The sequence below is a fragment of the Streptomyces sp. NPDC001858 genome (genome assembly GCF_053594615.1).
Window position 1 is genome coordinate 1 of record NZ_JBSFEV010000036.1, and the last position, 57,671, is coordinate 57,671.

Consider the following 57,671-nt stretch of genomic DNA (forward strand, 5'->3'; position numbering starts at 1 on the left):
CCTGCCCCAGCTTTGTTAAACCCCGGTGCCCCACCCCCACGCCCCCCCCCCGGGGGGGCGCCCCCCCCCCCCCCCCCCCGCCACCGACTCCGTCCACCCGCCGCCGACTCTGCCCGGTCCTGGCGTCCCTGCCCGGCACCGCCTTGCCTGTGCCGGGTGGACGGCGCACGCTGGTCCTATGAGTGCGCGGGACGGCCCCACGCTCATCAGCTCGGTGCAGCGGGCCTTCCGGCTGCTGGAGGCGGTGAGCGCGCACGACAACGGCGCGCCGGCGAAACAGCTGGCACGGGAGACCGGGCTGCCCCTGGCCACCACCTACCACCTGCTGCGGACCCTGGTCCACGACGGCTACCTGCGCAAACTCCAGGACGGCGGGTTCATCCTGGGCGACCGGCTGCAGTCACTGCACACCACGAGCCGCGGACAGTCGCTGCTCAGCCGGGTCCGCCCGACGCTCGCCGCGCTGCGCGACGAGTTCGCGACCGCCGCCTACCTCACCTTCTACGAGGAGGGCGAGATCCGCGTCGCCGAGATCGTCGACGGCCCCCGGGCGCCCCGCGTCGACCTGTGGGTCGGGTTCGAGGACGCCGGGCACGCCACCGCCCTCGGCAAGTGCGTGCTGCGGGAACTGGACGACGAGGCCCGCCAGGACTACCTCTCCCGGCACCGCCTGCCCGACCTCACGCCGAAGACCATCACCAGCGCCCCCGCACTGCTGCGGCAGCTGGACACCTCGCCCGTGGCCCCGGCCGTCACCGACCTGGAGGAGTACGCCCTCGGGACGGTCTGCGTCGCCGTCCCGGTCTACAGCGGTGACACCCTCGGCTCGCTCGGCGTCTCCCTGCCCGCGGACCGGCTGCCCCGGCTGGAGCAGATCCGGGCCCGGCTGATCCCGACCGCGGGCCGCGTGACCAGGGGTCTTTCGCTCACCGGATGATCGTTCACTATCTGAAAATCTGATCCTTGTAAGGGCCCGACGTAATCCGGTCTCCTAGATGAAACGGACATTTCGGATTGCCCCGGCGCACAGATGAGGATTGCGGACGAAGCATGAGTCAGGCCCGGAACCACGACCTGTACCGACACCGAGTGGCAGGCGCCGTCCTGCCGATGCTCCCCGTCCTCCCCGTTCTGATCGTCTTCCTCGTCGTGCTCGTCGACCTCGTCGGCGGAGCGGGCATGATCTGGCTGCCCCTGCTGGCGGCGGGCCCCGCGCTGGCCGCCGCCACCAACGGGCCGCGCGGCGTCCTCTGCGTAGGCCTCCTCGCCGCCGGACTCGGCGTGACCCTCGGCGTCCGGGACGACGCCCCCGGCCCCGAGCTGGCGGCCGTCCTGGCCGCGCAGACGGCCGTCACCGTGGCCGGGGCCCTGGCCGCCGGGCTGCGCTCGCGCCGGGAACGGGTGCTCGCGGCAGTCCGGTCGGTCGCCGAAGCCGCCCAGCACGCGCTGCTCAAGCCCGTCCCCGCGACCGTCGGCCCCTTCGAGGTGGCCGTCCGCTACAGCGCGGCCGCCGCCGAGGCCAGGATCGGCGGGGATCTCTACGCGCTGCTGCCCACCCCCTACGGCGTCCGGCTGATCGTCGGAGATGTGCGCGGCAAGGGGCTGCCCGCCGTGGGGACCGCCGCACTGGTGCTCGGCGTCTTCCGCGAGGCCGCCTACGACGAGCCCGATCTGCTCGCCGTCGTCGACCGCATCGAGCGGAGCCTCGCCCGCAACCTCGGCCCGGACGACTTCGTCACCGCCGTCGTCGCCGGCTACCCGAGGACGGGACACCTGGAAGTGGTGAACTGCGGACACGCGCCCCCGCTGCTCGTCCAGGCCGCGGGCGAGGTCGTGGCCGTGGAGCCCACCCAACCGGCCCCGCCCCTCGGGCTGCGCGCCCTGACCGGGCACACCCCCGACCTGCATGTGCTGCCCTTCGCCGACGGCGACCAGCTCCTGCTGTACACCGACGGGGTCACCGAGGCCCGCGACCAGGGCCGCGCCTTCTACCCGCTCCACGAAGGACTCGCCCGCCACGCCTGCGCCGAGCCCTCCCGCACCCTCGACGCGCTCCACGAGGAACTGCTGGACCACGTGGGCGGCCGGCTCCACGACGACGCGGCACTGCTCCTGATCCGCAAGCCGACGGTCCGGGAAGGGACGGTTCCCGAACCGACGGTCTGCGGAGTCACAGGCGGCGAGCCGACGGTCACTCGCCCGACGGCGCCGTCAGCGTGACGCCCGGAGCCACCGGCGTACCGAAGTTCGGTGTGCCGTCGGCGTTCCAGGTGAACTTCTGCGCCCTGGTGCTGCGGTTCATGTCGCAGCCGCCGGAGGCGGAGTTGTTGGCGTGGTAGACGATCCAGTCCTCGGTCCCGTCGGGCGACTTGAAGAACCCGTTGTGACCGGGGCCGTACACGCCATTGGCGTTGGAGCGCTGAAAGACCGGGTTCGGTGACTTGACCCAGGAGGCGGAGTTGAGCGGGTCGCCGGTCCCGTTGTACGTCAGCATCCCCAACTTGTAGTCGGGCGTGGAGCAGTGGCTCGCCGAGTACACGATGAACGTCTTGCCGCCGCGCTGAAGCACCTCGGCGCCCTCGTTGACCGCGCCGCCGACCGTCTCCCAGCTGTAGGTCGGGGTGGACAGGATCCGGCGGGTGCCGCTCGCGGTCCACGGGTTCGACAGCGGCCGGATGAACATCGGCTGCGAGCCGTTGTAGAACGTGCCGAGCAGATAGAGCTGACCGTTCAACTGCAGGATGCCCGGGTCCAGTTCCCAGGTGTTGTCCTGGGTCGGGTCGAGCAGGTCGGCCTTGAAGGAGTAGGGGCCCATCGGGTCGAGGCCGGCGCTCTCCAGCACATGGATGCGCTGCGTTCCCAGGTTGGACGGCTCCTGCCCGGCCGTGTAGTAGAAGTACCAGCGCTTGCCGTTCGGGCCGTCGAGCAGATGGAACTCCGGCGCCCACATCGTGCCCGCGCCGTTCGGCCGGGTCAGGTTGAAGATCACTTGGTCGGTCGCCGTGGCCAGCCCCGCGAGGGTGCTCGCCTTGCGCATGGTGATCGTCGAGTTCCAGGTCGTCGTCGCGAGGTAGTAGGAGCCGTCGTAGTAGGTGAGCCAGGGGTCCGGGCCGTGCTGGGAGAGCGGGTTGGTGAACGTGTGCGGGCTCGTGCCGCCGCCGCTGAAGGCGGGCAGCCGCCACACCCTGCCGCTTGCCGTGGCGCACGGCAGTTGGACCAGGTTGGCGCCCGACGCCGAGGAACCGCCGCTCGGCGTCACGCACTTGCCCGAGCTCACGGAGACCAGGTTGAAGGTCTTGTCCGTCCCGGAGACCGTCACCGGAACGAGCCGCCACTGCTGGTTCGTGCCGCCGTGGCACGGCCACTGGATGATCGCCGCGTTGTCGGCCGTGGACGCCCCGTAGACGTCCACGCACTGTCCTGACTGCGGGGTGATCGTGTACGTGTCGCTCGTCCCGGCCACCAGGGTGTAGCCGAAGCTCTGGTTCGCGCCCGAGGAGCAGGTGAAGGCGCGCAGCTGAGTCCCGTTGCTCGTCGAACTACCCGGCAGGTCCAGGCAGTTGCCGCCGTTCTGGTTCACGCCCGTCGAGGTGAACGCGACGGCGGCGGAGGCGGGCGGCGCCACGAGGAACGCGACCGCCACGGTGAGCAGGGCGACGAGTGCGGACAGGCATCTGGAACGGGTCACGGTCCGTACACCTTTGCTTCGAGGAGGCCGACGGAGTTGGCGCCGTTGCCGGTGAGCAGCACCCGTAGTCGGGTGGTGCTCGTGGCGGTGAAGCCGACGGTGTTGTACTGGTTCTTCGCCAGCGGGTAGCCGCTCGCGCCGGGCACGTCGACGTAGGCGCTGCCGTTCCAGTACTGGAGCTTCCACGCGGACGGCATGTCGATGCCCTGGTCGTCGTCGAAGAAGTACACCTCGGCCTTGTTCAGGGTCTTCGCGGCCGGCCAGGTCAGCTCGGCCCACTGCTGACCGGTCTCCGGCCAGGTCCCCCAGCGCGGGTTCACCGTGTCGTTGGAGGAGGGCGGGTCGATGCCGTCGTTGATCGCGGCGACGCTCTCCCAGGCGGAGGTGTACGACGCGGACGGTGTGGCGGACGTCGCCTGGTTGGCGGGTGGTTGCGGTGGCTGGACTCCGCCTCGGTTGAACACCTTGACCTCTGTCAGGCCCGCTTTCGCGCCGGAGGCGTTGGTGGCCAGGACCCGGATGCGCTGGGCGGTGATCGCCGGGAACTGCACCAGGTTGTAGTTGGCGCGTGGAGCGGCCGGGGTCTTGGTCTGGCTCGGGGCGTTCACCCACGAACTGCCGTCGTAGTACTGGATGGTGTACGCGGTCGGCGCCCGGTAGGTCGTACTGGCCGGGCGGCTGTCCTTGAAGTACAGCCGCACCTCGTTCAGCGTGCGGGTCGCTCCGAAGTTCAGCTCGTACCAGTCCTGGCTGTTGGCGGAGCCACCGGCGCCCCAGAAGGGCTCGTTGGTCGGATAGCCGTCGGTCGCGCCCGAGACCGAGCTGCCGGAGCCGGTGTAGGAGGCCGAAGTCGTCGCTCCGGAGGCGATGTTGGTCAGGTCGGCCGTGAGGTCGACGCCCGCCTTGGCCAGCATGTCGACCATACGGGGGCTGTTCTGGACGACCTGGTTGGGTGCCTGGAGTCCGGCGACCGCCGTGTTGTAGGTGACCGTGCCGCTCGTGGTGACGGCACCGGTGGCCGGGTCCCAGGTGAAGGGCACCAGTGAGTTGACGGTGGCGGCCCGGTTGCCGTTGACGTAGATCGAGTAGCCCTCCGGGACACCGGGGTAACGGACCACTCCGTCGGCCGGGTCGTCCCAGACGATGCTCAGGTCGGCGTTGCGGTAGCGGAGGTTGTTGACGGTGAAGTGGCTCCAGCCGATGTCGATCGGGGAGACCTCCACCTTGGCGTCACTGCGCGGCCGCAGGCCCGCGACGTCCTCGATCACCGTCCAGTTGCTGCTACCGAGGATGTTGTGGTGGATCCAGGACCGGTAGTTGATGCTGCTGCCGTTCCAGTCGGCCCAGAACTCGTTGGCGTCCGGCCACTGGGTGTTGCCACCGACGTACTGCGCCCAGGTGTTCCAGTACAGAAGCTTCTTGTAGTCCGTCGCGTTCATCCACGAGTTGGGGTAGTTGCGCAACACCGAGGAGTACAGCCGGAATTGGACGGTCGAGTTGATCGTCGAGAAGTTGTTGGAGCCCGGTTCACCGGCGTCGGCCGCCGCCTGCTTGTCGACCTGGTTGGCCGTGTAGAAGGGGAAGACGGGGTACTGGGCCGGGTCGTCGTAGAGCCTCAACGCCTGCTTGTACGCGGTGGTGTTGGGGATCGCGCCGACGGCGAACGGGTAGTAGTTGTTGATCTCCTTCCAGGGCACCCACTCGTTCGTCGACTTCAACCGGTGCTCGAACAGCTGCCGGTTGGGGTTCCACAGCACGTTGACGATGGCGTCCTTGATCTGCGTCGCGAGGGTCCGCATCTCGGTCGCCTTGGCCGTGTTGCCGATCGCGTCGTAGGCCTGCGCGGCGGCCAGCGCGCCGCTGTACTGGTAGGCGGACTCCGCGCGGTCCATGTTGCCGGGCTTCCAGTGGAAGGAGACCGCGTCGGCGTCGTTGCCGGTCAGCGCGCCCCAGTCGTACTCGATGAGCTTGTTGTTGTCGTGGTCGTAGTAGGCGAGCTGGCCCTTGACGTCGCCCTCCGCGTAGCGGGCGAGGTTGCCGGCGATCGCGGGCTGTCCGCCGTGGATCTGATAGCTCTTCCAGGCTGCTTCGGCGATGTACTGGGTGTAGCTGTTGGACCAGTTCTCCGGGTCACCCGGGTTGTCGAGGAAGCGCCCGCCCTTCGACGTCTGACCGGCACTGAGCCAATCCCCGTACGCGTAGGCCGGGTTGCGCAGATACTTCAGGTCGTCGATGTGCATCGGCTGGGTGAGCGCGATCGCGTTGTTGTAGCCGAGGACGCCCTCGGTGGACGTCGGGAACTGGAAGGTCTGCCCGGGGATGTCGGCGTCGAGGTTGTTGAAGCGCATCAGCCACCAGCGGTAGTAGACGTTCTTCTTGATCGCCGGTTCGGGTACGTCGATGTAGGGCACGTTCTGCGCCCACCACAGGTTGTAGGCCCTGACATGCGTCGCGAAGGCGGTCGCGTTCGAGTAGCCGGCGTAGGCGTTGTACTCGGTGAGCGACTCGGGGATCTCGTCCGTGACGAAGCCCATCACCACCTTGGCCGTCACGGTCGCTCCGGCCGCGACCGTCACGGAGCGGTTCAGGCCGCCGGTCGAGACGCTGAAGCCGTCGCCGGTGAGCCTCGGCCGGATGGTGGTCAGGTTGTTGTAGGCGTTCACCTGGCCGGTCAGCTCACTGCCGGTGCCGGAGGTGGCGTACGGCGAGGTCGCCCGCAGTTGCAGCGTGCTGGAGCCGGTGCCGTTGTTCTTGATCGACAGGTTGGTCACGGCCACGTTGTTGTCGGTGATGAACTTGGTCTGGGTGACCGTGATCGAGCCGCTGGTGTGGACGCTCTGCCAGTGACTGGGCACCTGCCGGCGCTGCGCGACCTGTTCGGTGAAAGTGCCCGGGGTGATCCCGACCGTGTAGGCGTTGTTGTTGCTGATGCTCTCCCAGTAGGCGACCTGACCGCCGAAACCGAGCACCGCGGGGTTGTGGGTCTTCATGAAGACGGCGCGCCCCCGGCTCATCAGCCAGGGCCCGGCCGGGTCGTCGCCGGTGCGGGCCAGCAGCCGGTCCATCCAGAAATCGGTTCCCGAACTCTCCGCGTCGTAGATGCTCCGCATCATGTCGCCGGGCGTGTAGGCGACGGGCGGGGACGGGACGGCGGGGCCGGTGAAGGTGGGGAACCCGATGGTCTGCGCGGCATGCGCCGACGGCGCGGCGAGCAGCGAGGTGAGCATCAGCACCAGGGCGACGAACAAGGCGTGCGGTCTTCTCATCGAAGGCTCCCTGAGTGGGGGTGACGAGAGGCACGGAAAGGGCACCTAAAAGGTTTTCGCAACGTAGAAGCGAGCTGATGCAGTGTCAAGAGACCTGTGGGCGACCGGCGTTTGCATCAAGACAGCGTTCGCATCGACACAGGGTTCGCATCAAGACAGCGTTCGCCTCACGACAGGGTTCGCAGCGACACAGCGTTCGCTTCAGGACAGCGGCGCCGTCGAGCCCCTGATGATCACCCGGCAGCGCACCGTCTCGATCCCCGAGCGCCGTGCTCCGCCGATCGCCGTGAACAAGGCGTGCGCGGCCGCGCGCCCGACCTGCTCCAGGTTCATGTCGACGCTCGTCAGCGGCGGGCGCGAGGCGGCGGTCAGGACCTGCCAGTTGTCGAAGCCCATGACCGCCACGTCCTCCGGCACCCGGTGCCCGCGCTCGCGCAGCACGTCCATCACCCCGCGGGCTATCTGGTCGCTGCCGCACAGCACCGCGTCGACGTCCGGGTGCCGGTCGAGCAGCAGCGCGGTGGCCGCCCGGCCCCACCCCTCCGACCAGGCCCCGAACCGCGGTTCGCCGACCAGGGCGAGACCGGCGTCGGCGAGCGCGGCCGCCGCGCCCTCGGCCCGCTCCTGCGCCGCGAGGTACCCGGGGTCGCCGGTGATGTGCGCGATCCGGGTCCGGCCGCAGGCCAGCAGGTGCTCCACGGCGATCCGGCCGGCGTCGACGCTGTCGGGGACGATGGACAGATCCGCCGGATCGTCCGACGGCGCGTAGGCGTAGACGACGGGGACGGGCAGTTCACGGCCCAGGGAGGGACGCGGGTCGGTGCGGCTGCCGACCACGATGAGTCCGTCGACCCGGCGTCCGAGCAGCGCGCGGACATGGTGCTGCTCGCGGATCGCGTCGCCGCGCGCGTCGCACAGGAAGACCGCGACCTCGCCCGCGCCGAAGGCGTCCTCGGCGCCCATGAGGATCGGGATGCTGAACCGGCCCTCCAGGTCGCTGGTGAGCAGACCGACCGTGCCCGACCGCCCGACGAGCAGTCCGCGCGCCAGCTGGTTCGGCCGGAAGGCCAGCCGCTCGGCCGCCTCGATCACCCGCTGGCGGGTCTCGGCGCGCACCTGACTGCGGCCGTTGAGGGCCTTGGAGGCGGTCGCGATGGACACGCCGGCCAGCCGGGCGACGTCGCTGAGGGTGGCGGGATGCGCACGAGAGGGGCCGGCGGCCGGTGTCATGGATGGTCTCCTGTCTCACGTCGCCTGCCTGAACCGTACGCGAAATGTTTCGGCGCCGGTGCGACGCCGTCGCTTTCACAGGTTTCGCCGAAGCCCTGGCGAAGGGAACCCGCAACCCGAACCCGGAACCCGTACACCCGTTCCTTGCAAGGGGATTGACGCCCTGTCAGCCGAGTCCTAGCTTTCAGAAAGCCTTTTCGGTTCCTTTCCGTCGCAGAACCCACGCTAGGGGGATCGTCATGGGGAGCACGACCGGACCACGTAGACCCTTGCGCCGGCTCGCCACCGGCGTCGTCGCGCTCCTCACCGCCGCAAGTCTGATGACGGCCTGCGGGTCGGGGGACGGCGGCTCGGACGGCGGCTCGAAAACCGGGGGAGGCGGGGGAGCGGGCAGCCCGGCGGACGCGACGGGCGTCGACGACGGCGCCACGTTGACGATGTGGACCCGGGCGGCGACCCGGCCGCAGAGCGAGGCTCTGGTCAAGGCCTACAACGCGGGCCACAAGAACAAGATCGAACTGACCGTCATCCCCACCGACGACTACCAGGCCAAGGTCGGCGCGGCCGCCGGCTCCGGCGATCTTCCCGACCTCTTCGCCTCCGACGTGGTGTTCGTGCCGAACTACACCACCAGCGGTCTCTTCGCCGACCTCACCGAGCGCATCGACGCCCTGCCCTTCGCCGACCGACTGGCCCAGTCGCACATCAAGGCCGGCACCCACGAGGGCAAGAAGTACGTCGTCCCGCACACCCTCGACCTGTCCGTCCTCTTCTACAACAAGGACCTCTACCGCAAGGCGAAGCTCGACCCCGAGAAGCCGCCGACCACCCTCGCCGAATGGGACCGACAGGCGCGGGCCGTGGACGCGCTCGGCGGCGGAGTCGACGGCACCTTCTTCGGCGGAAACTGCGGCGGCTGCGGCGTCTTCACCTGGTGGCCGTCCATCTGGGCCGGGGGAGCGGAGGTGCTGAACGAGGAGGGCACCGCGGCCGACCTCGACTCCGCCACCGCGAAGAAGGTCTACGACACCTACCGGGGTTGGGTGAAGGACGACGTCGTGGCCCCCGGCGCCCGCGACGAGACGGGCGCCACCTGGACCGGCGTCTTCCCCAAGGGCAAGGTCGGCATCATGCCCATGCCGTCGACCACCCTGGGCCTGATGCCCGAGAATCTGGACCTCGGCGTCGCGCCCATCCCCGGCCCCGACGGCGGCAGGTCCACCTTCGTGGGCGGCGACGCCATCGGCGTCGCGGCCACCAGCAAGTCGGCCGACCAGGCCTGGAACTTCCTCGCCTGGTCACTGGGCGACGAGGCACAGGTCGACGTGGTCGCCGCGCACAAGGACGTCGTGGCCCGCACCGACCTCGCCGCCAACAAGTACTCGGCCGAGGACCCACGCCTGGTCGCCGTCAACCAGCTCGTGGCGGACGGCCGCACCCCCTACGCCCTCAAATTCGGCCAGACCTTCAACGACCCCAACGGACCCTGGCTGTCCATGATGCGTGACGCCGTCTTCGGCGACGGGACGTCGGTCGAGAAGGACAACAAGGCGGTCACCGCCTCGCTGGCCGACTGAAGTGCGGTCCTCCCGCACGCTCCAGGGCCTCGGCTACGCCGCCCCCACGGCCCTGTTCGTCGCCGTCTTCTTCCTGCTGCCCCTCCTCCTCGTCGGACAGATGTCGCTCAGCGACTGGCCGCTGCTCGCGGGCGACCAGGGCGCCAACGCGCCCGAGAACTACACCGACGTCACCGACAGCACCCTGTTCTGGCCCGCCGTCCGCTTCACGCTCCTCTACACCGCCATCGTCACGGTCGTCCTGCTCGGCCTGGCGCTGCTCCTCGCCCTGCTCGTGCAGGAGTCCCGTCCGGGCGCCGGGTTCTTCCGCACGGTCTACTTCCTGCCCGGCGCCCTCGGCCTCGCCTCCGCCTCCCTGCTCTTCTGGGGCCTGTACAGCCCCACCACCGGGCCGCTCAGCAGCATCCTGGAGAAGCTCGGCCTGGTCGACGACCCGGTGTCCTTCCTCGGCACCCCGACCTCCGCCCTGCTGTCGACGGTGTTCCTCATCGTGTGGAAGTTCGCCGGTTTCTACATGCTGATCCTGCTCGTCGGCCTCCAGCGCATCCCGCACGAGGTGTACGAGGCAGCCCGGATGGACGGCGCGAGCAGAGGCCAGACCTTCCGCTCCATCACCTTGCCGCTGCTGCGTCCCTCGCTCGCGCTGTCCCTGCTGCTCTGCGTCACCGGATCGCTGCTCGCCTTCGACCAGTTCTTCGTCCTCACCAAGGGCGGACCGGACAACAGCACCGTCACCGTCGTGCAGTTGATCTACCGCGAGGCGTTCCAGCGGCTGAACCTCGGCACCGCGGCCGCCCTGTCGATCCTCGTGCTCGCCGCGCTGCTGCTGCTCAACGCCGCGCAGTTCCGCGGCCTGCGCCACGCCGACGAGTCATGACCCGCGCCTCTCGCGGAAAGGAGTCACCGGTGCTCACCCGAGCCCTCGGCCGGACGCCCCACTACGTCGTCGCCGGAGGACTGGCCGTCATCTTCCTGTTTCCCCTGGTCTGGAACGCCTGGGCATCGGTCAGCGCCCAGCCCGGCACCGCGCAGGAAACCGGTTACGGCCTCGGCAACTACCGGACGCTGCTCGACTACGACGCCGGGCTGTGGCGCTACCTCGGCAACAGCACCCTGGTCTCCGCGCTCACCGTGACCCTCACCCTCGGCGTGTCCCTGCTCGGCGGCTACGCCTTCGCCCGCTTCCGCTTCCCGGGCAAGAACCTGCTGTTCCTGCTCACCCTGGCCATCCTCATGGTCCCCTACGCCACCCTGCTCATCCCGCTCTATGTACTGCTCGGCAGACTGCACCTGCAGAACTCGCTGTTCGGGCTGAGCCTGGTGCTGACGATGTTCCAACTCCCGTTCGCCACCTTCATGATGCGGATCTCGTTCGAGGCGGTGCCGCGCGAACTGGAGGAGTCCGCGCTCGTCGACGGCTGCGGCACCGCGGGCGCGCTGCGCAAGGTCCTGCTGCCGGCCGTGCGGCCAGGGCTGATCACAGTGGGGCTGTTCGCGTTCCTCGCGGCCTGGAACGACTTCATCGCGCCTCTGATCCTCATCTCGGACAGCGCGAAGGCGCCCCTGCCGCTGGCCGTCGCGAACCTGCGACAACAGAGCATGGGCGCCGTCGACTACGGCGCCACCGAAGCCGGGGTGGTGGTCCTCGCCGTGCCCTGCCTGCTCCTCTTCCTGCTGCTGCAACGGCACTACGTGCGGGGCTTCATGTCGGGCGCCCTGAAGGGATGAAGCGTGAAGGAGAACACCGTGGGCTCAACCGTCTCACCCACATCACCTATCTCACCCACCTCACCTATCTCACCCACCTCATCCGTGTCCGCTGTCTCATCCGTCGTGCCGGTCGCCCCCGGCCGGGGCCGGCTCCGGCCGCTCGGGCTCGACGAGGTCCGGATCACCGGAGGGTTCTGGGCCCGGCGCCGGCACACCAACGCCACCGCGACCCTCGACCACTGCCGTGACTGGATGGAACGCGTCGGCTGGATCGGCAACTTCCGGGCCGCCGTCGAGGGACGCGTCCCACACGACCGGCGGGGGCGGGAGTTCGCCGACTCGGACGTCTACAAGCTGCTCGAAGCCATGGCCTGGGAGGGCGGACACGGCACCGCGCTCGACGCGATCACGGAGACGATCGCCCCCGCCCAGGAACCCGACGGCTATCTCAACACCGCCTTCGACCGACCGGGCCAGCAGGCCCGCTACCAGGACCTCGAATGGGGTCACGAGCTCTACTGCTACGGCCACTTGATCCAGGCGGGCGTCGCCCAGCTCCGCGCCGAGGGCGCCGGAGAGCTGGCGAAGATCGCCCGGCGGGCCGCCGACCATGTGTGCGCCACGTTCGGCCCGGGCGGCATCGAGCGCGTCTGCGGACACCCGGTGATCGAACCGGCCCTCGTCGAACTGGCCCGGGCGACCGGGGAGCAGCGCTACCTCGACCAGGCGCGGCTCTTCGTCGACCGCCGAGGCCATCGCACCCTCGCCGACGGCGAGTTCGGCCGCGTCTACTACCAGGACGACCTCCCGATCCGGCAGGCCACCGTGTTCCGCGGCCACGCCGTGCGCGCCCTCTACCTCGCGGCCGGCGCCGTCGACGTGGCCGTGGAGACCGGGGACGACGACCTGCTCGCCGCCCTCGAACGACAGTGGGAGGCCACGGTCGCCCGGCGCACCCATCTGACCGGCGGCATGGGCTCGCACCACCGGGACGAGGCCTTCGGCGACGACTTCGTCCTGCCGCCCGACCGCGCCTACTCGGAGACCTGCGCCGCGGTCGCCTCCGTCATGCTGAGCTGGCGGCTGCTGCTCGCCACCGGCGACCCGCGCTACGCCGACCTCGCCGAACGCACCCTGTTCAACGTGGTCGCGACCTCCCCGTCCGAGGACGGCCGGTCCTTCTTCTACGCCAACACCCTGCACCGGCGCCGCCGCGGCGCCGTGCCGCTCGCGGACGCCGAGAGCCCGCGCGCCGAGTCGAGCCTGCGCGCCCCCTGGTTCGCGGTGTCCTGCTGCCCCACCAACGTGGCCCGCACCCTCGCCCTCCTGCCCGCCTATCTGGCGACGGCGGACGACCACGGCGTCCAACTGCACCAGTACGCCGACGCGGAGATCGCCACCGGCGGCCTCGCCTTGAGCGTGCGCACCGACTACCCCTACGGCGGGAGCGTCACCGTACGCGTGGACCGCACCCCGGACCACCCGTGGACCCTGTCCCTGCGCGTCCCCGACTGGACGCGTGGCGGCGCCGCGTGGCTCACCGTCCCCGACGGATCGCGCCGGGCCGCGGCCCCCGGGACGGCCACCGTCACCCAGGTCTTCCGCCCCGGCGACGAGATCCGCCTCGACCTGCCGGTGGGGCCGCGCTGGACCGCGCCCGACCCGCGCATCGACGCCGTACGAGGCACCCTTGCCGTCGAGCGCGGGCCCCTGGTGTACTGCGCCGAGTCCGTGGACCTTCCGGACGGCCACGAGGTCGACGTCGTCCGGGTGGATCCGTCCACCGCACCGCAGGACGGGCCGGGCGGCACCGTCGTGGTCGACGGGGACGTCACCGGTGACGACGCACAGTCCGACGCACCCTGGCCGTACCGCCCGCTCGACGCGCCCGCCGGTCCGTCGGCCGCCGGGCGCGCGGGGATCGTCCTGGTCCCGTACCACTCCTGGGCGAACCGCGGGCCCTCGACGATGAGGGTGTGGCTGCCGACGCACGACGCACGGCCGGGGAACACCGACGACCGATGATCGGAGTCCGAGATATGTCCCAACCCCCCACCCGTCGCAGGGCGTTGAAACTTGCCGCAGGCGGCGCCGCCGCCGTCGGCCCACTCGCCACCGCCCCCGAGGCGCGAGCCGCTACCCCCGAGCAAGCGACCCCCGGGCGACCGGCCTCCGAGCGAGCCGCCTGCGAGCGAGCCGCCTCCGAGTTGGCGGCCCCCGCCCCGGCGGCAGCGGTCCCCCCCAGCTGGGCGGTACAGCCCTTCGCCCTCGACCAAGTCGCCCTCGGCGACGGCGTGTTCCGCCGCAAGCGCGACCTGATGCTCGGCTACGCCCGCGCCTACCCGGCCGACCGCATCCTGGCCGTCTTCCGCACCAACGCGGGGCTCGACACCCGCGGCGCCCGGCCGCCCGGCGGCTGGGAGACCGCCGACGGCAATCTGCGCGGCCACTACGCCGGACACTTCCTGACCCTCGTCGCCCAGGCGTACGCCGACACCCGCGAGGCCGCCCTCAAGACCAAGCTCGACTACCTGGTCGCCGAACTCGCGCTCTGCCAGCAGGCGTTCGCGGACCACGGCACGCCGAAGCCCAGCCACCCCGGCTATCTGGCGGCCTACCCCGAAACCCAGTTCATCCTGCTGGAGAGCTACACGACCTACCCCACCATCTGGGCGCCCTACTACACCTGCCACAAGATCATGCGCGGTCTTCTCGACGCGCACGCCCTGGCCGGGAACGCGCAGGCCCTCGCCATCGCGTCGAAGATGGGCGACTGGGTGCACAGCAGACTCGGCCGGCTGCCCAAGGCGCAGTTGGAACGCATGTGGTCGATCTACATCGCCGGCGAGTACGGCGGGATGAACGAGGTGCTGGCCGACCTGTACGCCCTCACCGGACGGCCGGAGCACCTCGCCGCCGCCCGCTGCTTCGACAACACCGCGCTGCTGGACGCCTGCGCCGACGACCGGGACATCCTGGACGGCCGGCACGCCAACCAGCACATTCCCCAGTTCACGGGCTATCTGCGGTTGTTCGACCACACGGGGGACGAGCGGTACGCGGCGGCGGCCCGCAACTTCTGGGGCATGGTCGCGGGCCCCCGCACCTACAGCCTGGGCGGCACGGGCCAGGGCGAGATGTTCCGCGCCCGCGGCGCCATCGCGGCCACCCTGGGCGACAACAACGCAGAGACGTGCGCCACGTACAACCTGCTCAAACTGAGCCGGCAGCTGTTCTTCCACCAGCCGGACGCCGCCTACCTGGATCACTGCGAACGCGGCCTGACCAACCACATCCTGGCCTCCCGCCGGGACGCGGCCAGCACGACCAGTCCGGAGGTCACCTACTTCGTCGGCATGGGCCCGGGAGTGGTGCGCGGGTACGACAACACCGGCACCTGCTGCGGCGGCACCGGCATGGAGAACCACACCAAGTACCAGGACTCGGTGTACTTCCGCTCCGCCGACGGCGGCGCGCTGTACGTCAACCTCTACCTCGCCTCGACGCTGCGCTGGCCCGAGCGGGGCCTCGTCGTCGAGCAGAGCAGCGCCTACCCGACCGAAGGCGTCCGCACCCTGACGTTCCGTGAGGGCGGCGGCAGCCTGGACCTGAAGCTGCGCGTCCCGTCCTGGGCCACGGCCGGTTTCACTGTCACCGTCAACGGAGTCCGCCAACAGGCGCGGGCGGTGCCCGGCAGCTACCTCACCCTGAGCCGGACCTGGCAGCCCGGCGACCGGGTCACGGTGTCCGCCCCCTACCGCCTGCGCATCGAGAGGGCCCTGGACGATCCGACCGTCCAGTCGCTGTTCCACGGACCGATCCTGCTGGTCGCGCAGAGCCCGGCGACCAGCCTGCGGGCGTTCTCCTTCTACAAGGACTTCACGCTGCGCGGCGACCTGGCCGACCCGATCCGCCCCGAGGGCCGCCCGCACCACTTCACCACCCACGGCCTGACCCTGGCCCCCTTCCACATCGCCGACGACACCCGCTACCACGCCTACTTCAAGCGCACGGAGCCCGTCGTCGTCTTCGGCGCGACCGACTCGGGCGTGCCGAACCGCGCCCGCGGCGACGGCCTCACCTTCCTCGACGTCCTGTGGGCGCAGGCGCCGTTCACGGCCTCCGCCCGCTTCGTCGACGCGGTCCGCGCCCTGGCCGACGCCTGGCTCTCATCGGGCCTGTTCACCTCGACCGAACGCGACCGCGTCGTGACGGCCGCCGCCAACGCGAGCCTGAGAAGCTGGTGACACCTGCCAACACGCAGTGCTTCACGGAACGTCCACAAAGTTCCACGCAAACTTGAGAATTCAAGCGCTACGCTCGTCGCCAGTTCGAGTGGCCGAGGCGCCCCACGCGCCGTGCCGCTCGCCTTCCCCCCATGCACAGGAGACGCGCGTGCGCGACGGCGACGTAGTGGTGATCGGTGGCGGCTACGCGGGCGTCCGGCTGGCGAAACGGCTGGACGCGACCGCACGGGTCACGCTGGTGGACCGCAAAGAGGTCTTCTTCCACCGTATCGCCTCCCTCCGCGCCGGGGTGCGCCCCGAGTGGTCGATGACCCCCTTCATCCCCTACGACCGACTCCTGCACGAGGGACGGATGGTGGTCGGCAAGGTCACCCGTATCGACACCGACGAGCGGCAGGTCGTCCTCGCCACGGGCGAGCGGCTCCCCTACGACGTGGTCGTGATCGCCACCGGTGCCGACTATCCCGAACCGGCCCGGTTCACGGGCACCACCACCGAACAGACGATCAAGTCGTTCGCCGGTCACCAGCGCAAGATCGCCGCCGCCGGCCACATCCTGGTCGTCGGCGGCGGCCCCTCCGGCGTCGAACTCGCCGCGGAGATACGCCTGGCCCGGCCGGACGCCCGGGTCACGCTCGCCCACTCCGGGCCCGCCCTGCTGCACTCCACGGGCAGCGAGCGGGCCGGGCGCAAGGCGCTGGCCTGGCTGGAGTCCCATGACGTGGACGTCCGCCTCGACTCGTTCATGTCCCCCGGCAACGACTTCGGCACCTACCGCGACGCACACGGCGACGTCACCGCCGCCGACGTCTCCTTCTGGGCGACGGGCACCACGCCCAACACGCTCTGGCTGCGCCTGGCCGGACACGGCGACTGGCTGAACGCCGGCGGCCATGTCAAGGTCGACCGCAGACTCAGGGTCGGCGGCCGGCCGGACGTGTTCGCGGTCGGCGACGTCAACGACGCCACCGAGCTCAAGATCACCCCCGCCGCGCTCGCCCAGGCCGACCTCGCCGCCCACAACATCCGCATGCAGCTGCACAGTTCGGGCAGGCACCGCAGGGAGCCCCGCCTCTACCGGCCGATCCAGCGCACCCCGCTGATCGTGCCGTTCGGCCCGGCCGACGGACTGACCCTGCTGCCGGTGCCGGGCGGCGAGAGCGCGGTGCTGGGCGGCCGCACCTCCGTACTGGCCAAGGCGAAGACCCTCATGACCCCGTACATGCGGCGCCAACTCGGCTACACGGCCACCTGACCCGACCGTCGGGACCGCCTCGCCAGGCCCCGCGACTTGGCCGAAACCCCATGTCCTGCGATGGCAAGCGCTCTCAACAGCCCTGCGTCGAAAGAAAGTTCGCCTAGGTTGGAGCTCCTGATCATCAACGTACCTGTGCAGGAGGCTTTGCTGTGTCGGATTCCACCTCCCAGACCGATGCGACTGTGGGAACACCCGGCCGGATCGACACGTCGAAGCCGCACTCGGCCCGGTTCTGGAACTACTTCGTCGGGGGCAAGGACAACTACGAGGTCGACCGGGAGATAGGCGACCACATCAAGGAGATCTTCCCCGGACTCGTCGACGTGGCCGTCACCAGCCGGCACTTCCTGGGCCGCGCGGTCACCTACCTGGCCGGGGAGCAGGGCATCCGCCAGTTCCTGGACGTGGGCACCGGTCTCCCCACCGCCGACAACACCCACCAGGTGGCACAGCGCGTCGCCCCGGACGCCCGCATCGTGTACGTCGACAACGACCCCGTCGTGCTCGCCCACGCCAACGCCCTCCTGACGAGCACGAAGGAAGGCAAGACCGCCTATCTGGACGCGGACCTGTACGACCCGGAAGCCGTGCTGAAAGCCGCCGCGGGCACCCTCGACTTCTCCCGGCCGGTGGCCCTGATGATCCTCAACACGCTGGGCCACGTGGCCGACTACGAGCAGGCGCGCGATCTGGTCCGGCGGCTCATGGCGGGCCTGCCGTCCGGAAGCCACCTGGTCATCAGCGACAGCACGGCCACCAGCGAGGGCATGATCGCCGCGTCGGACGCCTACAACTCCAGCGGCGCCGTGCCCTACTACGTGCGCAGCATCGACGAGATCGGCGGCTTCTTCGAGGGGCTGGAACTGGTGGAACCCGGGATCGTCCAGGTGACGAAGTGGCCCGCCGACCCCGACGATTCAGCCAACTTCGCCCCCGCTGTCGACGCCTATTGCGGCGTGGGCCGCAAGCCGTAACCCTCCCGAACGGCACACGTTTCGCGGGACCGGCTCCCGCTCATCGAGTGGAGATGAGCGGGAGGGCGTCCAGGTACTGGGGCGGGAGGTCGAACGCCTCGGTGAGGGTGGTGAGTCGGGGCTGGAGGCTGTCGGTGAGGGCGTCGACGGTCGCGGGGAGCTGGTGGATGTGGTGGGGGGCGATGTGCCCCTCGGCGAGCAGGATGCCGGTGTGCGGGGTGAGCTGGGCGAGCAGATGAAGGGTGGTCAGCTCGGTGAGGAGCTGACGGGTGGGCCGGTGAGCGGTGTCGGCGAGGGCGGCCAGCAGGGCGTCCGCCGCCAGCAGAGCGGTGTGGGTGTGGGCGCGCTGCAGGGCGGGGGCCGACGCGGTGTTCCAGCGGGCCTGCGGGTCGTGGGCCGGGCCGTTGCGCAGGGCGCTGTGGGCCTGGGCGTGGAAGGAGTGCTCGGTGTGGGCGAGCAGGTTGCGCAGGAAGCGCGGGTTGGTGAGGTGCGGCGGGCCGGGGTCGGGGGCGGGCGGCGTCGGCGGGTGGTGCAGGAGCTCGGCGGCCGCCTTGGTGGTGATGAGGAGGTTGTCGCCCTCGGCGGTGATGGTCCCCTCGATGTACTCGGGGAAGCCGGCGAGATGGTTCGCGGGCAGCAGCCCCTGCGCGCCGCAGCGCTCGCGGGCCTCCAGGGCGATGGTGCGGGCCTGCCAGGTGATCCACGCCTTGGCGAGGGCGATGAGACGTTCGAGGCGGGCGCGGTCGTCGGAGGTGTGCCGCGTCCACTCCGAGGTGAGCGAGCGGTGCAGAAACGTCATGGCATAGGCGCCGGCGACGGCCTGGAGGAGCCGGCTGTGGTGGGTGCGGTGGGTGTTGATGGGGATGCGCTGACCGGGCCGGGTCCCGCTGACCCGACGGTGGTCGCCGTAGCGGACGGCGATGGCGAGTGCGGCACGCGAGGCGCCGACGGCCGCCGCGCTCATGCAGAGCTTCCCGGCGGTGACGCGCGCGATGGAGGTGAGGAAGCGTTTTCGGCGGTTGCCGAGGTTGCTGGTGAGCGAGTCGTCCGGACCGAGGCGGCCGTGCTCGCCCTGGAGCAGGGCCTGGCGGGGCAGCGGCAGCTGGTCGAACGAGGTGAGGCAGTGGTCGACGGGCGCGTTCGGCCGCAGCGGGAGCGGGGTGACGGTGATGTGCGGCAGCGGACCGCTGTGGTCGGTCAGCGGCGTCAGGAAGAGGAAGATGCCGTGGTCACGGCCGTCGATCAGGAGGCGGGCGGCGACCACGGCGGACTTGGGGCCGCCGAGCGTGCTGGTGTTGGGCATGAACTTGGCCGCGCCGGGGTGGGGGGTGTGCAGCACGAAGCCGCCGGTCCCGGGGTCGAGCCGGGCGGTGGTCTCCAGCGCGGGCGCGTCGTTGCCGTGGTCGAGCTCGGTGCACAGGAACGTGCCGATGCGGCGCAGGGCGGTGAACTCGGTCAGGTCCCTCAGGGGATCGTCGTCGTGGTCGAGGAGGCTGCCGAGGAACAGGTTGTAGTGGATGCTGGCGACGGTGGTGAGGCCGCCGCCCCCCTCCACGATGGCCGCCCACTCGTGCAGGGCGGTGAGCAGGGCCACGTCGGTGGCCAGGGACGCGGGGTCGTCGAGGGTGTCGTTGACCAGCCGTAGCCAGGTGTAGGACTGCGCGGCGCGTTGCTCGGGGGTCAGGCCGGGCCGATGGCGGAAGACGTCCTCGGCGATGAGCCGGCGCCAGGGGGCGTGCACCCGCTCCCCCTCGCCGTCCTCGTCGAACAGCAGCCGGGTCAGCTCACGGACGGTCACGGTGGCCTGGTCGACGTCGTCGACCTGGGGTGGCCCGGTGGGGCGCTCTCCGCTGTGGAATGCCAGAAGGGCCATGAACCCTCTCCCCGTTTGTCGCAGATCCGGAAACTGGATGTCTGGATGTGCAGTGAGCCAGAAGATACGGACCTACCGGTTTTGTAATCAAGACAGAAATCGGCAAACCGACAGGGCGTGGATGGCGGGATTTCAGTGCTGCCTGTGTCGGATGAGCCGGTCTGGTACGGCTGTTGCTCCGTGTGACGGCGTCCCGGGGGCCGGGCCGCGAGCCCCACGCGGTGGCAGGAGACTGACCTGTCGGTATATTTTCCGAAGCCGGAAATCGCGGGGGAGCTACCTCGGAGGTGGGTCGTGGCACTGCAGGAACGGGCCGTGCGAACGAGGCGGGCCGTCCTCGTCGCGGCCGCGGCGGTGTTCGCGGAGGTGGGGTACGAGGCGGCGACGATCGCCGGGATCCTCGCCCGAGCCGGGGTGACCAAGGGCGCGCTGTACTTCCACTTCGCCTCCAAGGAGGAACTCGCGCAGGCGGTGCTCGCCTGTCAGCTGGAGGCCGTTCCGTCCGTGCCGACACGGGAGTTGATGCTCCAGCAGGGTCTGGACGAGGCGTTCGTGCTGGCCCATCTGCTGTGGATGGGCGATCCGCTGGTACAGGGCAGCATCCGTCTGACGGTGGATCAGGGAGCCCCGAGCGACGGACTGGACCGGCGGGTGCCGATGAACGGGTGGATCGCTCGCAACGCGGAGGTGCTGGGGCGGGCCAAGGACCAGGGGGAGTTGCTGCCGCACATCGATGTGGCCGCCGCCGCGCGGATGTTCGTGGGCGCGTTCACGGGCGTCCAGGTGCTGTCGAAGGTCATGACGGGGCACGCGGACCTGCCCGAGCGGGTGGCGGACCTCCAGCGGCACCTGATGGCGGGGGTCGCGGTACCGGGGGTGCTGTTGCAGCTGGACACCACGCCGGGCCGCGGTGCGCGGGTCTACGAGGAGGTCATGAGGTCGAGCGGGGAGGCGAGGCAGCCCCAGTCCACCGGCTGACCCGCCGACCGGCTGCCGTGGGGGCGAGGCGGTCGGGCGCAGTGGTCGGGTGTGGCGGTCGGGCGCGGTGGTCGGGTGTCGGGTGTGGTGGTTGGGGGTGGTGAGACGCGGGGAGTGGTGTGGGGTGAACGGTACGCCCGGCATGCGCGACCGCCGAAGCCTGCAAGACGACCCCAGGGAGTACGACGATGGACACGACTGCCTGCCCTTACGCCCTTGATGTGACGGGGCGTGACCTCGCGGGAGAGGCGGCGATGCTGCGGGCCAAGGGGCCTGCGGTACAGGTGGAGTTGCCGGGGGGTGTGGTGGCCTGGGCGGTGCTGCGGCAGCAGCATGTGGAGCGGCTGCTGACCGATTCCCGGGTCTCGAAGGACGCGCGCCTGCATTGGCCCGAGTTCATCGAGGGAAGAATCACCGAGGAGTGGCCGCTGTACCCGTGGGTGGTGAACGAGAACATGCTGTTCGCCTACGGCGCCTCGCACACCCGGCTGCGTCGGCTGGTGGCGGCGGCGTTCACCGCACGGCGCTCGGAGGCGCTGCGGCCGCGCGTCGCGCAGATCGCGGGCGAACTGGTCGACGGGCTCGCCGACGGGCTCGCGGCGGCCCGGCCGGGTGCGCCGGTGGATCTGCGGTCCGCGTTCGCGGAACTGCTGCCGATGCGGGTGATCTGCGAGCTGTTCGGGGTGCCGCAGGGCGAGGCGACCGACGCCCTGTGCGCGGCGCTGCACACCGTGTTCGGCACGACGATCAGCGGGCAGGAGATCGAGGCGGCCCGCCTGGAGGCCTTCGTACGGCTGTCGGAGCTGGTGAAGGCGAAACGGGCCGAACCCGGCGACGATCTGACGTCGTTGCTGATCGAGGCGCGCGACCAGGACGACCGGCTCAGCGAGGAGGAACTGCTGGGCACCCTCTTCCTCATGATCGCCGGAGGGCAGGACACCACCGCCGCCCTGATCACCAACGCGGTGGGGGCGCTGCTGCGGTGGCCCGAGCAGTTGGCGCACGTCCGGGAGGGTCGGGCGACCTGGCAGGACGTGACGACCGAGACCATGCGTGTGCACACGCCCGGCGCGTACTCGCCGATGCGGTTCGCCGTCGAGGACATCGATCTGGACGGCGTGCTCATCCGCAAGGGCGAGGCCATCCTCGTCTCCTTCGCGGCCGGCGGCCGGGACCCCGAGCGCTACGGACCGGACGCCGACCGCTTCGACGTGCTGCGCAGGGACGGCGACGGCCTCGGCTTCGGTCACGGCCCGCACCGCTGCATGGGAGCCCCGCTCGCCGGGGTGGAGGCGGAGAGCGCGTTCGCCGCGCTCTTCGAACGCTTCCCCCGCATGGAACTCGCCTGCCGGCCGGACGAACTCCAGCCGCTGCCCAGCTTCCTGATGAACAGTTACCGCTCGCTGCCGGTACTGCTCGAACCCGCCGCCCACGACTGACCGGGAGGCCGCCTGTCGAGGATGCCGCGGGGCCGAACCGGACTGGCCCGGTCCGGCCCGGCGGCATCGTGCCGGACCGCCGACCGCATGCCGCCGAAACGCCAAATATACCGAACATGCGGTTTACTTCACGCGGGTCCCGATGGGATGCTCTCCACGTTTCGGCGGGCGCAGGGGGCGCGGTCCTCCGTTGCCGGTCTTCCGTTGCCCGTGCGGGCCGAGGGAGGAGAACCTGATGGTCAGGCAGGCGCGGGCGGTGCACACACGTCGGACCCTCGTCCAGGCGGCGGCCGAGGTGTTCGCCGCGGAGGGCTATGTCGGAGCGTCCCTTCCCGTCATCAGCGAGCGGGCCGGAGTGAGCACCGGCGCCCTGCACTTTCACTTCGCCAGCAAGAGCGATCTCGCGGGGGAGGTGGAGCGACTGGCGACGGACTCCGCGGAGAAGCTGGCGGAGCGCTGCCGCAGCGGGGCGGACACACTGCTGCAGTCCCTGCTGCACACCTCGTGCAGTCTGCTCCTGGCCATCGTCGGCGATCCGCTGATCAGGGCGGGCTTCCGGCTGGGCGGCGATCCCTCCCGCAAGAACGGGACGCAGATCCTGCACTGGTGGCGGGTATGGGTGCACGACCTTCTGGTGCAGGCGCAGGATGCGGGGGAGCTCGCGCAGGACGTGTCGGCCGACGCCGCGACGACCGCGATCGTGGCCGCGACGGCGGGGTTCGACGTGTTGGGCGCTGAGGACCGGGAGTGGCTGTCGGTGGAGCGCGTGACGCAGTGGTGGACCTTCGTCCTGCCAAGACTGGCGGCCTCACCGGACCACGCCCCGCCCCTGTCGGGGATCGCCGCGCCTGTGGAGGACCGGGCCGAATAGCCGCGTCGGTGCGGGCCGCCTGGGCGAGGAGGACGGAGCCGGTCGACCGCGATGGTCGACCGGCTCCCTTCGGTGTGGGCCGGGATCAGCCCAGGTGGACGGCAGGCGCGCCCTCGACGTGCTGTTGCTTCTTCGCGTCGACGGCGATCGCGGTGACCGCCAGGGCAGCGATGAACATGACCGCGGTGGCGGCGAACGCCACGGTGTAGCCGTGCGTCAGAGCCTCGCCCGCCTTCCCGATCAGGTCCGGGTCATGGGTGGCCAGGCCCCGGTAGAGAGCCGCGGCGGCCTGGGGGAGCCGGTCGTCGGCGGCGGTGGTGGAGATGGTCGACAGGACGGCGAGGCCGAGCGCGCCGCCGATCTGCTGGGCGGTGTTCAGCAGCGCGGAGGCGACGCCCGTCTCCTGGTGCGCGACGGCGTTCACCGCGCCCAGCGTCATCGGCACGAAGCTCATGCCCAGACCGAGCGCGGTGACGAACATCGCGGGCATGAGGTGGGTCGTGAACGAGGAGTCCGGGGTGAGCGCCGTGAACCAGAACATGCCCGCGGCGGCGACCAGCAGACCCGGCGCGGCCACGATGCGCGGGGCGACATGGGTGACGAGCTTGGAACTGACGCCGGCCGCGATGCCCATGCCGAGACTGAAGGGCAGGTAGGCGAAGCCGGTCTTGACCGCGCTGTAGCCGAGGACGAGCTGCATGTAGAGGGTGAGGAAGTAGAAGAAGGCGATCATGCCGGCGCCGATGAACAGCATCGTGGCGTAACTGCCGGAGCGGGTGCGGTCCTTGAACAGGTTCAGCGGCAATATCGGGTGCTCGACGCGCTGTTGGACGAGGACGAACACGCTCAGCAGCACGGCCGCCAGCGCGAAGGAGGCCAGGGTGAGACCGTTGGTCCAGCCGTGCTCGCCGCCGCGCGTGATGCCGTAGACGAGGGAGAGCAGGCCGCCGGTGCCGGTGACCGCGCCCGGGACGTCCAGCCGTCCGGGGTGGCGCTCGGCCTCGACGAGCAGCCGGGTGCCGGCCAGCACCGCCGCGCCGATGGGGATGTTGACGAAGAACACCCAGCGCCAGTCCAGGGCGTCGGTCAGCACGCCGCCGAGCAGCAGACCGACGGTCGCGCCGATGCCGGCCATGGCCGCGTAGACGCCCATCGCCTTGTTGCGTTCCTTGCCGGCCGGGAACGTGGTGGTGATCAGGGCCAGCGCGCTGGGCGCCGCGAGCGCTGCGCCGACGCCCTGGAGGACTCGGGCGACGATGAGGAGACCTTCGTCGGGAGCGAGGCCGCCGAGCAGGGAGGCCAGGGTGAAGACGGCGATCCCGGTCCGGAAGACCCGTCGTCGGCCGTAGAGATCGCCGGCCCGGCCGCCGAGCAGCAGCAGCCCCCCGAAGGCCAGGGCGTAGGAGTTGACGATCCAGGCGAGGTTCGCGTCGGACACGTCGAACTCGGTCTGGATGGCCGGCAGGGCGATGTTGGTGATGGTGGCGTCGAGGATCAGCATCAGCTGGGCGGCGGCGATCACCAGCAGGGCGAGCCCCAGCCGGCGCGTGCCGGGTGAGCCGGTGCCCGGGGCCGCGTCGGCCGAGGCGGTGACAGTCGCGCTGTCGGAAGGCATGGAAGAGCTCCAGAGAAGGTGGACGACTGCGTTCCCGAGAGCGTCGGACACGGGAATCGGCCCGCTGGTCCGTGGGAATTGGCGAGTCAGACCATAGCATCGATCGCCATTCCGATCTGGCTTCGGAAACGGCCGGAAGATGTGTGATTCAACGCGCTTGATATTCCCGCCGGAAACCGTGCGACAACCCCTCTGACGTGCTCTGCTGTCGATTTGCATTATGCGGCTTCATGTGGGCAGCGGCACCGGATGTTCCAGCGATGAGGATTGCCCACACTTCTTCGCCGTATGCAAATCCGGCTGCACTTCGCATTCTTTTTTGCGGTCATTCCCTGTCGGCCAATCTCTGCGGTCATTCCGCTTGCCGTCAGGCACGCCGCTGAGGGAGTCGTTCCGTGAGGAGCCGGGTGAACTGGGGGGAGGGCTCGACGCTCAGCTCCTGGTGCAGCAGGCGGCAGAACGCCTGATAGTGGCGCAGCGCCTCACTGACATTGCCCTCCGCGAGATGTGCCGACACGACGGCCCGATGGGCGCTCTCCCGGAGGGGCTCCGCGCGCACGCTCGCCCACGCCGCCTCCAGCGCGAGGGCCGGCCGCCCCTGCCGGATCAGCGCCTCGGCCAGCGCGTCGAGCGCGTGCAGCCGCAGTTGGCGCAGGCGCTCCCGTTCCACCAGGACCCAGTCCTCGTCCCAGCCGGGCAGCAGGTCGTCGTCGAGCAGCAGTGTCAGCGGCGCCGGTGTGCGGAGCGCCGGGTCGTGGCCCTGCACCACGCCGAGCGCCGTCCGCGTGAGGGTGTGGACGTCCACGCACAGGGCCGGCGCGACGCGCAGCGAGTCTCCGCAAGCGCCGATCAGCGGCGGCTCCGCGCGCGGCAGCTTCCACAGGGTGGTGCGGAGGCTGCCCCTGGCGTGCTCCTCGGTGACCTCGGGCCACAGGGTGCCGGCCAGGACCGTACGGCACACCCGCTGCCGCAGGCCCATGAACGCGAGAAGCCGTTGGCCGTTGCGGCACAGTTCGACGGTCTCGTCGCCGACTTCCAGCCGGAACTGGCCGAGCAACCGCAACCGTGGGGGAGGAGACACCAACTTGACCGCCTCGCTTGGCCTGGTGCTGCGCCGAGGGCGTGCCACTGGGGGCGTGCCACTTGCGTCGAGGAGGCCTCCGCCTCAAGTTTCGGGCCGTCGGCCACGCTCTGCAACTCCGTCGGGGGGCCCGGCCTGCGCGGTGACGACGGACTGACGCCGTGCTGACGGCGGCTTCGTAGCCTGGGCCACGGCGCAACAGCGTGCTTCCCCACTGTGCGGACGCCCCGCTTGGAGGTCGCGATGTCCTGGAGAGTCGCGAACAGCCCGGAAACCCTCAAGGCGCAGATATGTGTCTCCAACATCTGCGTCGACGACCCGGACGCCTGGCTGCCGGGCGTCGGTGCATGCTGACCCCGGGCGGACGCCATGTCGAACCCCACGAACCCCACGAACGCCACGAACCCCCAGCATCAGGATCTGCCCATCATCTACGTCCGCGGCTTCGCCGGCGGCCAGTCGGGCATCGACGGCGCCGTGACCGACCCGTTCTACGGGTTCAACGCGGGCTCCACGTACATCCGCATCGGCTCGGAGAACAAGCCGGGCTTCTACCAGTTCGAGGGCCCGCTGCTGCGCCTCCACAAGGACCAGGGGTATCAGATCCTGGTCGAGGGCAGCCAGCAGGTCTTCCTGGACACCCAGGCCGCCGTCCCGCCCGACAGTATCTGGATACACCGTTTCTACGACCCTTCGGCGAGCACCTGGGGAGGCAAGCCCGAGGAGTTCCGGATGGAGGACGCCGCCCGGGATCTGCTGAAGCTGATCGACAAGGTCACCGCGAAGTCCGGGGCCCCGAGCGTCCATCTCGTCGCCCACTCCATGGGCGGTCTGATCTGCCGCTGTCTGATCCAGAAGATCCTGCCGGACGCCGGGCGCGAGCCCACCGACTGCGTGGCCGACCTTTTCACCTACGGCACCCCGCACGGCGGCATCACCTTCGACCTCGGGTTCGGCGTGCTGGAACGGCTGCGGGACGCCATCGGCATCAACGGCGCCGAGATCTTCGGCCGTGAGCGGATGTACCAGTACCTGACGCCCGGTGCGGGCGAGGGCGACGAGCCGCCGGACGGCTGGGATCCGCGGGCGATGCCGGCCGGCGACGGGCAGCCGTTCGCCTTTCCGCTCAGCCGGGTCTTCTGCCTGGTCGGCACCAATCCCCAGGACTACGACGTGGCGCACGGTCTGTCGTCCGCCGTGGTCGGAGCCCGCAGCGACGGGCTGGTGCAGATCGACAACGCGTACGTCCCCGGAGCCCAGCGCGCCTATGTGCACCGCAGTCACAGCGGACGCTACGGACTCGTCAACTCCGAGGAGGGCTACCAGAATCTGCGGCGGTTCCTGTTCGGCGACCTGAAGGTGCACGCCGCCCTGGTCGACCACCAGTTGCAGCAGAACGCGGACACCGCCTGGCAGGCGGAGGTCCGGCTGTCGATACGCGGTCTGCAGATCGCGATGCACGAGCGGATGACCGCCCAGTGGTGTCCGATCCAACTGCCGTTCGCCGCACCGGATCCCGGCGGGATCCCGTTGGCGACCACCTTCCTGGCCACGCGACTGATCAGCCCCAACGGCTCCGACGCGATGCGTTACGCGCTGCATCTGCGGATCCTGTCCCTGCGCAAGCACCACGACGGCCTCTTCGACTTCGACGACCACATCGAGCAGACCGCCGACTTCGACGACATCCTCGTCGTCGACGTGGGCGCCGATGCCGGCGGCATGCAGGTCTGGGCCACCTGGAACTCCGACATCGTCGGCCCGATCCGGGACTTCATGCCGACGAACGCGGCCCTCCAGGACCAGGACCCCGCCCTCGGCATGTGGGTCGCCGACGTCAGGCTGCCCGACACGACTGTGGACATCCTCGGCGCCGCCGCGCGCATCCGGCTCACCGTGACCGCCTGGAACACCGTGCAGAAGGCCCCGTAGCGCAACGAGTCAGGAGGCAAGAATGCCCCAGCACAACCCTTACCCGGTTCCGGACGAGCCCGGAGTGCTCGTGCCCGTCGAGGTCAGAGGCTGGCAGGACGGCTATGACGTGGGCATCAGCTCACCGCCGGACGTGCCCGCCATGCCCGAGAGCCGCGACCCTCAGTACGGGCCCAGCTGGGCGCCGGGCGCGCAGGCGGGCAACGCCGACGGACGGGCCGAAGGCTGGCGGTGGGCCTACTTCGACGGCCGCGTCCGGCCCGCGGCCGGCGCCGGCATCGGCTACGGGCCGCAGGCCAGCGGTGAGCCGGAGCCGGGGGACCCCGGCGTCTTCTCCTTCGCGCAGAGCTGGCCCTGCGTGGGCGAGGCCCCGCTGCTGGTCATGCTGGCGGAGTTCGCCCCGGGGGAGCACGGCGGAGAGGGGCTCACCGGCAGGCGGCTCGCGCGGGCCTGCGCGGACAAGGGCGTCGAGCGGCTGTACCTGGCGGTGAACCTCTCCTCCTCCGGCAAACCGGACGAGTGGACGCCAGACGCGCTGAACGGCGCGGGTTACTGGCACGGCACGGTGTGCGAGTCGCTGGACGACGCCGCTCCCGAGGCGATCGCGCAGGTCACCGTCCGCGAACCCCGCTTCGCGGGCCTGGTGCGGTACGCGCCCGCGGGCGAACACGACTTCTTCGACCTCCTTCCGGTGGGCGGGCTGCTGCCACCGGAATTCGCGAGCTGACACGCCGACACGCCGACAGCCGACGGCAGTGCGGGTGAACTCCTGTGGCGAGGTGCGCCGAAAAGGCCGTCTTGCCCGGTGCATGCCAATGGTGCGAGACTCCGAGATCGATGCCTGCCCGCGAGCCGTTCGGCGCACCGGGCACGACCCACGCTCAGCCGGCTGATCTCGACCGCGAGGGAGTGGCGTGTTAGGCGCACTGAGGTTCAGGCACGTGTCCGTGGCCGTGACGGTGGCCGTCCTCGCACTCCTCCTCCCCGCCTGCGGCGGCGACGGCCGACCGGGCGAGGGCGGGCCCGCCGCCTCCGCGTCGCTCGACCCCGACGCGGACCTGGGCAAACAGCGGCTCACCGTGTCGAACTGGGACGGCTATCTGCCCGAGGACCTGCCCGCCCGGTTCGAGTCGGCGGTCGGCCCGCGCGTGACCGTCGCCAAGCACAGCACCAACGAGGAGATCGTCGCCAAACTGACCGCCTCCGCCGACAGCGGCATCGACGTGGCGTTCGTCTCCGGCCAGTACGCGCAGGCGCTCGCGGCGCAGGGGCTCCTCGAACCCGTCCACCACGATCTGGTCCCGCATCTGAAGAACCTGGACCCGCTCGCCGCGCGGCTCGCCCACGACAAGGGCAACGTCTACTCCGTCCCGTACACCTGGGGCACCACCGGGCTCTGCTACCGCAAGGACCTCGTCGGCTACACCCCCGACAGCTGGAACGACCTGCTGAAGCCGCGCCCCGCGGTCCAGGGCAAGGCCACCATGCTCAAGACCGAACGCTGGCTCTTCCTCCCCGCGCAGAAGGCGCTCGGCTACTCGGTGAACACCACCGACGACCAACAGCTCGCCCAGGTCAAGGAGTTGCTGCTCACCGCGAAGGACGGACTCCTCGCCTACGACGACACCACCTTCGGCGACCGGCTCAAGTCCGGGGAGGCCGTGCTCGCGGAGGCCTGGGACGGCTGGTGCCCGACCGACGACCGGCGGATCGGCTTCGTCGTCCCCAAGGAGGGCAGCGACCTGTGGACCGACACGATGGTCGTGCTCAAGTCGTCGAAGAACAAGGAGGCGGCGCACGCCTTCATCGACTACGTCCTCGACGCGAAGGTGCACTCCTGGGTCGCCTCGAACATCTTCTACAAGGTCCCCAACACCGCGGCCATGGCCGAACTCGACCCGGCGCTGCTGAAGAGCTATCCGGCCCTCGCCATGACCCCCGCGCAGTTACTGAAGGGTGAGTCGGTCGTCGACCTCGGGGACGCCGCGACGGCGTACACCCGGATCGTCACGGAAGTCACCGCGGGCTGATGGTCCGCCGGGGGAAGGCGGCCGGGGGACCACGCGTGCGCGCCCGTCTCGTCCTGCTCGGCCCGGGCCTGTCGTACCTGGCCGTCCTGCTCCTGCTGCCGCTGACCCTGCTGATCGGCCACACGCTCTTCCGCCGCGGACGCTTCGGCGGAATCGCCTACGAGGACGGCGTGAGCGGCGAGAACTTCACCCGGCTCGCCGACCCCCTCTACCTCGGCGTCCTCACCGACTCGCTGCGCATCGCCGGCCTCACCACGCTGCTCGCGCTCCTCCTCGGCTACCCGACCGCGTACGCGATCGCCCGGCTGCCCGCCCGATGGCGCACGGTCGCGCTGGTCCTGGTCGTGCTGCCGTTCTGGACCAGCTTCCTGATCCGCGCCTACGCCTGGATCGTGCTGCTGTCCAGCGAAGGCGTGGTCAACTCGGCCCTCACCGGCATCGGGGTGATCGACCGGCCGCTCAAGCTCCTCTACACGGAGCCCGCCGTCGTCCTCGGACTCCTCTACGCCTACCTCCCCCTGATGGTGCTGCCGCTGTACTCGGCGATCGAGCGGGTCGACCCCCGGCTGCTCGAAGCCTCGGCCGACCTGGGCGCGCGCCCGGCCCGCACGTTCTGGAGCGTGACCCTTCCGCACACCCTGCCCGGCGTGCTGACCGGCTGCGTCTTCGTCCTCGTGCCCAGCCTCGGCAACTTCGTCGTCCCCGAACTGCTCGGCGGCGGACACACGGTGATGGTCGGCAACCTCGTCCGGGACCAGTTCCTCACGGCGCGGGACTGGCCGTTCGGCTCGGTGCTGGCCCTCGCCCTCATCGCGTTCCTGGTCCTGCTGCTCATGGCCCAGGCCTGGGCCGGGCGCCGGATGGGCGGCCGCTGATGCGCCGGACGATGCTGCTGCCGCTGTGGGTGACCTACGTGTTCCTCTACACGCCCGTCGTGGTGCTCGTCGTGATGTCCTTCAACCGCTCCGACAGCCCCTACGAGTGGTCCGGGTTCAGCACCGCCTGGTACGGCACGCTGGCCGAGGACGACGAGGTCCTGCGGGGTCTGGCGAACACGCTGATCGTGGCCGCGGGCGCGACCGCCCTGTCCACCGTCCTCGGTACCCTGCTCGCCGTGGGACTCGCCCGGCACGCGAGCCGGTCGCGGCTGCTGCCCGCCCTCGCGGCGCTGCCCGCCGTCCTGCCGGACATCGTGCTCGCGATCGGCCTGCTCGCCCTCTCCTCGCTCGTCTCGGCCACCCTCGGCCTGCACTCGGTGCTGCTCGCCCACACCGTCTTCGGCCTCGCCTTCGTCACGGCCGTCGTCCGCACCCGCATCGCCCACATCGACCCTTCCCTGGAGGAGGCCTCGCGCGACCTCGGCGCGGGCGAGGTCGGCACGTTCCTCCGCATCACCCTGCCGACCCTCGCCCCCGGCATCGTGGCGGGCGCGCTGCTGACGTTCACGCTCTCGCTCGACGAGTTCGTCATCGCCTTCTTCACCGCGGGCCCGCAGGATCCCACCCTGCCGATCGTCGTCTACTCGATGATCAGGTTCGGCGTGACCCCGGAGATCAACGCGCTCGCCACCCTGCTGCTCGCGGTCAGCTTCACCGCGGTGATCGCCGCCCAGCGCATCAGCCGACCGACGGAGGCGCTGTGATCCGGATCCAGGACGTCACCCGGCGGTTCGGCGAGGTCACCGCCCTGGACGGGGTGAGCCTGGACATCGAGGAGGGCGAGTTCTTCGCCCTCCTCGGCCCGAGCGGCTGCGGGAAGACGACCCTGCTGCGCGTCCTCGCCGGCTTCGAGGCCCCGGACAGCGGCACCGTCGCTCTCGACGGCCGAGACCTCCTGGCCGTGCCCGCGCACCGGCGGCCGGTCAACCTCATGTTCCAGTCGTACGCCCTGTTCCCGCACCTGACCGTGGCGAAGAACATCGCCTACGGGCTGGCCCGGGAAGGGCTCGCCCGGGCGGAGATCGGCGAACGGGTCGCCGCCGTGCTCGCCACCGTCGGACTGACCGCACAGGCCAGCAGACGGCCGCACCAGCTGTCCGGCGGGCAGCGCCAGCGGGTCGCCCTCGCCCGCGCCATCGTCAAACGCCCCCGGGTGCTGCTGCTCGACGAGCCGCTGTCGGCGCTCGACAAACAGGTCCGGGCCGAGATGCAGCTGGAGCTCAAGCGCCTCCAGCACGAGGTGGGCATCACCTTCCTCGTCGTCACCCACGACCAGGAGGAGGCCATGTCGCTCGCCGACCGCATCGCCGTCCTGGACCGCGGCCGCGTCCGGCAGGTCGACACCCCCGTCGACCTCTACCGGCGCCCCCGGGGCCGGTTCGTCGCGGGCTTCGTCGGCGCCAACAACGTCTTCTCCGGACGGCTGCTGCCCGCCGGCGGACTCGACGTGCCCGGCGTCGGCGTTCTGCCCGCCCCGGCCGGCGACACGGCGGGCCTGGTCGGCGTCCGCCCGGAGAGCATCCGGCTCGCCGCCGGGGACGCGGACGCGTTCCTGCACGGCACGGTGCTGGACATCAGCTACTTCGGCGGCTCCTCACGGATCGCGGTCACCGTCCCCGGCCTCGACCGGCCGGTCCTGCTGACCGTCGCGGGCCCGGCCACGGTGACTGCCGGGACCCCCGTCGCGCTGTCCTGGGACCCGGCGGACGCCGTACTGATCGAGACGACGGGAGACACCCCATGACCCCCTCGACCCCTTCGACCCCTTCGACGTCCTTGAACAGACCCCTGACCATCCTCTTCGCACCGGAGAGCGCCTACGGTCCGACCAACAACTGCATAGGCATAGGTGACGTGTTACGCCGCCGCGGGCACCGCGTGGTGTTCGCGGCGGAGGCGTCCTGGAAAGGCAGGCTCGCCCCGCTCGGCTTCGAGGAGGAACTGCTCGACCTGGCCCCGCCGCCCGAACAGCCCCAGGAGCCGGGCCAGTTCTGGAAGGACTTCGTACGCGACACCGCCCCCGAGTTCCAAAAGCCCACGATCGAACAGCTCGGCACCTGGGTCAGACCGGTCTGGGAGGAACTGGTCGCCGGCGCCCGGTACTGCGAACCCCAGCTCAAGAAGATCCTCGACCGGGTCCGGCCGGACGTGATCGTCGAGGACAACGTCGTCTGCTTCCCCGCCCTGACCACCGCCGACGTCCCCTTCGTGCGGATCGCGTCCTGCAACCCGCTGGAGATGAAGGGCGAACACGTGCCACCGCCCTTCTCCGGATACCCGGCCGGCGACCGCGCGGGCTGGGCCGAGTTCCGGGCCGAGTACGACCGCACCCACCGCGAGCTCTGGACCGAGTTCGCCGCCTGGGTCGTGGACCAGGGCGCGCGACCCCTGCCCGACCTGGAGTTCATCCACGACGGCGACCTGAACCTCTACCTCTACCCGGAACTCGCCGACTACGCCGAAGCCCGCCCACTGGGCCCCGCCTGGCACCGGCTGGACTCCTCCGTCCGCGAGACCGACGAGAAGTTCACCCTGCCGCCGGAGGCGGCCGAACGGCCCGAGGGCAGCGCGCTCGTCTACTTCAGCCTCGGCTCCCTCGGCTCCGCCGACGTCGGCCTCATGCGCCGGATCATCGCCTCCCTGGCGCGCACCCCGCACCGCTACATCGTCTCCAAGGGGCCGCTGCACGACGAGATCGAGCTGCCTCCCGCCATGTGGGGCGCGGAGTTCCTCCCGCAGACGCGGATCCTCCCGCTCGTCGACCTCGTCATCACCCACGGCGGCAACAACACCACCACCGAGAGCCTGCACTTCGGCAAACCCATGATCGTGCTCCCGCTGTTCTGGGACCAGTACGACAACGCTCAGCGGCTCGCCGAGCTCGGCTACGGCGTCCGCCTCGACCCGTACCGGTTCACCGACGCCCAACTGCACGGCGCCCTCGCGAAGTTGCTCGGCGACACCCGCCTGCGGCACCGGCTGACCGAAGCCTCCACCACCATCCGGGCCCGCGACGGGCTGCGCACCGCCGCCGACCTCGTCGAGCGGCACGGACACGAAAGGCACGGAACATGAAACTGCCCTTACGACTCGGCCTCGGCGTCGCCGCGCTCGCGGCGCTCTCCGCCTGCGCGGACGGGCCCTCGTCCGCCTCCGACGGCGACCCGGGCGCCCCGGCCACGCTCCGACTCGCCGTTCCCTCCGCCGTCATCGCCCCCAAGGAAGAGGTCGCCACCCACGCGGTGGGCGACGCCGAGGGCTATCTGGCCGCGGAGAAGCTGAAGGTCGACGTGATCAACACCGACGGGTCGGTGGCCGCGGTCCAGGCCGTCGCCTCGGGCAGCGCCGACATCGCACCGGCCGACGCGGGAGCCGTCCTCGCCGCCCGGGAGAAGGGCGTCCCCGTCAAGGCCATCGGGGGCCTGGTGCGCAATTGGCCGTGGCGCATGGCCGTCCGGCCCGGCAGCGAGATCAGCGGCCCGGCCGACCTCAAGGGCAAGAAGATCGGCGTCATCAGCCTCGCCTCCGGCTCCGCCATCTACGCCCGCGCGTACGCGAGCGACGCGGGACTGGACGCGGCCAAGGACGTCGACCTGCTGCCGGTCGGCGTCGGCGCACCGGCCCTGGCCGCCCTGGAGGACGGCAAGGTCGACGTGCTCGCCCTGTACACCCAGGCGTACGCCACCATCGAGAACACCGGCGCCGAGCTGCGCTATCTCGACAACTCCGCCGCGTTCGACGGCATCCGCTCCCTGACCTACGCGGTCACCGAGAAGACCCTGAAGGACAAGAAGGACGTGCTGACGCGCTATCTGCGCGCCTCCTACAAGGCACTGCTGTTCTCCGCCGTCAACCCCGAGGCCGCCATGCGCGACGGCTACCGGACCTTCCCCCAGCTGCTCACCGGCAAGAAGGCCGACGACCGCATCGCCGACGACACCAGGACCCTTCAGGCCTGGATCAAGACCGCCGTCCCCGCCGCCGGCGAGCCCGAGAGCTTCGCGGACTGGGGCGCGATCAGCGACGCGGAGTGGAACAGGACGGTTCGCTACACCAGGACGGCCGGCCAGATCACCGAGGACGTCCCGCTCCCGCAGCTGTGGGACGACAGCCTGCTCGACGGCGCGAACGACTTCGACCCCGCGCCCGTGATCGCGAAGGCGAAGTCCGCCGGGTGAGCATGGACGAAGACCGCTGGATCGAGGTCGGCGCACTGCACAAGACCTACCGGCCGCGCCGCTCCGAGCCGACCCACGCACTGTGGGACGTCACCTTCACCGCCCGACGCGGCGAGTTCCTCTCGGTCGTCGGCCCCTCGGGGTGCGGCAAGACCACCCTGCTGAAGATCCTCGCCGGGATCGTCGCCAGGAGCCAGGGAACGGTCCGCGTCGCCGATCGCGACGTGACGGGCCCGCTGCCCGAGGTGGGCATGGTCTTCCAGACGCCCACCCTCCTGCCCTGGCGCACCGTGCTGCAGAACGTGATGGTGCCCGTGGAGGTGCGCAGGCTCGACGCCTCGGTCTACCGCAAACGGGCCGAACTGCTCCTCGCCATGGTCGGCCTCGACGGCTTCGAGGGCAGACACCCCCATGAGCTGAGCGGCGGGATGCAGCAGCGCGCCGGAATCTGCCGGGCCCTGGTGCACGACCCGGCCGTCCTGCTGATGGACGAGCCCTTCGGCGCGCTCGACGCCCTGACCCGCGAGTCCATGAACGTCGAGTTGCTCAGGATCTGGCGGGAGAGCGCCCAGACCGTCGTGTTCGTCACCCACTCCATCCCCGAGGCCGTCTTCCTCTCCGACCGGGTCGTGGTGCTCAGCCCCCGCCCCGGCCGCATCGCCGAGATCGTCGACATCGAGCTCGAACGCCCCCGCACCCTCGCCGCGATGGCCTCGGACCGGGCCGGAGTGTTCGTCGAGCGGATCCGCAGGCACTTCGACGCCACCTGGGTGATCGACTCATGAAGCGATCCCCTGAACTGCTCCTCGTTCCCGCCGTGTTCGTCGTCGTCATGTTCGCCTGGCAGTTCGCCGTCCCGGCGTTCGGCATCGACGACTACCTGCTGCCGCGCCCCTCGCAGATCCTCGCCGCCCTGCGCACCCTGATGGCCGACCCGCTGTTCTGGGGCCATCTGAAGGTGACGGTCCTGGAGTCGCTGTACGGCTTTCTGCTCGGCGTGGCGGCGGCGCTCGCGCTGGGCACCGCGATCTCCCAGGTGCGGCTGATCGAGCGCACCCTCATGCCGTACGTCGTCGCCTTCCAGACGGTGCCCAAGGTGGCGCTCGCGCCGCTGTTCGTCGTCTGGTTCGGCTTCGGCATGACCAGCAAGGTCGTCATGGCGGCGGTGATCTCGTTCTTCCCCGTGCTGGTCAACGTGATCGAGGGGCTGCGCTCGGCCGACGCCGACCGGATCCAGATGCTCACGGTGTTCGGCGCCGGCCGCTTCCAGGTGTTCCGGATGGTGCGACTGCCGAGCGCCCTCCCGTTCCTCTTCGCCGGCCTGGACATCGGGATCGTCTTCTCGATCCTCGGCGCGGTCGTCGGCGAGTTCATCGGCGCGAAGGAAGGCCTCGGATACCTCCTGCTCCAGACCAACTACAACTTCGACATCGCCGGCATGTTCGCCGTGCTGGCAGTGCTCTCCGCACTCGGGCTGATCGCCCACTCCATCATCCGGTTCGCCCAGAGGCGACTCGTCTTCTGGGCCGAGGACGACAGCGGCAGGAGGCCCGCATGACCGCGTACGACCTGGTGGTGAAGAACGCCCGAGTCGTCACCCACGACCACGACGCCCCGCGCCCCGCGGACATCGCCGTCCGCGACGGCCGGATCGCCGTCGTAGCCCCTGACCTCGCCGTCGAGAACGCCCGCCGGGTGGTCGACGCCGACGGACGGCTGGCGTTCCCCGGCGTGGTCGACGCCCACCAGCACTGGGGGATCTACCACCCGCTGCCCGAGGACGCGGCCAGCGAGAGCCGCGCCTGCGCCCAGGGCGGGGTCACCAGCGCCCTGACCTACACCCGGACCGGCCGCTACTACCTCAACAAGGCCGGCCCGTACGCCGACTTCTTCCCCGAGGTGCTGGCCGCCGCCTCCGGCCGCGCCCACGTCGACTACGGCTTCCACCTCGCGCCGATCTCGCGCGCCCACATCGACGAGATCCCCGACCTGATCGAGCGGTTCGGCGTCACCTCGTTCAAGGTCTTCATGTTCTACGGCAGCCACGGTCTCCACGGCAGATCGGCCGACCAGAACGCCTTCCTGATGCTCCCCGAGGACGAGCGGTACGACTACGCGCACTTCGAGTTCGTCATGCGCGGGGTGCAGGCCGCCCGCGAGCGGTTCCCCGACCTCGCCCACGAGATCTCGCTCTCCCTGCACTGCGAGACCGCCGAGATCATGACCGCGTACACCAGGCTGGTCGAGGAGGCGGGCGACCTGACCGGGCTCGCCGCCTACAGCGCCTCCCGGCCGCAGCACTCCGAAGGCCTCGCGGTCGCCGTCGCCTCCTACCTGGCCCACGAGACCGGGCTGCCCACGATCAACCTGCTGCACCTGTCGTCCCGCAAGGCGGTCGACGCGGCCGTGCGGATGAGCCGGGCGTTCCCGCACCTCGACTTCCGCCGCGAGGTGACCGTCGGGCATCTGCTCGCCGACATCACCACCGCGCACGGCCTCGGCGGCAAGGTCAACCCGCCGCTGCGGCCCCGCGACGACGTCGAGGCGCTCTGGGAGCACGTGCTCGACGGCACCGTCGACTGGGTCGTCAGCGACCACGCCTGCTGCCGCGAGGAGGTCAAGTTCGGCGAGCCCGAGGACGACGTGTTCCTCGCCAAGGCCGGCTTCGGCGGCGCCGAGTACCTGCTCCCCGGGCTGCTCACCGAAGGCGTCAAGCGCGGCCTGCCCCTGGGCCGGATCGCCGCGCTGACCTCCTGGAACCCGGCCCGGCGCTACGGGCTGCGCACCAAGGGCAGCCTCGCCCCCGGCTTCGACGCCGACATCGCCCTGGTCGACCCGGGCCGCACCTGGACCGTGCGCGCCGCGGAGTCGGAGTCGGCGCAGGAGTACACCCCGTTCGAGGGCTTCGAGCTGACCGCCCAGGTCACCGACACCTTCTTGAGGGGCCACCACATCCTGCGGGCGGGCAAGGTCGTCGGCCCGCCCGTCGGCGTCTACCTCAGCCGGTTCAGCCCTGGTACTCGGTGAGATCGATGGCGTGGACGCGCAGCGGGAAGCCGTGCACCGGGTCGACCGTCTCGCGCTCCTGAGTCATGCCGAGCTTGCGGATGATGTTCTCGGAGGCGTCGTCCCCCGCCCGGGTGACGCTGACGACCCGGTCCAGGCCGCGGTCCTGGAGCGCGAACTCCAGCGTCGCGTGGGCGGCTTCGGACGCGTATCCCTGACCCCAGAACGAGGAGCCGAACCGCCAGCTGATCCCGACGGCGGCCGGCACCTCCGGCAGGCCTTCCACCAGGTACAGGCCCGTGAGGCCGGCCAGTTCGCCCGAGGCCAGCAGCTCGACGGCGAAGAGCCCGAAGCCCTCCTCGTCCCACTCCTCCTCCCAGCGCTCGATGTCCTGCGCCGTCTGCTCCAGGTCGCGCACCGCGCCGTCGTCGATCCAGCGCATGACCTGGGGGTCCGCGTTGATCTCCGCCATGGGCACGAGGTCGTCGTCGTGCCAGCGACGCAGGAGGAGGCGGGGGGTATGGATCTCGGTCATGGCCCCCATCCTGCCGAACGCGACGGCATTGTCCCTAATCAGGCCGCAGGTCCGGCGAGGCCCGGGTGGGCCCGGGTGGGTCCGGGTGGGCCCGGTCAGGGGCCCCGCCGCCACCAGCGCCGTCGCGGCGGCGGATCGTAGCTCATCCGCCGGGGCATGATGTCGGGCAGCGGCGGGATCTCCGACGGGCCCACGAGGGACCGCAGCTCTGCGCGCAGCTGCGCCGCCGGCTCCCCGATGAACCCCATCAGGCTCTCCGCCTGCGACACCAGCATCCCGAGCCGAACATGGTCGCCCAGCCCCGCCAGCGCCCGCGCGAACACCACATAGCCGGCGGCCAGGTCCATCGGCGACCGCGGGTTCGCCGCGTCGAGCGCGCCCAGCCGGATCTCGACGGCCAGCGACGCCATCAGCGAGGCCTCGACGACGTCGTGGCGGTCGCGGCCCCGGTCCAGCAGGGCGGTCGCCAGGTGCTGGTAGACGAAGGCCATCGCGTCCCTGGTGCACGGTCCGGCGGCCACCGGGTTCCGGACCTGTTCGACACCGAGTGCGGCCGTCTCGGTCAGCAGACGGACGTGGAGCTCGGCCCGGCCGGCGTCGAGGGCGAAGCCGGCCAGCTCGGCCTTGGCGGTCAGCAGCTCACCGAGCGCCCGGTCGCGGCGCGCCGCCGTCGGATCCGCGTGCTCGGCGCTCACCGCCGCGTGGATCCGGGCGAAGACGGCGACCGAGGACCGCCCGGTGTCCAGTGCGTCGTCGGCCCGGCCCAGCGTCGACCGCAGCGCGGCCTGCCGCGACAGGGCGCGGGCCAGCTGCCGCTCGTCGTGCCGGTCGATCCGGTCGGCGGCCTCGATGGCCGCCTCGTACGCCCCGATCACCTCGGACCACACCCGGTCCGCGTCCGCCCGCGTCCTGGGGTTCTCGGCAAGGCGTCGCGCCCGTTCGAAGAGTTCCTCGCGCTCCTGTGGCCCCACGGTCGCCGACCTCTCCCTCGTCGAGATGGTTCAAGTCTGCTTGCCGATGTCGTCCGAGCGGGCCACGAAGCGGGCCGCGCCTCCCGTCACGCGGTACAGGAACCCGCCGCCGTCATCGCCTACTTGGAAGAACTGCGAGTCCGCGTCGAAGCTGACCAGGCGGGTGATGCCCTGCCAGGGGCGGCGCAGGAGTTCCGAGCGCAGGGCGGAGCGGCCGTCGTCGCCGACGGCGGCGAGGCCCTGCGCGGCGAACCGGACGGCGTCGTACGCCTCGGCCGCCCAGGGGCCGGGGGCGCCCTGATGGCGGGCGCGGAACGCGGCGGCGAACGCCGCGGTACGGGAGTCGGCGCTCGCGTCGGTGTAGTTCGTGCCGACCCACCAGCCCTCGCCGTCGGCGAGGAAGGCCGCGCCGAGGACGTGCTCGCCCGCGAGCCGGGCGCCCCGGTGGGCCGTGCCGCGCAGCGCGCGGGCGCACGCGGCGGCCCGCTCGGGGGACACCCCGGCGAACAGGACGGCGTCGCCCGGGCGGGCGGCGATCCGGCGCGCGGCCGCGGTGAAGTCCTCCTGCGCGCCGACCTCCTCCACCGCCGTCTCGCCTTCGAGCTTGCCGTGGACGGTGGTGACACGGACCGTGACCAGGCTCTCCTCCTCGGTGGCCCGATCGTGCAGGATCACCGTGCGGGCCGGTTTGACCACCCGGTTCAGATAGCGCACGGCCGCGTGCGGGCCGATGGTCTCGGTGGCGCGCAGCACGAGCGAGGTCGTGGTGTTGGCGGCGTTGAGGTCCTCGCTGTCCGCGCGGGTGACCAGCACGGTCAGCCGGGCCTCCGTGCACGCGGGCAGGGCGGCGAGGACCGTCGGGTTCGAGCCCGCGGCGATCACCACGGACACCTCCGGGTCGGCGACCAGCCGGGCGGCCGCCGCGGCGGAGCCCTGCGCGGTGCCGAGGTCGTCGGCGGTGCGCAGCACCAGGTCGACGGTGCGCCGGGCGTCCTGGTTGTGCTGCTCGACGGCGAGCCGGGCGCCGCGCTCCTGGGCGGTGAAGAAGGGGCCGTCCGGGCTGCTGAGCAGCGCCACCACGTGCCGGGCCCGCTCGGCCGCGCCGGTGCCGGCGGACGGCGCGGCGCTGCGGCCCCAGCGCCACCACGCCCCCGCCCCGGCCGCCGCGGCGACCCCGAGCGCGGCCCCCGCCACGAGCAGCCGCCGCCGGGCGGGCGAGGGCGGAGCCTCGGCGGGGGAGGGCCGGGCGATCACGGTGGGTTCGGGCACGGGCAGGTCGAGGACGCGTCCGGCCCGGGCGGCGACCAGCGCGGGCAGTCCCTCGGGCAGCCACCCGTCCGCGGTGAACTCGCCGAAGGCTGCACGGAGTTCGCCCGTGCTCGGACGCCGCTCCGGATCCTTCGCCAGACACCGTCGGACCGTCCGGCCGAGGACCTCCGGCAGGCCGTCCAGGTCCGGCTCCTCCTGCACGGTCCGGAACAGCACGGCCGCCGCGCCGCCGGTGCCGAAGGGGGGCCGGCCGGTGGCCGTCCGGGCGAGGACGCAGCCGAGCGAGAACACGTCGCTGGGCGGACCCACGGTGTGCCCGCGGGCCTGCTCGGGCGAGAGATAGCCCGGGGAGCCCACGACCGAGCCGTCCACGGTGAGCGCCGTCGCGCCGACCGCCCGCGCGATCCCGAAGTCGATCAGACGCGGCCCGTCGGCCGCCAGGAGCACGTTCGCGGGCTTGACGTCCCGGTGGACCAGCCCGCGGGCGTGCACCTCGGCCAGCGCCTCGGCCAGCGCGCTGCCCAGGCCGCGCAACCGGTCCTCGGGCCAGGGGCCGTGCAGGGCGACGGCCTCGGCGAGCGACGGCCCGGGCACATAGGCCGTCGCCAGCCAGGGGGAGCGGTCCTCGGCGTCGGCCGCGACGACCGGCACGGTCCACCGGCCGGTGAGCCGGGACGCGAGCTCGGCCTCGCGGCGGAAGCGGGCACGGAACCCTGGGTCGTCGGCGTGCTCGGCGCGGATCACCTTCAGCGCGCACCACGCGCCGTGCGGCGAACGCGCCAGGTAGACGACGCCCATGCCGCCCGCGCCGAGCCGTCCCGCGAGCCGATGGCCGCCGATCACGGACGGATCGGACGGCAGCAGCCGCTCCACCTCAGCGCTCCACGTCAGCTCTGCGCCTTCGCCGCGCGGTCCAGGTCGCCGAGCGATCCCAACTGCCGGAAACGCCCGTCGTGGACCTGGTGGACGAAGGTCTCGTCCGTCCAGCCGTCCGCGGTGGCGTCGTAGTGGTGGTATTCGCCGAAGGCGTACGTCCGGGCGATGCCGGCGTACTTCGCCTTCGCCAGCCGCCCGGCGAGGTCGGCCCGCACGGGCCGCCGGCCGGTCCCGGCCGGGACCGTGCGGGCGAACTCGGCGAGCAGCATCCGCACACTGTCGTACGCCTCGGTCGCGTATGCCTCCGGAGCGCCGCCGTAGCGCTTCTGCCACGCCGCGGTGAAGTCCTTGGCCTGCTTCGTCGTCAGCACGGTGGGGTCGACGGCCGAGGTGACCGTGTACCAGTCCTCGCCCGCCGCGCCCGCGAGGCGCGGGAAGTCCGAGCCGTACAGCTGGTGCTGCATCCAGCGCGGTCCGGTGAAACCGGCCGTGGCCAGGTCCTGGGCCGCGCGGACCGTGGAATCCAGGGGGCCCAGGTAGACCATGGCCTCGACGCCGGCGGCGAGCAGCTCGCCGACCGCCTTCGGACCGTCGTCCGTCTCCTCCGCGACGACGCGGGGCACGACCTCGGCATCGAGGGTGTCGCGCCAGTTGCGGATCAGCAGGGCGCCCTGGTCCTGGATGTTCGCGCCCCCGGCCCGGTCGATCACCACGCCGGCCCGCCCCACCTGCCCGCTCAGCAGGGCGTGCAGCGCGATCCAGCCGCCGAGCGCGGTGTTCGCGGTGCCGCTCTGGAACGAGGTCTTGGGCGAGAACACGAAGTAGTCCAGTTCGCCCGTGCTGGAGGACACATGGGTCAGCCCCGCTTCGCCATAGACGCCCGCCGCCGTCCGCATCGGGATCTCGGCGACCGGCCCCAGCACGGCGACGACGTTGCGGTCCGCGGTGAACTCGCGGGCCACCTTCCGGGCCGTGTCCGCGTCGCCCCGGTCGGCGAGGACCTTCACCTTGAGGTCGTAGGCGCGCTTCGCCGAGGCGTTGTGCTGGGCGACGGCGAGGCGCGCGGCGCGCTCGCAGGCCTGGCTCGCGGCGGCGTTGCCGGTGCCCGTGTCACCGGTGCCGGTGGCGGTGTGCACGCCGAGGACGTACACGGGACGCCCGCCGCTCGCGGACGGCTCCCCGTCGTCGTCCCCCGCCGCCCACACCGCCGCTCCGGTCCCGCCGCCCGCCAGCAGCAGCGCACCGCCGGCGAGCAGCAGCCGGCGCCGTCCGAGACGCGGGGCGGGCCCGTCCGGGGCGGCGGGCTCGTCCAGGGCCGTGGGCTCGATGTCGGGCAGCGCGAGACTCTCCGCGGCCCGCGTGGCGACCAGGTGGGCGACGGGGTCGGGGAGCCAGCCGCCGGCGGTGTCCGCGGCGTCCTCGGCGAGCAACCGCCGGATCTCGTCGGCCGTCGGCCGAGCATCGGGCTCCTTGGCCAGGCACCGCTCCACGAGGCTCCGCAACTCGCCCTCCACGTCGCCGAGTTCCGGCTCGTCGTGGACGGTGCGGTACATCAGGGCGTCCGGCGTCCCGGTGCCGAAGGGCAGGGCGCCGGTCGACGCGTACACCAGCACACAGCCCAGCGCGAAGACATCGCTCGCGGACCCGGCCGCCACGCCCCGGGCCTGCTCCGGGGAGAGGAAGCCGGGGGTGCCCACCACCACGCCGGACGCGGTCAGCGCGGTGTCGCCGTCGGCGCGCGCGATGCCGAAGTCGATCAGGCGCGGCCCGTCCAGAGCGAGCAGCACATTGCCCGGCTTGACGTCCCGGTGGACGAGCCCGGCCCGGTGCACGGTGTCCAGCGCCTCGGCCAGCGCACCGCCGAGGACGCGCACGGCACGCGACGGCAGCGGGCCGTGCGCGGCGACCGCCTCGGCCAGCGAGGGCCCGGGGACGAACGCGGTGGCCAGCCACGGCTCGCGCGCCTCGGCGTCCGCGTCCAGCACGGACACCACCCAGGGGCTGTCCACCCGGCGGGCCAGCTCCGCCTCCCGGGCGAAACGGGCCCGGAAGCCGTCGTCGCCGGCGCTCTCCCCGCGGATCACCTTGACGGCCGCCAGCGCTCCGGAGTCGGTGCGCCCGAGGTAGACGACGCCCATGCCGCCCGCGCCGAGCCGCCGCAGCAGCCGGAACCCGGCGATCCGGGACGGGTCGGAGGACCGCAGCGGTTCGCTCATCGCCGCGCCCCGTCCGTCGTGGTCCCGTCCGTCGTGGTCCCGCTCGTCGCGGCCGGGTTCGCCGTGCCCCGGGTGTCGATGTCGGCGGCGACATAGCCCACGCCCTTGGCGATCTCCGAGGCGACGGCGGCGATCTCGTCCTCGGTGCGGCCCGCGCCGTGGCGCGCCGTGGCGGCCACGGTGACCGGCCCGAGCCGGAACTTGTACCAGTCGAAGGGCTGTGCCTTCGCCGCTCCGTCCACCAGCCACTCCCCGATCTCCGTCAGGTCGTCGTCGGAGACCGCGGACCGCTGGTCGGCGAAGGCGTCGATCCGGGAGTACAGGTCGCGCACCACGTCCGTGGCGTTCAGCCGCTGCTCGGGGCAGCGCAGCGCCGACTCCAGCGACGCGGCCATGTCGCGCCGCGCGGCCACCGTGTCCTGGTGCACGGTGACGGTCAACGACACGTACACCGCTGCCTTGCCGCTCTTCTCGGGGAGTTCGAACGCCCGGGTGAGACTGGCCAGCACGGTGCCCGGAAGCGCCTCGCGCTGCCACCGGCACTGCTCGTCGAGGACGGCCCACTGGGCCGGATCGCTCTCGAACGGATCGCGTTTGCGGAATCCGGTGCCGAAGTAGTCGGGTCGCACATCGAGTTCGCGGACGAACGCGAGCGCTTCGGCCCGGGTGCTCGGCGCCCGGTCCTCCGCGAGCGTGTAGGGCGACGGCGACGCCGCGGAGGGCGAACCCGCAGAGGGCGAGGCCGTGGGACTCTTCTTCGCCGTTCCCTCCGCCTCGGGCTCACCGCCCGCCCCGCCGGTGCACCCTGCCAGCAGCAGGCCCCCCGTCACCGCGGCCAGGGTCGGTCTCCACCCCGCCATGCGCCCTCCCCTTCGCCCGCCGGACCCTGGTAGGCAGTGTGGCGCATGTGAAGGTTTTTGGAAGCCAACTCCCTTACGGAGAAAAGCAGTTACCGGGTGAATATTTTTTCGACGCTGCAGCGTCCGGCGCAGCGGGCGACGCGGCGGACTCCGAGATGTTCAGGCCGTGGCCGTGGGCTGTCCGCCGTGCCGTCCGGACGGCGGCACTGTGAGCTGCTCTTCTGGGGCAGGGACGCGATCCTCGGCGTCGACATGATCGGAGTGGTGAAGAGCTGTGACGGAGTATGAGGTGGACCGTGCCCTGCGGCTGGCCGTGGAGCTGGCCGACCTGGCGTGCCGGACGATCCGCGGCACCGGCACGGGCGCGGCCCCGACCGGCCCGGTCCGGGAGAAGGCGAGCCCGGCGGACATCGTCACGGACACCGACGAAGAGGTGGAGCGGCACGTACGGGCGGCGCTGCGGCGGGAGTTCCCGGACTGGGGCATCGACGGCGAGGAGTACGGCGTCGAGCCGGGCGTGTCGGGCGCGCCGCGCTGGGTGATCGACCCCGTGGACGGAACGACCAACTACGCGCACGGACTGGGCTGGTGCTCCTTCTCCCTGGGCCTGGCCGAGCCGGACGGCAGCCCGCTGCTGGGCGTGGTGGCGGACCCGTGGCGGCGCGAGGTGTTCACGGCGACCCGGGGCGGCGGAGCGCACCTCAACGGCTCCCCGATCAGGGTGGCGGAACACACGACGCTGACGGGCCACGTCTTCATGACGGAGTGGGCGGCGCACGCGCACTGGCCCGGCCAGGACGCCCTGCTGGCGGAACTGGCCGACCGGCACTGCACGGTACGGGTGATGGGCTCGACGGCCCTGTCCCTGGTCCAGGTCGCCGCGGGGCGCGCCTCGGCCGCGGCGATCGGCGCGTTCCACCCGGTGGACGGCCTCCCCGCACTCCTCATCGCGACGGAGGCGGGCGCGACGGCGACGCCACGACTCCCGGCGTACGACGAGCCGCTGCTGCTGGCGGTGCCGGGAGTCGCGGCGGAGGCACGGGAACTGTGGCGCACGACGGTCAGCCGCGGGCGGTAGCGGGACCCCCTAGGCGGGGGTCGACGTGGATCTTGGGGCCCGGTCCGGCATGGGCCGGGCGCTCCCCGGCGAGCACGGCCCCGACCTCGTCGAGGCCCACGGTCGCGGCGACGAGCGGGCGGGGGTCGACGGATCCGTCGGCGTAGGCGCGGACGGTGGCGTCCAGGCCGGGTGAACCGGACAGGACGCCCACCGCGGTGACGTCCTTGAGGACGAGGGAGCGGGTGTCGATCCGGCTGGGCACGCCGGCCAGCCCGATGTACACGAGGCGGCCGCCCGGCTCGACCGACTCCAGTGCCCGCTGCGGCAGTTCGACGGCGTTGCTGGCGTCGACGACCGCGTCGAAGGGCAGGTCCGGGACGGACGCCTGCGTCCACGCGTGCGTGAAGCCGAGCGTGCGGGCGAAGGCGAGCGAGTCCTCGGTCTGCCCCAGCAGATGGACCTCCGTACCGGCCGCGCGCAGGAACATCGCGACCAGCAGACCGATGGTGCCCGGCCCCAGGACCAGGGCCCGGTCGCCGGCTCCGGTCGCGGCGGCCCGAGCCGCGCGCAGCGCGTTGCCGCCCGGCTCCACCAGGGCGCCGAGCACGGCGTCGACGGAGTCGGGCAGGGCGTGCAACGACGAGGCGGGCACGGCGAGCTGCTCGGCCAGCGCGCCGGGCCGGCCGCCGCGGATGCCGACCTCCTGCCGTCTCTCGCACACATGCTGCCGGCCCCGACGGCAGCGGCGGCAGGCCCCGCAGCCCAGCATGGTGTCGCCCATGACCCGTCGACCGAGCCAGCCGGCGTCCACGCCGTCTCCGACCGACGCCACGCGGCCGGACCACTCGTGCCCCGGCCGCATCGGATAGTCGGCGTGCCCCTGGTGGAGGTAGGCCATCGCGCCGGTGAAGAACTCCATGTCGGTGCCGCACACACCGACCCGCTCGACGTCGACGACGACCTCGCCGGGGCCCGCCACCGGCGCCGGCACCTCCTGGACCTCGTACGCGCCGGGGGCGGTCAGCTGGAACGCGCGCATGCGGCGGGAGCTCACCGGGGCCCGAGCACGTGCTGGCGCTGGGCGCCGAGGTGCTGGATGCCCAGCTCCATCACGTCACCCGGCTGGAGGTACACGGGCGGGTTGAGGCCCATGCCGACGCCGGGCGGCGTGCCCGTGTTGATCAGGTCGCCGGGCTCCAGGACGAGGAACTGGCTTAGGTAGTGCACGATGAAGTACGGGTCGAAGATCATCGTCTTGGTGTTGCCGCTCTGCCGGCGCACCCCGTTGACGTCCAGCCACATCTCCAGGTCGAGCACGTCGTCGATCTCGTCGGCGGTGGCCAGCCACGGGCCCGCGGGGTTGAAGGTCTCGGCCGACTTGCCCTTCGCCCACTGCCCGCCCCGCTCCAGCTGGAACGCCCGCTCGCTGACGTCGTTGACGACGACATAGCCGGCGATGGCCTCGCGTGCCTCGTCCACCGAGTCGAGGTAGCTGGTGCGGCGGCCGATGACGATGCCGAGCTCCACCTCCCAGTCGGTCTTGGTCGAGCCGCGCGGGATGCGCACGTCGTCGTCGGGGCCGATGAGCGTGTTGGGCGACTTGGTGAACAGGATCGGCTCGTCCGGGACGGGCATGCCGCTCTCGGCCGCGTGGTCGCGGTAGTTCAGCCCGATGCACAGGAGCTGGTGCGGGCGCGCGAGGGGCGCGCCGACGCGCTCCCCGGCGAACCGGGACACCCGGCCCGCCGCCGTCCGCTCGGCCACGACGGGACGGACGCGGTCGATGCCGCCCGACCCGAAGAACGCCTCGTCGAAGTCGGTGACGACGTCGGAGAGGTCGACGTAGGTCTCGTCGTCGACGCGGGCGACGGGCTTCTCGGCGCCGGGGGCGCCGATGCGCATGAGGTACACGGGGCGGACTCCAGGGTTGGGTCGATGCGATGCGGGACGGGGCTTCAGCAGTGCGGCTCGGCGAGGGGGCCGAGGAGGGCGCGGATTTCGTCGAGCGCGTCGACGAGGCCGGCCAGCGGCGTCCGGTAGACGAGGGCGCTGATGCTCACGGCTCCGGACGGGGTCGTCGGCGAGGTCAGATACACGGGCAGGGCGAGGCAGTTGACGCCGGTCTCGTTCTCCTGGTCGTCGAGGCCGTAGCCGCGTTCACGGGTGGCCAGCAGCTCGCGCTGCAGGACGGCCGCCGTGCACAGCGTCCTCGGCGTGCGCCGCTCCAGGGGCGAGCCGCCGATCCACGCCTCGACCTCGGCCTCGTCCAGGGCGCCCGACCGCCGGGCGAGCAGCAGCTTTCCGACGGCGGTGGTGTGCGCGGGGTTGCGACCGCCGACGGTCGAGGTGAGCCGGACGGCCCCGCTGGGCGGGTCGACCTTGGCCCGGTAGACGACCTCCCGGCCGTCCAGCACCGCATAGTGCGCCGTCTCGCCGAACCGGTGCGCCAGCGCCTCCAGCACCGGGCGGACGCGGACGTGCTCGGGCCGGGCCTCGTGGTGGGTGAAGGCCATCCGCAGGAATTCGTCCCCGAGCGCGTAGCGGCCGCGCGCGTCCTGGTCGGCGAGACCGGCCCGGCGCAGCGCGCCGAGGGCCCGGTGCACCGTCGGCTTGGGGCTGCCGATCGCCCGGGTCAACTCGTCCAGGCCCACGCCGTCGGGGTGCCGAGCGAGTTCCTTGAGGACCGCGAGCACCCGGTCGGAGCCCACCAGCCGTCCGCTGTCGGCGCCGCCCGTTTCGGGGTCTGTCGATCCGTCGTACGTCTGCGTATGCTCCATCGCGTTCCGAACTTTAGACAGCCGTACCGATTATTGGAAGAGGTTCCATGGTCAGGCTCCGGAGCGCGCAGTGGTACGCCGGTCAGGACCGCAACGCCTACATCCACCGGGCGTGGATGCGCCGCGGAGTGCCGGACGACGCGTTCACGGGCCGCCCGCAGATCGCCATCGCCAACACCGCCTCGGACCTCACCCCTTGCAACGCCCACCTGGACGAGGTCGCGGCCTCGGTACGCAACGGCGTGTACGAGGCGGGCGGCATCCCGCTGGACCTGCCCGTGGTGTCGTTGGGCGAGACGAACGTGCGGCCCACGGCCATGCTGTGGCGCAACATGGCCGCGATGGCCACGGAGGAGATGCTGCGGGCCAACCCCATCGACGGCGTCGTCCTGCTCGGCGGCTGCGACAAGACGATCCCCTCCCTGCTGATGGCCGCCGCCTCGGTGGATCTGCCCGCGGTCGTGGTGCCCGGCGGCCCGATGCTGACCGGGACCTTCCGCGGCGCCCCGCTGGGCTGCGGCACGGACGTGTGGCGGCTGTCGGAGGAGGTCCGGGCCGGCACGCTGTCCCAGGAGCAGTTCGTCCGCTCCGAGTCGGCGATGATCCGCAGCCGCGGGCACTGCAACACCATGGGCACCGCCTCGACGATGGCGCTGGTGGCGGAGGCGCTGGGCACGGTGGTCCCGGGGGTGGCCGGGACCCCCGCCCCGGACAGCCGGCTGCTCGCGGCCGCGCACGACACCGGCCGGCTGGTGCTGGACATGGTCGCCGCCGACCGGCGACCGGGCGCCTTCCTGACCAAGGCGTCTTTCCACAACGCGATCGTGGCGCTGGCCGCGATCGGCGGCTCGACCAACGCCGTCGTCCATCTCCTGGCGATCGCGGGCCGGTTGGGCGTCGACCTGTCGCTCGACGACTTCGACCGCATCGGCTCGCGCGTCCCGGTGCTCGTCGATCTCCAGCCCGCCGGCCGCTTCCTCATGGAGGACCTCCACCGCGCGGGCGGCCTGCTCGCCGTGCTGCGCGAGGTACGCGACCTGCTCGACCCCGACGCGCTGACCGTCACCGGCCGCCCCCTGGTCGACTCGCTCGACGACGCCGAGATCTGGGACCACGACGTCATCCGCACCCGTGCGAAGCCGCTGGTCGCCGAGGGCGGCATCGCCGTCCTGCGCGGCAACCTCGCCCCCGACGGCGCGCTCGTCAAACCGGCCGCCGCCTCCCCGCACCTGCTGCGCCACCGCGGCCGGGCGGTCGTCTTCGACTCCGTCGAGGACTTCCACGCCCGCATCGACGACCCCGAACTCGACGTGGACGCCGACTCCGTCCTCGTCCTGCGCGGCTGCGGCCCCAAGGGCTACCCGGGCATGCCCGAGGTGTCCAACATGCCGCTGCCGAGGAAACTGCTCGCACAGGGCGTCCGCGACATGGTCCGCGTCTGCGACGGCCGGATGAGCGGCACCGCCTACGGCACCGTCGTCCTGCACGTGGCCCCGGAGGCGGCGGCGGGCGGTCCGCTCGCGCTGGCCCGCACCGGGGACCGGATCACCCTCGACGTCGACGCCCGCCGCATCGACCTCGACGTACCCGATGACGAACTCGCCCGCAGAAGACCGGATCCGGCCACCGTCGCCGGCTACGCCGCCCCCCGGCGCGGCTGGGAGCGCCTCTACGTCGACCACGTCCAACAGGCCGACACCGGCGCCGACCTGGACTTCCTGATCGGCTCCAGCGGCTCGGAGGTGAGCCGGGAGTCCCACTGACGGGTCAGGCGGGCGGCGGAGTCAGCCGTTCCCGCTCGTAGCCCGTGCAGCTCACGAACGCGTCGACGATCTCCGCCGCGGACCGGTGCGGCGGCACGGCGGTCAGCACGGCCTCCGTACCGTCCGGCGCCGGCGAGGCCACCAGGGCGACCTCGTCGCCGGACCGCAGGCGCAGGACGACTCCCCGCAGCCGGTCCTCGTCGCCCGGGACGCTGCGCAGCCGGACGTGCATCGGATCCTGCGCGGGGGCGTACAGCCGCAGCCGGGCGAGGGGCGTCCCCCGGCGGAACTCCTGCCAGCGGGAGTAGCCGAGATTGCTGAACGGGGCCTGCGGCCAAGGCTGTTGTGCGTCCAGACGCTCCAGCAGCCGCCGCAGGAAGTCCCGGACCGCCGGCTCCGCGTGCGGCTGCCAGGACAGCTCGTCCTGCCAGTCGTCGACGGCGAGGGCCGCCTCGATCCCCTCGTACTGCTCCTCGGTGGTGAGACCGTAGATCGGCCGCTCGAAGACCATGCGCGTGATACGCGCGACCTCGTCGTCGTCCAGTTCCCTGCTGAACTGCACGCAGTACAGGATCCCCACGACCACCCCGAGACGCATGCCCCCAGTATGCCGTCGGCCCGCCGTCGACGGGATGGTCGTCGACGGCGGGCCGGAGGTGGGTGGGGCAGGCGATCAGCGCTTGGTGTAGATGAAGCCGACCTTGTCGAGCTCGTCGCCCGCACGGCCGTGGAAGCCGGCGATCTGCCAGCCCGACGGGGCCGTGCGCGTCGTGCAGTCGGAGGTGGTCGTGCCTCCGGCCAGGGTGTTGCCCAGGTTGGTGGTGAACTTGGCGTAGAAGATCCGGGTGCGCCCGTCCTTCACGCCCCGGCACACATACGCGGTCGTCACGTACTCGGAGCTGCCCAGCGTCCGGGACGACACCGTGCCGCCGGTGCCGCCGTGGGCGAGGGTGGCGCCGTTGCTCAGGGTGATGGCGACCTGGTCGACCCGGGAACCGGCGTTCAGGGAGATCTTGGTGGCGCGGGCGGCGGCCGGGACGCTGTCGATGTCCTGGAAGTAGTCGCCGTGCGGGCCGCCGAACTGCTCGCTGAGCTGGAAGTCGGCGTTCTGCGACCAGCTGAAGCCGACCGCGATCGGGTCGTGGTCGGAGAGCATCTTGCCGTCGCTCGTGAGGAACGCGGAGTGCTCGTTGTTGTACGAGTTCGCGTTCAGCGAGACCAGCTTGCTGCCGCGGTAGAGGACCTTGTCGACCACCTCGCAGGTGTTGGGCACGGTGGTCCCGGTCTGGTCGCAGACCAGCGCGTCGCTGCCCTTGACGGGCGCCACGCCGCCGCGGATGAGCTTGACCCAGGCGTCGGTGAGTCCGTTGGCCGCGGCGAACTCGGCGATGGTGTCGCCGGCACGGGTGTAACGGGTGTTGGTGTCGCCCATCACCACGACGGCGTTGCCCGCCGAGTGGGTGGAGATGAAGGAGGTGAGCTGGGCGAGGTTGGCCGCGCGCGCCGCCAGGTCGCCGTCACTGGTGCCCGCGTTGGTGTGCAGGTTGTAGAAGTCCACGTAGACGCCCTCCGCGAGGCGCTCACGCATGAACGTGAAGCCCTTGGGGGTGAGGCAGTCGCCGGAGTCGAGCTGGCAGTCGTTCCAGCCGGAACGCTCGAAGTCGTCGGTGTCCCAGGCGTAGTCGGAGACGGTGTTCAGCCCGCTGCCGATGCCCGCGCCCCCGCTGGTCGCGGTGCGGTAGGGGTGGGTGTCCGTGGCGTACAGGGCGGCGTGGTAGTTGAAGTCCTCCTGGACGTTCACGATGTCGTAGGGGGCGATGCGCCGGCCGATCTCGGGGGTGCTCGTGTCGCGCGGCGTGGGCGCGCTGGAGATGGCCTCGGGGAGGCCGGCGACGTTGTAGGTGAGCACACTGAAGCTGCCCGAGGTGGCGGCCGCGGCCGGAGCCGCGGCTGCCGTCAGCCCGCCCAGGGCCGCGGCGGCGGTCGCCAGACAGGCAAGGAGTCTGCGCATGAGGAAGTGTCTCCAGAGGGGATGCGGAGGGTGGGCGTGTTGCATGCATGCCAAAATCTAGCTACATAGAACGCGCTTGCATCCCCTCCGGAAACACCGAATCAGGAATTCCGGGTGACGTCGAGGTGTCCAAGTGCCCTGGCGGCACGGTTTGTTGGGACCTGTGCAGGTCTTTCGGCCGGCCGGTCGGCTCGGGGTCAGGGCGTCGAGACCACCACGTTGAACCACGGGGTGCTCAGCGAGCGCAGCGGCGAGTCGAGCTTTTGCAGATTGAGCCGGTAGGTGCCCGCCGCGAGCACCCCACGCCCGCCGGGCAGCGGCGCCAGCGGCAGGTAGCGCCCGTTGAACGCCCCGTTGCGGTCGTAGGTCCACAGCCCCGCGCTGGTGTGCATGATCGTGTACGGACCCGAGCTCAACGACGGGTTGACCGCCGACTTCTGGACCTGGTTCAGGACGAAGGACGCGCCCGCGTACGACGGCACCCGGGCGGGCCGGGTGAGGGTGAAACTGAAGTAGCGGTTCGCGTACCCCGCCCCGGACGTCAGCGGCGGACAGTTCACGGCCACCACCGTCCGGCCGGTGACATTGCCGAGGTTCAGCGGACTGCTGTAGGAGCCGGTTCCGGACAGTCGACGGCAGTCGTACTGGTACGTGGCGGCCGCGGCCGGCGGAGCCACCGCCAGCGTCGTGGCGACCACCGCGGTGGCCGCTCCCGCCCAGACACCCACCCGGCGCCTGCGCCAGGAGAAGCGGGGGACGCGGGAGTTGCGGGAGGCGCAGGAAGCGCGGGAGACGACGGCGGCGATACGGAACATGGATGCTTCCCCCTCCGAAGGGCCCGCGGGCGCGGGCCGAGAGCAGGAAGCTAATGGGCACTCGGCGTGCCGGGCGGCGGATGATCGGCCCAGGCGAGAAGCCGCCCGAAGGTGGCCCCATCGGACCATCCGCACACCCACTTACGCACTCACTCTCCCCACTTTCTGATGACGCCCTCCACGCGCACAGACACACGCGAACGAGCCACTCGTCAGCGTTGAAGACGTCCTTCGCGGCGTCCGGCACTGAGGCCGGCTTCTCCTCCACCGTGTCTTCCAGGCGGATGCGCTCCGGCAGCTTGCCGAACCGCGCACGGCGCCCGTCGCGCTCTTCGTCGGTGGACCTGGCGACACCCGTGTACTCGGCGGCCATGGGGTTCTCTCCTCTGCCGGAGCGGATTTCCGCCGGGACGAGGCTTCGACTCGATCGTCACCGGCTTGAATGGTGACGAACGACGAAGTCGACGTCGAGCAGGCGACGACGGTGCGCGAGGCGATCTACGAACCGGTCACGGCCAGGCTCGTCGGGGAGTCCTACGGCCGGGTCGCGCTCGCCGTGCTGAACAGTGCCGCCCGGAAACCGCCCGCCGCGCCGCAGTTGACGGCGACGGGGCGGTGGACGGAGGCGGTGCCGGAAGAGGCGCTGTCCATCGTCGCCCGTCATGCCGTCGAGCTCCTCAGCGGCCCGGACATGCCGCTCATGAAGGAGTGCGGCAACCCTGAACGCACCCGGGTCTACATCGATCGGTCGCGAGGCATGCGTCGGCGGTGCTGCGGGATGGAGTCCTGCGGCAACAAGCTCAAGGCCGCCGCCTACCGCGCGCGGAAGAAGCAGTCCCAGGCGACCGCCGCGCACTGACGGGCCCGTCGCCCCGGCCGTCGACCGGCCCCGCAACCGTGCGAGAACCCCTTCGGCGGGCTGCTTCGGCGGGCTGCTTCGGCGGGCTGCTTCGACGGGCCGCCTCGACGGGCCGTCTCGACGGGCCGGCTGGTGCGGCTCAGCGAAGAGCGGCCACGGCAAGGCGGCCGAGGACCTTCTCGGCGCGGTCCCACGACCAGCCGTTGTCGACCACGAGCGTCCGCCAGCCATGGGGGCCGAACCAGAACCACAGCAGATCCGCCGTCTCCTCCACCGAACAGGAGGGCGGCGGGTTCAGGGTGTGCAGGTGGCGGGCGGTGGCGCGCAGTGCGTCCCGATAGGCCGCGGTGGCGCGCTCCCACAGCGCCTCGCCGCTCTCATGAACCGGCAACGCCTTGCGGATGGCCTCGTGCACCGTGAACTGGCCCTCGTTGCCCATCCGTGTGCCATGGGCCAGCGCTTCCAGAACCGCCTCGGGTGTGCGCAGGGCGAGTATGTGCTGCATCGCCTGCTCGTAGCCGGAGTCCGCCACGCCCAGGTCGACGATCCGGTCGAGGATGTCACCCTTGCTGCCGACGCTCGCGAAGACGGTCTTGGACGCGACGCCGGCCGCCGAGGCGATGTCCGCCACGGTCACCCGCCCATAGCCGCGCTCGGCGAACAGTTCGGCCGCCCGCCGGAGGATCAGCGCGCGCGTCTGCGCTGCGGCCTGCTCGCGCAGGGGGGAGACATAGGGGCGCTTGGTGGCCATGGCGTCATGGTAGCCAACATCATGGCTGCGTTGCTCTATTCATTAGGCGTCCTATAACCTCAATTCCTGTCACGGCACAGTCAGTCGATGGAAGGCACGGAAAAACATGGGCATGGACGCCACGGAGCTGGCTCGCGGTCTCTTCCGGATCCTTGAAACGGGGGATCCGGAACTGGCCGTCGACGTCGTGCACGAGGACTTCCGCAACCGCGAAGCCGCCGTGTCACCCCAGGCGTGCGCGACGCCCGGACCGGCAGGGGTGCTCGCCTCGGGCGCGTGGATGCGGTCGGCCTTCAGCGACCTGCGCTTCCCCGGCCTCGCCACGGCCGCCAACGACGACCAGGTCTGGATACGGCTGCGCATGCAAGGCCGTCACACCGGCCCGTTCGTCCGCTTCCGCGACGGCGTCCTGGACCAGGCGATCCCCCCTACGGGACGGGAGATCGACTTCGAGCAGATCCACGTCCTCGATCTTTGCGACGGCAAGGTGGTCCGGCACGAGGCGGTCCGCGACGACATCACCATGCTGGGCCAGCTCGGCGTCTTCCCGCCCGCCCCGGCGACCGCGCTCCGCATGGTCGCCTGGCGAGTCACCGGACGAGCCGCGCGCGCCGCAGCCCATGTCACGCAGCAGGCGGCGGATGCGGCCGCCCGCCTGTGCGAGGGGTCGGGCCCGAACCGGTGAGGTGAGCGTTGCGCGATAAACTGTCGACGCTCTGGGGCTCGAAGCTCTTAAACGAGAGACTTTATGGCTGAAGTGTCGACAGGTGGCGGGTGTTGATGGAGTATCAGCGATGCGCAGGTACGCGCCACGCCTTCATTTCTCAGGAGCCGTCATGAACGCGACCGCCCCAGGCATCAGCAGAAGGACCCTCCTCGCCCTCCTCTCGCTGGCGGGTACGGCCGGCCTGGTGCGGCCGGCCCACGCCGCCGCACCGGCCACGACCGCGACAGCGGCCATGGCCACGGTGGCCGGGCAGGACCTGGCCGAGATCGCCGCCAACCCGACCTTCGCCTTCGCCACCGACGTCGCCGGGACGGCGGGCGCGGGCGAGTCCTCGCCCATCGACGCCGCCTACTGGCTCGGCGTCTGCGAGGTCACCAACGCCCAGTACCGCGACTTCGTCGCCGACTCCGGCCGCGAGACACCGGCGTACTGGGACGGCGGCGCCTACCCCGACGGCAAGGCCGATCACCCCGTCCTGGCGATCTCCCTGGACTCGGCCACCGCATACTGCGACTGGCTCAACAACCGGGCGGAGTCGGTCGGTTGGACGTTCCGTCTGCCCACCGAGGCCGAGTGGGAGAACGCCGCCTCCGGCCCCGACGCCCTCGCCTACCCCTGGGGCGACCAGGCCGGCACCACCTACTCCGACCTCGTCCTGACCAGCAACTACAACTACATGGCGGTGTGCGCCGCCTACGAACTGGCCGAACACGGCTCGGACCTGGCCACCTACACCGCCACCGGCTCCGACCTGTACGGCCAGAGCTTCCCTCTCTCCGAGATCCTCTCCATCGGCAGCACCGGAACCGTGGCCGGCTGGAACGTCACCGCGAGCCGCACCGGCTTCATCTACACCGACGTGTACGACGCCCTGACCGCCACCGGCGGCTACACCACCCCCGTCACCGCCTACCCCGCCGGGGTCAGCGCCGACGGCGTCCTGGACCTCTGCGGCAACTGCTGGGAGTGGACCACCTCCGTCATCACTGCGACCCACGGCGGTGAGATGGGGCAGCGGGTCAACGCCATCCGCGGCGGCTCCTGGTACGCCAACCTCAACAGCTGCACCGCCCTCTACCGCGGCGAGGGCCGCGACCCGTCGGGCCGCTACTCGACCGTGGGCTTCCGAGTCGCGGCCACCACCGAAACGGGGTGACCACACCCGGCTGTGTGGTGGTCGACGAGGGTCAAGCGGACTGATCCTGCTGCTGCTCGTCCGCCGCCGTCGGGGCGTCCGGGGAGGTGTAGAACACGGATGTGCCCTGCTTGCTGCGCTGGGCGTGGTTCTTGGCCACCAGCCCTTCGAGCGTGGTCCGAACGACGGTCGTCTTGATGCCGCGCTCGGGATGCAACTGCCCCAGCGACTGGGCCACTTCGGCCGCCGAGCGGGGCTCGTCCTGGCGGGCCAGGTGCTCGCGGACCAGGGAGACCAGCGAGGGCTGAGCCGGCTCGGCGGACGCGGTCCGGGGAGTCCGCGGCTTGCCGGCCGACTTGCGGGCGGCCGGGGCGGACTTCTTGGCCGCCTTCTTCTTCGGGACGTCGACGGCGGCCGCCTCCTCGCGGGGCGCGGGCACCGCCGTGGCCGCGGCGGACTCGAGGCCGAGGGCCTGCCGGACGTTCAGCAGCACGCTGCGGTCCTGCTCCAGGGCCGCCAACTTCCCTTGCAGTGTGGCGATCTCACCGGCGAGCAGTTCCTGCTCCTTGAGGTTGCGCTCCAGGTCACCGGTCACCTGAGCTGCGTACTGGGAGGTCACCCCGTTTGGGTCGATCGTGGTGTCAGACATGATCTTCACGCTCCTTCATGGCCCCGACAGGCCACGGGCCGGGAGCCCGCGCCAGCAGTGACTGCTGCCCTGTCGTTCGTAGTGATACTACGGATGAGCGACGCATTGTTGCATTTCAGCAAGGCCGGAGCCGCTCGGCTTCGACATGCATGGCCGATCGCGGTCGCCTGAACTCCCCTGCGCAACACGGTCCGACGGCTGACGCTCACGGTGCTTCCTCTCCCCGGCGGGCGTGCGGGAGCGCGCGGGCGGGACGGCGCTCTGCTCCTCGCGCCCGAGGCCGTCACTCGAACGGCGGAGTCACGGAACGTGACGGGGTCAATAGCCTTTCGTGACCCGCATTCAGTGGTCCGCGTTTCGTAGCCCGTCCCCGTCGTCTGTCGTCTGCCGTGGAGGTAGTGCCATGCCCGCCGCGCCCCGTCAACTCCCGCCCGTGGGCCCGACCGAGGTCGGTCCGGGCGATCCCCGCTACGAGGCGCTCCGCCGGGGCTTCAACCAGCGGTGGG

The 57,671-nt window shown here is 71.3% G+C and carries 47 protein-coding genes and 1 pseudogene (1 of these 48 running past the window's edge); 29 read left to right on the forward strand and 19 right to left on the reverse strand.

What is annotated here, in order from left to right; translation table 11 throughout:
- Positions 1-178: 178 nt before the first annotated feature.
- Positions 179-937, forward strand: coding sequence for an IclR family transcriptional regulator (locus ACWCPF_RS35535; RefSeq protein WP_451049232.1), 759 nt, complete (start codon positions 179-181; stop codon positions 935-937).
- Positions 938-1,110: 173 nt separating this feature from the next.
- Positions 1,111-2,220 (forward strand): PP2C family protein-serine/threonine phosphatase, encoded by a 1,110-nt coding sequence (locus ACWCPF_RS35540; protein WP_451049314.1) that lies wholly within the window; start codon positions 1,111-1,113, stop codon positions 2,218-2,220.
- Here ACWCPF_RS35540 and ACWCPF_RS35545 read toward each other — a convergent pair.
- The 3 genes from ACWCPF_RS35545 to ACWCPF_RS35555 all read right to left on the reverse strand — a co-directional run bounded on the left by ACWCPF_RS35545 (position 2,192) and on the right by ACWCPF_RS35555 (position 8,184).
- Positions 2,192-3,688 carry a family 43 glycosylhydrolase gene (locus ACWCPF_RS35545; protein ID WP_451049233.1) on the reverse strand — a complete coding sequence of 499 codons (1,497 nt, stop codon included), beginning with the start codon at positions 3,686-3,688 and terminating at the stop codon, positions 2,192-2,194. The genes ACWCPF_RS35540 and ACWCPF_RS35545 overlap by 29 nt on opposite strands.
- Entirely contained in the window at positions 3,685-6,954 is a 3,270-nt protein-coding gene (locus tag ACWCPF_RS35550; protein ID WP_451049234.1) for a discoidin domain-containing protein, read from the reverse strand. Before ACWCPF_RS35550 ends, ACWCPF_RS35545 begins: the two co-directional genes overlap by 4 nt.
- 201 nt (positions 6,955-7,155) lie before the next feature.
- Complete coding sequence (locus ACWCPF_RS35555) at positions 7,156-8,184, reverse strand: LacI family DNA-binding transcriptional regulator (protein WP_451049235.1); 1,029 nt, start codon at positions 8,182-8,184, stop codon at positions 7,156-7,158.
- Between the two features lie 239 nt (positions 8,185-8,423).
- On the opposite strand from ACWCPF_RS35555, the gene ACWCPF_RS35560 reads away from it, so the two are divergent.
- The 7 genes from ACWCPF_RS35560 to ACWCPF_RS35590 all read left to right on the forward strand — a co-directional run bounded on the left by ACWCPF_RS35560 (position 8,424) and on the right by ACWCPF_RS35590 (position 17,950).
- A complete protein-coding gene (locus tag ACWCPF_RS35560) occupies positions 8,424-9,761 on the forward strand; it encodes an ABC transporter substrate-binding protein (RefSeq protein ID WP_451049236.1) in 1,338 nt (445 codons plus the stop codon).
- A gap of 1 nt (position 9,762) precedes the next feature.
- Positions 9,763-10,638, forward strand: coding sequence for a carbohydrate ABC transporter permease (locus ACWCPF_RS35565; RefSeq protein ID WP_451049237.1), 876 nt, complete (start codon positions 9,763-9,765; stop codon positions 10,636-10,638).
- A 29-nt stretch (positions 10,639-10,667) separates the two neighbouring features.
- Positions 10,668-11,489 (forward strand): carbohydrate ABC transporter permease, encoded by an 822-nt coding sequence (locus ACWCPF_RS35570; RefSeq protein ID WP_451049238.1) that lies wholly within the window; start codon positions 10,668-10,670, stop codon positions 11,487-11,489.
- A gap of 84 nt (positions 11,490-11,573) precedes the next feature.
- Positions 11,574-13,496 carry a glycoside hydrolase family 127 protein gene (locus ACWCPF_RS35575; RefSeq protein ID WP_451049239.1) on the forward strand — a complete coding sequence of 641 codons (1,923 nt, stop codon included), beginning with the start codon at positions 11,574-11,576 and terminating at the stop codon, positions 13,494-13,496.
- 14 nt (positions 13,497-13,510) lie between these two features.
- Positions 13,511-15,718, forward strand: a complete 2,208-nt coding sequence (locus ACWCPF_RS35580) for a beta-L-arabinofuranosidase domain-containing protein (protein WP_451049240.1) — start codon at positions 13,511-13,513, stop codon at positions 15,716-15,718.
- A gap of 148 nt (positions 15,719-15,866) precedes the next feature.
- Positions 15,867-16,973, forward strand: coding sequence for an NAD(P)/FAD-dependent oxidoreductase (locus ACWCPF_RS35585; protein ID WP_451049241.1), 1,107 nt, complete (start codon positions 15,867-15,869; stop codon positions 16,971-16,973).
- Between the two features lie 152 nt (positions 16,974-17,125).
- Positions 17,126-17,950 (forward strand): SAM-dependent methyltransferase, encoded by an 825-nt coding sequence (locus ACWCPF_RS35590; protein ID WP_451049242.1) that lies wholly within the window; start codon positions 17,126-17,128, stop codon positions 17,948-17,950.
- Between the two features lie 40 nt (positions 17,951-17,990).
- Here the strand turns inward: ACWCPF_RS35590 and ACWCPF_RS35595 are convergent, their stop codons facing one another.
- Entirely contained in the window at positions 17,991-19,823 is a 1,833-nt protein-coding gene (locus tag ACWCPF_RS35595; protein WP_451049243.1) for an acyl-CoA dehydrogenase family protein, read from the reverse strand.
- Between the two features lie 294 nt (positions 19,824-20,117).
- Here ACWCPF_RS35595 and ACWCPF_RS35600 point away from each other — a divergent pair, with 294 nt between their 5' ends.
- The 3 genes from ACWCPF_RS35600 (at position 20,118) to ACWCPF_RS35610 (ending at position 23,111) form a co-directional block, all read left to right on the forward strand.
- Positions 20,118-20,801, forward strand: coding sequence for a ScbR family autoregulator-binding transcription factor (locus tag ACWCPF_RS35600; RefSeq protein ID WP_451049244.1), 684 nt, complete (start codon positions 20,118-20,120; stop codon positions 20,799-20,801).
- Between the two features lie 188 nt (positions 20,802-20,989).
- Positions 20,990-22,240: a cytochrome P450 family protein gene (locus ACWCPF_RS35605; RefSeq protein WP_451049245.1), complete on the forward strand. Its 1,251-nt coding sequence runs from the start codon at positions 20,990-20,992 to the stop codon at positions 22,238-22,240.
- A 235-nt stretch (positions 22,241-22,475) separates the two neighbouring features.
- A complete protein-coding gene (locus tag ACWCPF_RS35610) occupies positions 22,476-23,111 on the forward strand; it encodes a ScbR family autoregulator-binding transcription factor (protein ID WP_451049246.1) in 636 nt (211 codons plus the stop codon).
- A gap of 85 nt (positions 23,112-23,196) precedes the next feature.
- Here ACWCPF_RS35610 and ACWCPF_RS35615 read toward each other — a convergent pair whose 3' ends face one another.
- Both ACWCPF_RS35615 and ACWCPF_RS35620 read right to left on the reverse strand, forming a co-directional pair.
- Positions 23,197-24,726 (reverse strand): MFS transporter, encoded by a 1,530-nt coding sequence (locus ACWCPF_RS35615; protein WP_451049247.1) that lies wholly within the window; start codon positions 24,724-24,726, stop codon positions 23,197-23,199.
- Between the two features lie 367 nt (positions 24,727-25,093).
- Positions 25,094-25,807 carry an AfsR/SARP family transcriptional regulator gene (locus ACWCPF_RS35620; RefSeq protein ID WP_451049248.1) on the reverse strand — a complete coding sequence of 238 codons (714 nt, stop codon included), beginning with the start codon at positions 25,805-25,807 and terminating at the stop codon, positions 25,094-25,096.
- Positions 25,808-26,176: 369 nt separating this feature from the next.
- On the opposite strand from ACWCPF_RS35620, the gene ACWCPF_RS35625 reads away from it, so the two are divergent.
- The 11 genes from ACWCPF_RS35625 to ACWCPF_RS35675 all read left to right on the forward strand — a co-directional run bounded on the left by ACWCPF_RS35625 (position 26,177) and on the right by ACWCPF_RS35675 (position 37,912).
- Positions 26,177-27,739: an esterase/lipase family protein gene (locus ACWCPF_RS35625; RefSeq protein ID WP_451049249.1), complete on the forward strand. Its 1,563-nt coding sequence runs from the start codon at positions 26,177-26,179 to the stop codon at positions 27,737-27,739.
- A 22-nt stretch (positions 27,740-27,761) separates the two neighbouring features.
- Complete coding sequence (locus ACWCPF_RS35630; RefSeq protein ID WP_451049250.1) at positions 27,762-28,466, forward strand: hypothetical protein; 705 nt, start codon at positions 27,762-27,764, stop codon at positions 28,464-28,466.
- Between the two features lie 214 nt (positions 28,467-28,680).
- Complete coding sequence (locus tag ACWCPF_RS35635) at positions 28,681-29,769, forward strand: polyamine ABC transporter substrate-binding protein (RefSeq protein WP_451049251.1); 1,089 nt, start codon at positions 28,681-28,683, stop codon at positions 29,767-29,769.
- A gap of 35 nt (positions 29,770-29,804) precedes the next feature.
- On the forward strand, positions 29,805-30,644 hold the full coding sequence (locus ACWCPF_RS35640) for an ABC transporter permease (RefSeq protein ID WP_451049252.1): 840 nt from the start codon (positions 29,805-29,807) through the stop codon (positions 30,642-30,644).
- Positions 30,644-31,411: an ABC transporter permease gene (locus ACWCPF_RS35645; protein WP_451049253.1), complete on the forward strand. Its 768-nt coding sequence runs from the start codon at positions 30,644-30,646 to the stop codon at positions 31,409-31,411. Before ACWCPF_RS35640 ends, ACWCPF_RS35645 begins: the two co-directional genes overlap by 1 nt.
- A complete protein-coding gene (locus ACWCPF_RS35650; RefSeq protein ID WP_451049254.1) occupies positions 31,408-32,451 on the forward strand; it encodes an ABC transporter ATP-binding protein in 1,044 nt (347 codons plus the stop codon). Before ACWCPF_RS35645 ends, ACWCPF_RS35650 begins: the two co-directional genes overlap by 4 nt.
- Before the next feature lie 32 nt (positions 32,452-32,483).
- On the forward strand, positions 32,484-33,782 hold the full coding sequence (locus ACWCPF_RS35655; protein ID WP_451049255.1) for a glycosyltransferase: 1,299 nt from the start codon (positions 32,484-32,486) through the stop codon (positions 33,780-33,782).
- Complete coding sequence (locus ACWCPF_RS35660; RefSeq protein WP_451049256.1) at positions 33,779-34,885, forward strand: ABC transporter substrate-binding protein; 1,107 nt, start codon at positions 33,779-33,781, stop codon at positions 34,883-34,885. The genes ACWCPF_RS35655 and ACWCPF_RS35660 overlap by 4 nt, the downstream gene beginning before the upstream one ends.
- A 2-nt stretch (positions 34,886-34,887) precedes the next feature.
- The gene (locus ACWCPF_RS35665) at positions 34,888-35,670 is read left to right on the forward strand and encodes an ABC transporter ATP-binding protein (protein WP_451049315.1); all 783 of its coding nucleotides are present in this window, start codon (positions 34,888-34,890) and stop codon (positions 35,668-35,670) included.
- Positions 35,667-36,443: an ABC transporter permease gene (locus tag ACWCPF_RS35670; protein ID WP_451049257.1), complete on the forward strand. Its 777-nt coding sequence runs from the start codon at positions 35,667-35,669 to the stop codon at positions 36,441-36,443. Before ACWCPF_RS35665 ends, ACWCPF_RS35670 begins: the two co-directional genes overlap by 4 nt.
- On the forward strand, positions 36,440-37,912 hold the full coding sequence (locus ACWCPF_RS35675; protein ID WP_451049258.1) for a dihydroorotase: 1,473 nt from the start codon (positions 36,440-36,442) through the stop codon (positions 37,910-37,912). The genes ACWCPF_RS35670 and ACWCPF_RS35675 overlap by 4 nt, the downstream gene beginning before the upstream one ends.
- On the opposite strand, the gene ACWCPF_RS35680 is transcribed toward ACWCPF_RS35675, so the two are convergent.
- From ACWCPF_RS35680 to ACWCPF_RS35700, 5 genes are all read right to left on the reverse strand, one after another.
- Positions 37,893-38,426, reverse strand: coding sequence for a GNAT family N-acetyltransferase (locus ACWCPF_RS35680; protein ID WP_451049259.1), 534 nt, complete (start codon positions 38,424-38,426; stop codon positions 37,893-37,895). The two genes, ACWCPF_RS35675 and ACWCPF_RS35680, sit on opposite strands and share 20 nt — an antisense overlap.
- 95 nt (positions 38,427-38,521) lie before the next feature.
- A complete protein-coding gene (locus ACWCPF_RS35685) occupies positions 38,522-39,397 on the reverse strand; it encodes a hypothetical protein (RefSeq protein ID WP_451049260.1) in 876 nt (291 codons plus the stop codon).
- 30 nt (positions 39,398-39,427) lie between these two features.
- The gene (locus tag ACWCPF_RS35690; RefSeq protein ID WP_451049261.1) at positions 39,428-41,539 is read right to left on the reverse strand and encodes a protein kinase domain-containing protein; all 2,112 of its coding nucleotides are present in this window, start codon (positions 41,537-41,539) and stop codon (positions 39,428-39,430) included.
- A 14-nt stretch (positions 41,540-41,553) separates the two neighbouring features.
- Positions 41,554-43,758: a bifunctional serine/threonine-protein kinase/ABC transporter substrate-binding protein gene (locus ACWCPF_RS35695; protein WP_451049262.1), complete on the reverse strand. Its 2,205-nt coding sequence runs from the start codon at positions 43,756-43,758 to the stop codon at positions 41,554-41,556.
- Entirely contained in the window at positions 43,755-44,618 is an 864-nt protein-coding gene (locus ACWCPF_RS35700) for a hypothetical protein (RefSeq protein WP_451049263.1), read from the reverse strand. The genes ACWCPF_RS35695 and ACWCPF_RS35700 overlap by 4 nt, the downstream gene beginning before the upstream one ends.
- Before the next feature lie 274 nt (positions 44,619-44,892).
- Between ACWCPF_RS35700 and ACWCPF_RS35705 the strand changes: the two genes are divergently transcribed.
- Positions 44,893-45,696 carry an inositol monophosphatase family protein gene (locus ACWCPF_RS35705; protein ID WP_451049264.1) on the forward strand — a complete coding sequence of 268 codons (804 nt, stop codon included), beginning with the start codon at positions 44,893-44,895 and terminating at the stop codon, positions 45,694-45,696.
- Here the strand turns inward: ACWCPF_RS35705 and ACWCPF_RS35710 are convergent.
- From ACWCPF_RS35710 to ACWCPF_RS35720, 3 genes are read right to left on the reverse strand one after another with little or no spacing between them, the layout of a single operon-like run.
- Positions 45,680-46,717 (reverse strand): zinc-dependent alcohol dehydrogenase, encoded by a 1,038-nt coding sequence (locus ACWCPF_RS35710; protein WP_451049265.1) that lies wholly within the window; start codon positions 46,715-46,717, stop codon positions 45,680-45,682. The two genes, ACWCPF_RS35705 and ACWCPF_RS35710, sit on opposite strands and share 17 nt — an antisense overlap.
- Positions 46,718-46,728: 11 nt before the next feature.
- Positions 46,729-47,589, reverse strand: coding sequence for a fumarylacetoacetate hydrolase family protein (locus ACWCPF_RS35715; protein WP_451049266.1), 861 nt, complete (start codon positions 47,587-47,589; stop codon positions 46,729-46,731).
- Positions 47,590-47,633: 44 nt separating this feature from the next.
- Complete coding sequence (locus tag ACWCPF_RS35720) at positions 47,634-48,455, reverse strand: IclR family transcriptional regulator (protein ID WP_451049267.1); 822 nt, start codon at positions 48,453-48,455, stop codon at positions 47,634-47,636.
- 47 nt (positions 48,456-48,502) lie between these two features.
- On the opposite strand from ACWCPF_RS35720, the gene ACWCPF_RS35725 reads away from it, so the two are divergent.
- The gene (locus ACWCPF_RS35725; protein WP_451049268.1) at positions 48,503-50,218 is read left to right on the forward strand and encodes an IlvD/Edd family dehydratase; all 1,716 of its coding nucleotides are present in this window, start codon (positions 48,503-48,505) and stop codon (positions 50,216-50,218) included.
- A gap of 4 nt (positions 50,219-50,222) precedes the next feature.
- Here ACWCPF_RS35725 and ACWCPF_RS35730 read toward each other — a convergent pair whose 3' ends face one another.
- The 3 genes from ACWCPF_RS35730 to ACWCPF_RS35740 all read right to left on the reverse strand — a co-directional run bounded on the left by ACWCPF_RS35730 (position 50,223) and on the right by ACWCPF_RS35740 (position 53,044).
- Positions 50,223-50,816 carry a hypothetical protein gene (locus tag ACWCPF_RS35730; protein WP_451049269.1) on the reverse strand — a complete coding sequence of 198 codons (594 nt, stop codon included), beginning with the start codon at positions 50,814-50,816 and terminating at the stop codon, positions 50,223-50,225.
- A 75-nt stretch (positions 50,817-50,891) separates the two neighbouring features.
- Positions 50,892-52,229 (reverse strand): jacalin-like lectin, encoded by a 1,338-nt coding sequence (locus ACWCPF_RS35735; protein WP_451049270.1) that lies wholly within the window; start codon positions 52,227-52,229, stop codon positions 50,892-50,894.
- 197 nt (positions 52,230-52,426) lie between these two features.
- Positions 52,427-53,044, reverse strand: coding sequence for a hypothetical protein (locus ACWCPF_RS35740; RefSeq protein WP_451049271.1), 618 nt, complete (start codon positions 53,042-53,044; stop codon positions 52,427-52,429).
- 457 nt (positions 53,045-53,501) lie between these two features.
- Here ACWCPF_RS35740 and ACWCPF_RS35745 point away from each other — a divergent pair.
- Positions 53,502-53,903 (forward strand): annotated as a pseudogene (locus ACWCPF_RS35745) (CGNR zinc finger domain-containing protein); the annotation flags it as partial.
- Between the two features lie 139 nt (positions 53,904-54,042).
- On the opposite strand, the gene ACWCPF_RS35750 reads toward ACWCPF_RS35745, so the two are convergent.
- Positions 54,043-54,654 (reverse strand): TetR/AcrR family transcriptional regulator, encoded by a 612-nt coding sequence (locus ACWCPF_RS35750; protein WP_451049272.1) that lies wholly within the window; start codon positions 54,652-54,654, stop codon positions 54,043-54,045.
- Positions 54,655-54,766: 112 nt separating this feature from the next.
- On the opposite strand from ACWCPF_RS35750, the gene ACWCPF_RS35755 reads away from it, so the two are divergent.
- Positions 54,767-55,339 (forward strand): ester cyclase, encoded by a 573-nt coding sequence (locus ACWCPF_RS35755; protein ID WP_451049273.1) that lies wholly within the window; start codon positions 54,767-54,769, stop codon positions 55,337-55,339.
- 151 nt (positions 55,340-55,490) lie between these two features.
- Positions 55,491-56,537, forward strand: a complete 1,047-nt coding sequence (locus tag ACWCPF_RS35760; protein WP_451049274.1) for a formylglycine-generating enzyme family protein — start codon at positions 55,491-55,493, stop codon at positions 56,535-56,537.
- Between the two features lie 31 nt (positions 56,538-56,568).
- On the opposite strand, the gene ACWCPF_RS35765 is transcribed toward ACWCPF_RS35760, so the two are convergent.
- A complete protein-coding gene (locus ACWCPF_RS35765; RefSeq protein ID WP_451049275.1) occupies positions 56,569-57,165 on the reverse strand; it encodes a hypothetical protein in 597 nt (198 codons plus the stop codon).
- Positions 57,166-57,568: 403 nt separating this feature from the next.
- Here ACWCPF_RS35765 and ACWCPF_RS35770 point away from each other — a divergent pair, with 403 nt between their 5' ends.
- Positions 57,569-57,671, forward strand: the 5' end (the start) of a protein-coding gene (locus ACWCPF_RS35770; RefSeq protein WP_451049276.1) for an FAD-dependent oxidoreductase. 1,568 nt of this gene lie beyond the right edge of the window; the window shows 103 of its 1,671 coding nt (coding positions 1-103); its start codon is at positions 57,569-57,571; its stop codon lies off the right edge, out of view.

Bases quoted from the DNA above. Each gene is read 5' to 3' on its own strand.
- ACWCPF_RS35535 (WP_451049232.1), top strand. From the start codon at position 179: ATGAGTGCGCGGGACGGCCCCACGCTCATCAGCTCGGTGCAGCGGGCC.
- ACWCPF_RS35540 (WP_451049314.1), top strand. From the start codon at position 1,111: ATGCTCCCCGTCCTCCCCGTTCTGATCGTCTTCCTCGTCGTGCTCGTC.
- ACWCPF_RS35550 (WP_451049234.1), bottom strand. From the start codon at position 6,954: ATGAGAAGACCGCACGCCTTGTTCGTCGCCCTGGTGCTGATGCTCACC.
- ACWCPF_RS35555 (WP_451049235.1), bottom strand. From the start codon at position 8,184: ATGACACCGGCCGCCGGCCCCTCTCGTGCGCATCCCGCCACCCTCAGC.
- ACWCPF_RS35560 (WP_451049236.1), top strand. From the start codon at position 8,424: ATGGGGAGCACGACCGGACCACGTAGACCCTTGCGCCGGCTCGCCACC.
- ACWCPF_RS35580 (WP_451049240.1), top strand. From the start codon at position 13,511: ATGTCCCAACCCCCCACCCGTCGCAGGGCGTTGAAACTTGCCGCAGGC.
- ACWCPF_RS35595 (WP_451049243.1), bottom strand. From the start codon at position 19,823: ATGGCCCTTCTGGCATTCCACAGCGGAGAGCGCCCCACCGGGCCACCC.
- ACWCPF_RS35605 (WP_451049245.1), top strand. From the start codon at position 20,990: ATGGACACGACTGCCTGCCCTTACGCCCTTGATGTGACGGGGCGTGAC.
- ACWCPF_RS35610 (WP_451049246.1), top strand. From the start codon at position 22,476: ATGGTCAGGCAGGCGCGGGCGGTGCACACACGTCGGACCCTCGTCCAG.
- ACWCPF_RS35615 (WP_451049247.1), bottom strand. From the start codon at position 24,726: ATGCCTTCCGACAGCGCGACTGTCACCGCCTCGGCCGACGCGGCCCCG.
- ACWCPF_RS35625 (WP_451049249.1), top strand. From the start codon at position 26,177: ATGTCGAACCCCACGAACCCCACGAACGCCACGAACCCCCAGCATCAG.
- ACWCPF_RS35630 (WP_451049250.1), top strand. From the start codon at position 27,762: ATGCCCCAGCACAACCCTTACCCGGTTCCGGACGAGCCCGGAGTGCTC.
- ACWCPF_RS35645 (WP_451049253.1), top strand. From the start codon at position 30,644: ATGCGCCGGACGATGCTGCTGCCGCTGTGGGTGACCTACGTGTTCCTC.
- ACWCPF_RS35660 (WP_451049256.1), top strand. From the start codon at position 33,779: ATGAAACTGCCCTTACGACTCGGCCTCGGCGTCGCCGCGCTCGCGGCG.
- ACWCPF_RS35665 (WP_451049315.1), top strand. From the start codon at position 34,888: ATGGACGAAGACCGCTGGATCGAGGTCGGCGCACTGCACAAGACCTAC.
- ACWCPF_RS35670 (WP_451049257.1), top strand. From the start codon at position 35,667: ATGAAGCGATCCCCTGAACTGCTCCTCGTTCCCGCCGTGTTCGTCGTC.
- ACWCPF_RS35675 (WP_451049258.1), top strand. From the start codon at position 36,440: ATGACCGCGTACGACCTGGTGGTGAAGAACGCCCGAGTCGTCACCCAC.
- ACWCPF_RS35680 (WP_451049259.1), bottom strand. From the start codon at position 38,426: ATGACCGAGATCCATACCCCCCGCCTCCTCCTGCGTCGCTGGCACGAC.
- ACWCPF_RS35695 (WP_451049262.1), bottom strand. From the start codon at position 43,758: ATGAGCGAACCGCTGCGGTCCTCCGACCCGTCCCGGATCGCCGGGTTC.
- ACWCPF_RS35700 (WP_451049263.1), bottom strand. From the start codon at position 44,618: ATGGCGGGGTGGAGACCGACCCTGGCCGCGGTGACGGGGGGCCTGCTG.
- ACWCPF_RS35710 (WP_451049265.1), bottom strand. From the start codon at position 46,717: ATGCGCGCGTTCCAGCTGACCGCCCCCGGCGCGTACGAGGTCCAGGAG.
- ACWCPF_RS35720 (WP_451049267.1), bottom strand. From the start codon at position 48,455: ATGGAGCATACGCAGACGTACGACGGATCGACAGACCCCGAAACGGGC.
- ACWCPF_RS35725 (WP_451049268.1), top strand. From the start codon at position 48,503: ATGGTCAGGCTCCGGAGCGCGCAGTGGTACGCCGGTCAGGACCGCAAC.
- ACWCPF_RS35730 (WP_451049269.1), bottom strand. From the start codon at position 50,816: ATGCGTCTCGGGGTGGTCGTGGGGATCCTGTACTGCGTGCAGTTCAGC.
- ACWCPF_RS35735 (WP_451049270.1), bottom strand. From the start codon at position 52,229: ATGCGCAGACTCCTTGCCTGTCTGGCGACCGCCGCCGCGGCCCTGGGC.
- ACWCPF_RS35740 (WP_451049271.1), bottom strand. From the start codon at position 53,044: ATGTTCCGTATCGCCGCCGTCGTCTCCCGCGCTTCCTGCGCCTCCCGC.
- ACWCPF_RS35750 (WP_451049272.1), bottom strand. From the start codon at position 54,654: ATGGCCACCAAGCGCCCCTATGTCTCCCCCCTGCGCGAGCAGGCCGCA.
- ACWCPF_RS35755 (WP_451049273.1), top strand. From the start codon at position 54,767: ATGGACGCCACGGAGCTGGCTCGCGGTCTCTTCCGGATCCTTGAAACG.
- ACWCPF_RS35760 (WP_451049274.1), top strand. From the start codon at position 55,491: ATGAACGCGACCGCCCCAGGCATCAGCAGAAGGACCCTCCTCGCCCTC.
- ACWCPF_RS35765 (WP_451049275.1), bottom strand. From the start codon at position 57,165: ATGTCTGACACCACGATCGACCCAAACGGGGTGACCTCCCAGTACGCA.